This window comes from Microbacterium sp. MTN4-26 (assembly GCF_042846595.1).
Taxonomy (GTDB): Bacteria; Actinomycetota; Actinomycetes; order Actinomycetales; family Microbacteriaceae; genus Microbacterium; species Microbacterium luteum.
The window spans coordinates 1-44951 of record NZ_BTGO01000022.1 but is presented as its reverse complement, the minus strand read 5'-3'; the positions used below and the strand labels follow the sequence as shown (position 1 = coordinate 44951).

The window sequence follows — 44951 nt, the reverse complement described above, 5'->3', positions numbered from 1 at the left end:
GAGGCGGACGAGAGCCCCGAGGCGACGCGCCTCGGGGCTCTGGTCAGTGCGAGGAGTAGTGCTCAGCGTCCTCTGGCGAGGCGCTTCTTCATGAGCTTCTCCTCCTTGCCCGCCACGGGGGAGTCCTGCGGGATGTTGTGCCCGCGCGCTGCCCGGCGGGTGTCGACGACGGCGCCGATCGCCAACGCAAGGGAGATGCCCCAGCTCAACCAGGCGAGCGCCGTGCGCCACGTGAAGGGTTCGTTGTTGCGGATGCTGCGCAGCAGCGTCACGCCGCCGGTGACCGCCGAGAGAATTCCGGTGCCGAAGAGATACTGACGCATGCCGCAACGCTAGCGCGGGTATCGCCGCGGCGTCGCCCCTTGACACTGCGCCGCTGGGCCGTCAACCGGCGTTTGCGCGAAACACGGCGCTGTTAGCCTGAAGGCCCGATCACCGTCAGGAGCCCCTGTGACCCAGGCCGAATTCGTCGTCGTCGCCAACCGTCTGCCCGTGGACAAGGCCGGGCCCGGTGAAGGGGAAGACGGCTGGCGCCGCTCGCCGGGGGGCCTCGTCACCGCTCTGGAGCCGGTGATGAAGCAGACCGACGGCGCCTGGGTCGGATGGCCGGGGCAGGCTGATCTCGACGTCGAGCCGTTCGACTTCGACGGCACCCGCCTCATCCCGGTCGCCCTCAGTGCGGACGAGATCGAGAAGTACTACGAGGGCTTCTCCAACGACACCATCTGGCCGCTCTACCACGACGTCATCGCCGCCCCACGCTATCGACGCGTGTGGTGGGACGCATACGTGCGGGTGAATCGGCGATTCGCCGAAGCGGCGGCGGACGCCGTCGCAGAAGGCGGCACCGTGTGGGTGCAGGATTACCAGCTGCAGCTCGTTCCGAAGATGCTGCGCGAGATGCGTCCCGATCTCACGATCGGCTATTTCCACCACATACCGTTCCCCGCATACGGCCTGTACTCGCAGCTTCCGTGGCGACGGCTGGTGCTCGAAGGTCTGCTCGGAGCCGACGTCATCGGCTTCCAGCGCGTTGCCGACGCGGGGAACTTCGCCCGAGCGGTGCGCCGTCTGTTCCGGTACGAGACGCGGGCCGGCCGCATCACGGTGCCGGGTGACGACGGCACGGCACACATCGCTCTCGCCAAGGCGTTCCCGATCTCCATCGCCGCCGAGACCTACATCGACCTGGCCAAGAAGCCCGAAGTGCAGGCCCGGGCGCGGGAGATCCGAGAGGGGCTCGGCAACCCCAAGGCGATCCTCCTCGGCGTCGACCGCCTGGACTACACCAAGGGCATCCGTCACCGCCTGAAGGCGTTCGGCGAGCTCCTCGAAGACGGGCGTGTCGCCGTCGACGACGTCACCCTCGTGCAGGTCGCGAGCCCCAGCCGCGAACGTGTCGAGGCCTACGTCCAGCTGCGCGACGAGATCGAGCTGACGGTCGCCCGCATCAACGGCGACCACGACACGTTCGGCCACAGCGCGATCCGCTACCTGCATCAGGGATATCCGCGCGAGGAGATGGTCGCCCTGTTCCTTGCCGCCGACGTCATGCTCGTGACCGCGCTGCGCGACGGGATGAACCTCGTCGCGAAAGAGTACGTCGCCACGCGCGCGGACAACCGCGGTGTGCTCGTGCTCTCGGAATTCGCCGGTGCCGCCGACGAGCTGGGGTCGGCGCTCAAGGTGAATCCGCATGACATCGACACCCTCAAGGACACGATCATCCAGGCGATCGAGATGCCCGCAGCCGAGCAGGCGCGTCGCATGCGCTCGATGCGCAAGCGCGTCATCGAGCACGACGTGAAGGCGTGGTCCGATTCGTTCCTCTCCGCACTGGACGAGGCCCGCACCGCCAAGGAGAACCGCACGCGATGACCGATCCCGTCTCGATGCTCGCACGCACCCCCGTCCTGCTCGTCGCCCTCGATTTCGACGGGACCCTCTCGCCGCTCGAGGACGAGCCGATGGAAGCGCGCATGCTCGCGGAGGCGCGCGATGCGGTCGACGCGCTGCTGCGCGCACCCGACACGACCGTGGCCCTCGTTTCGGGCCGCAGTCTCCACGACCTGCGGGTGATCGCCGAGCACGCCGACGACTCCGCGATCTGGCTCGCCGGATCCCACGGCGCCGAGTTCTGGCAGCCCGGGAGCGGCGCCCTCAACGCCGCCGAAGACACCGTCGACGAGGAGCTCCGCGACACGCTGCGCGCCCATGCCGAGAAGGCCACCGCAGGCATGACGGGCGTGTTCATCGAGCCGAAGACATTCGGGTTCGGTGTCCACACCCGCGTCGCCACTCCGGAGACGGCAGCGGATGCGAACGCCGCGGTCGACGCGATCGTCGCCGCTGAGGCGCCGCACTGGCGCCGCCGCACCGGACACAACATCGTCGAGTACGCCTTCCGGCACGAGGGCAAGGACTCCGCCGTCGCTCACCTGCGCAAGGTGGTGGGCGCGACCGGCGTGCTCTTCGCGGGAGACGACGTCACGGATGAAGACGCGCTGGCGAGCCTCGGCGATGACGATCTCGGGGTGCACATCGGCTCGCGCGACACGCACGCGACGGTGTCGGTGCCGGACATCCCCGCCTTCGCCGCCCTCCTGACGAGACTGGCGACCGAGCGCTCCAGCCCGCGGTGACCGAACGCGCCCCGGGTCGGGCGGAGGCGCCCACCGGGAATAGACTCGCAGGTATGGCCCACCCCGAGGAATCGATCGACATCAAGCCCCGCAGTCGCGCCGTCACGGACGGCATCGAAGCCACCACGTCCCGCGGGATGCTCCGCGCGGTCGGCATGGGCGACGAGGACTGGGACAAGCCCCAGATCGGCATCGCGTCGAGCTGGAACGAGATCACCCCGTGCAACCTGAGCCTCGACCGCCTCGCGCAGGGGGCGAAGGAGGGCGTTCACGCCGGCGGCGGCTACCCGCTGCAGTTCGGAACCGTCTCCGTCTCCGACGGCATCTCCATGGGCCACGAGGGCATGCACTTCTCGCTCGTCTCGCGCGAGGTCGTCGCCGACTCGGTTGAGACGGTCATGATGGCCGAGCGTCTCGACGGCAGCGTCCTGCTCGCCGGCTGCGACAAGTCCATCCCGGGCATGCTGATGGCCTCGGCGCGGCTGAACCTCTCGAGCGTCTTCCTCTACGCCGGTTCGATCGCGCCGGGCTGGGTCAAGCTGTCGGACGGCACCGAGAAGGATGTCACGATCATCGACTCGTTCGAGGCCGTCGGCGCGTGTCTCGCGGGCAAGATGAGCGAAGAAGACCTCAAGCGCATCGAGTGCGCGATCGCGCCGGGCGAGGGTGCCTGCGGCGGCATGTACACGGCCAACACGATGGCCTCGGTGGCGGAGGCCCTCGGCCTCAGCCTCCCGGGGTCGGCCGCACCGCCGTCGGCCGACCGCCGTCGCGACTACTTCGCGCACCGGTCGGGCGAGGCCGTCGTGAACCTGCTGCGCCATGGCATCACCACGGGAGACATCCTCACCAAGGAGTCGTTCGAGAACGCGATCGCCCTCGCGATGGCGCTCGGCGGATCCACCAACGTCGTGCTCCATCTTCTCGCGATCGCCAACGAGGCGCAGGTCGACCTCGACCTGCACGACTTCAACCGCATCGGCGACAAGGTTCCCCACATCGCCGACATGAAGCCGTTCGGCCAGTACGTCATGAACGACGTCGACCGCCACGGCGGCATCCCCGTCATCATGAAGGCGATGCTCGACGAGGGGCTGCTGCACGGCGACGCCCTCACGGTCACCGGCAAGACGCTCGCCGAGAACCTGCGGGAGCTGGACCCCGACCCGATCGACGGCACCGTCATCCACACCCTCGACAACCCCATCCACGCCACCGGCGGCATCACGATCCTGCACGGATCGCTCGCCCCCGAGGGTGCGGTGGTCAAGACCGCCGGCTTCGACGCAGCGGTCTTCGAGGGCCCCGCGCGGGTGTTCGAGCGCGAGCGCGCCGCGATGGACGCCCTGGAGGCGGGTGCGATCACGGCCGGCGACGTCGTCGTCATCCGCTACGAAGGCCCGAAGGGCGGCCCCGGGATGCGCGAGATGCTGGCGGTCACAGCCGCCATCAAGGGCGCTGGGCTCGGCAAAGATGTACTACTCTTGACGGACGGTCGATTCTCCGGCGGCACAACCGGCCTGTGCATCGGCCACGTAGCACCCGAAGCGGTGGACGCAGGTCCCATCGGCTTCGTGCGCGATGGTGATCTGATACGGGTCGATATCGCAGCCCGCACTCTCGACCTACTCGTCGACGAAGCGGAGCTGGACTCCCGCCGTTCCGGCTGGGAGCCCCTTCCCCCGCGCTATACCCGTGGCGTCCTGGCCAAGTACTCCAAGCTCGTGCGCTCTGCCGCGCAGGGCGCCGTGACGGGGTAGCGGGACTCCGACACATCTGTTCGTTCTCGACAGAGGAACCACCATGCCTTCAGAAACCGCAGCCGCCGTGCCGCGGCCACCCGCCCGCAGCGCCTCCGCGCCCGTCTTGTCCGGCGCGCAGGCCATGGTCCGCTCGCTCGAGCTGCTCGGCGCCACCGATGTCTTCGGCATCCCGGGCGGGGCGATCATGCACTTCTACGACCCGCTGATGGACGCCAGCGAGCTGCGTCACATCCTCGTGCGTCACGAGCAGGGTGCCGGTCACGCTGCCGAGGGGTTCGCGTCGGCATCGGGCCGGCCCGGCGTCGCGATCGCGACCTCCGGGCCCGGCGCGACCAACCTCGTCACGGCCATCGCCGACGCCTACATGGACTCCGTGCCGCTGGTGTGCATCACCGGACAGGTGTTCTCGCACCTCATGGGGACCGACGCATTCCAGGAGGCCGACATCGTCGGCATCACCATGCCGATCACCAAGCACTCCTTCCTCGTGAAGGATGCCGCCGAGATCCCGGGCGCCATCGCCGCGGCGTTCGAGATCGCCACCACCGGTCGCCCCGGCCCCGTGCTGGTGGACATCACGAAGGACGCGCAGCAGGCCGAGGTTCCCTTCGTGTGGCCGCCGAAGTACGACCTGCCGGGATATCGACCGGTCACGAAGGCGCACGGCAAGCAGATCCAGGCCGCTGCGCAGCTGATCGCCGAAGCCAAGAAGCCCGTTCTGTACGTCGGCGGCGGCGTCATCCGTGCCGGTGCTGCGGACGAGCTGCGCACGCTCGCGGAATCGACCGGCGCGCCCGTGGTCACGACCCTGATGGCACGCGGCGCCTTCCCCGACTCGCACCCGCAGCACCTCGGCATGCCGGGCATGCACGGTACCGTCCCGGCGGTGCTGGCGCTGCAGGAAGCCGACCTCCTCATCACCCTCGGCGCCCGGTTCGATGACCGCGTCACCGGCAAGGCGGCTCTGTTCGCCCCGCACGCCAAGGTGATCCACGTCGACATCGACCCGGCGGAGATCTCGAAGATCCGCACCGCCGACGTGCCCATCGTGGGGGACCTGAAGGATGTGCTGCTCGACCTCGACTCGGCATTCCGCGGCGTGGCCGACGGGCAGAAGCCCGACATCGATCAGTGGTGGTCGTTCCTCGACGGCCTCCGCGACGAGTTCCCCCTCGGTTTCGCGCCCACCTCCGACGGACTCCTCTCTCCCCAGCACGTCATCCAGCGCATCGGCGAACTGACCGGACCGGAGGGCATCTACGCCGCCGGCGTCGGACAGCACCAGATGTGGGCGGCGCAGTTCATCCGGTACGAGCGGCCCAACGCGTGGCTCAACTCCGGCGGCGCCGGCACCATGGGATACGCGGTGCCCGCGGCGATGGGTGCGAAGGTCGCGGAGCCGCACCGGCAGGTGTGGGCGATCGACGGTGACGGATGCTTCCAGATGACCAATCAGGAGCTCGCCACCTGCGCGATCAACAACATCCCGATCAAGGTCGCCGTCATCAACAACTCCTCCCTCGGCATGGTGCGCCAGTGGCAGACGCTGTTCTACGACGGACGACACTCCAACACCGACCTGAACACCGGGCACGGCACGGCGCGCATCCCGGACTTCGTGAAGCTGGCCGAAGCCTACGGGTGTCTCGCGATCCGCGTCGAACGCGAAGACCAGGTCGACGACGCGATCACCCTCGCGCTGGAGACGAATGATCGACCCGTCGTGATCGACTTCGTCGTCAGCGCCGATGCGATGGTGTGGCCGATGGTCCCGCAGGGCGTCAGCAACAGCTACATCCAGTACGCGCGCGAGCACGCGCCGTCGTTCGAAGGGGACGAGTGAGATGTCGAAGCACGTCCTGAGCCTGCTCGTCGAAGACAAGCCCGGCCTCCTCACGCGTGTCGCCGGCCTCTTCGCCCGTCGCGGCTTCAACATCGAGTCCCTCGCGGTCGGGGTCACCGAGGTGCCCGGGCTCTCGCGCATCACGGTGGTCGTCGACGTCGAGGGCCTGCCGTTGGAACAGGTGACGAAGCAGCTGAACAAGCTCGTCAACGTCATCAAGATCGTGGAGCTGGAGCCGGCCGCGTCGGTGCAGCGTGAGCACATGCTGGTCAAGGTGCGCGCCGACAACGCCACACGCTCGAACGTGCTCGAGGTGGTGAACCTGTTCCGCGCCTCGGTGGTCGACTACGCCCCCGACGCGGTCGTGATCGAGATCACCGGCGATCAGGGCAAGGTCGAGGCCTTCCTGCGCGCCATCGAGCCGTTCGGCATCAAGGAGCTCGCTCAGTCGGGCCTGCTCGCCATCGGCCGAGGGCCCAAGAGCATCACCGAGCGCGTGCTGCGCGGCTGACACCGGAGACAGATCCGCTCGCTTCCGGTCGTTGAGCGAGCGGAGCGAGACGAAACGACACGAACAAGGAGAGACACGAAGAATGGCTGAGATCTTCTACGACGACGACGCCGACCTGAGCATTGTCCAGGGCAAGAAGGTGGCGATCGTGGGCTACGGCTCGCAGGGCCACGCACACGCGCAGAACCTGCGGGACTCCGGGGTCGAGGTCGTCATCGCCCTGAAAGAGGGGTCGAAGTCGACCCAGAAGGCGCAGGATGAGGGCTTCCAGGTCAAGTCGGTCGCCGACGCGGCCGAGTGGGCCGACCTCATCATGATCCTGGCGCCCGACCAGCACCAGCGCTCGATCTTCACCGAGAGCATCAAGGACAAGCTGACCGCGGGCAAGACCCTCGCGTTCGCGCACGGATTCAACATCCGCTTCGGCTACATCGACGCTCCGGAGGGCGTGGATGTGATCCTCGTCGCGCCGAAGGCGCCGGGTCACACCGTGCGTCGCGAGTTCGTCGCCGGGCGCGGCATCCCCGACATCATCGCCGTCGAGAGCGACGCCTCGGGCTCGGCCTGGGACACCGCGCTGTCGTACGCGAAGGCGATCGGCGGCACGCGCGCCGGCGTGATCAAGACGACGTTCACCGAGGAGACCGAGAGCGACCTGTTCGGCGAGCAGGCCGTGCTCTGCGGCGGAGTCTCGCAGCTCGTGCAGTACGGCTTCGAGACGCTCACCGAGGCGGGCTACCAGCCGCAGATCGCCTACTTCGAGGTGCTGCACGAGCTGAAGCTCATCGTGGACCTGATGTGGGAGGGCGGCATCGCCAAGCAGCGCTGGTCGGTCTCCGACACCGCCGAGTACGGCGACTACGTCTCGGGCCCGCGCGTCATCGACCCGCGCGTCAAGGAGAACATGCAGGCCGTCCTCGCCGACATCCAGTCCGGCGCGTTCGCGAAGCGCTTCATCGACGACCAGGACAACGGTGCCGCGGAGTTCATGGAGATGCGTGAGAAGGCCGCGTCGCACCCGATCGAGGCGGTCGGCAAGGAGCTGCGCTCGCTCTTCGCGTGGAAGCAGCAGGACGAGGACTACACCGAGGGCAGCGCAGCGCGCTGACCGAGGTAGCTTGGGTTGAGTAGCGGCTCAGCCGCGTATCGAAACCAGGGCAGCGCAGCGCGCTGACCGAGGTAGCACGGAGGGTGGGTGCTTCGGCGCCCACCCTCCGTCGTGTCCGCGCCACTCGCCGCTTCGCTTGTCGCGCAATGTCGCCTCGGATCCCCATGGCGACCACCGGTGACAGATGAACGGTGGACACCGGCTCTGAAGGCGCGGTCGGGTCGGGCGAGGTTAGGCTGGGGGAGTGACCCCTCGAGAGCGCGACGCCCTGAGCTGGGACGGCGATGACGATCCGACCCTCGACACGGGTTCGTCCGCCGACGACTCGGTCGGTGAGGATGCATCCGCTGACGACGACGGTCGCATCGCCGCCGGCGCGAAGAGCTCGACCGGACTTCCGGCGGGGTACACCGCGGTCGGCCGCGGGGCCGACGACATCAGTCGGTCCGACGCCGAACCCGACGAGGATGCGGCGGAAGGCGAAGACGCTCCGGCCGACGCTGACCAGGCGCGGCCCATGGGCAACGCCGCGCTCATCGCATTGGGCGTGCTCGGCGGGGTCTACCTGCTCTATACGATCGGATGGATCGTCGGCGGCCTTCGACTGCAGGACGTGATCCCGTTCCTTCTGCCGGAGACGGCCGTAGCCCGCGTCGCGTACGCCTTCGCCCTGTGGATCGCCGTCGCGGCACCGGCGATCTGGTTCTCAGCCACCGTGCTGCTGACCCGTCGATCGCGTTCGTGGGTGCGCTTCGTCTGGCTGGCCGCGGGCGTGGTGCTCCTCGTTCCCTGGCCCTTCGCGATGATCGGAGCGATCGGACAATGAACGCCGAGAACGCGGCGACGAGCACGCCACGCATCCCGACCTGGCTCACGGCGACGATCACCGGCGCCTTCGGACTGCTCTACGCCTACGCGGTGTGGAACGCGCTCGATTTCCTGATCCTCCAGGCCAGCGGGGTGCGTGGATTGAACGGCGTGGGGTGGGCGGTCCTGGGGTTCGCCGTCATCTTCCCCGTCGTGGTCTTCGCCGTCGCCTTCGCTCTCGGGCGTCGACGCGGTGCGGCGGCCCTGGCGGTGATCCTGCTGGTCGGTCTCGCGCTCGTGGCGGTGTTCTGGCTCGACGTGCTCGCCTACTCGTCGATCACCGACAGCCTCCTGAACCCGGTCGAGACGTGATCGCCCGGCGTGTGACTGCCGCGGCAGCACCTCTCGCCGTCACACGGTTCGTCGGCTTGCGACCCGCGCGCTAGGCTGAGTTCGGCCCCGCCTCGCCCCCGCCCGGCGCGGCATTCACGCTCTGCACCGCGCCCTCGCGCACCGCCACCGAAGGAAACACCACGTGTCGAAGCCCGTCGTGCTCATCGCCGAACAGCTCTCTCCCGCCACGATCGACGCCCTCGGTCCCGACTTCGACGTGCGCCACGTCGACGGCACCGACCGGCCCGCTCTGCTGGCGGCCCTCGCAGAGTCGCACGCGGTCCTCGTCCGATCCGCGACGAAGATCGACGCCGAGGCGCTCTCGGCCGCGCCGAACCTCAAGGTCGTCGCCCGCGCCGGTGTCGGCCTCGACAACGTCGACATCAAGCAGGCGACCACCTCAGGTGTCATGGTCGTCAATGCGCCCACCTCGAACATCATCTCCGCCGCGGAGCTCACGGTCGGTCACATCCTGAGCCTCGCCCGCCGCATCCCCGCCGCGCACGCCTCGCTGTCGGCTGGCGCGTGGAAGCGCAGCTCCTACACCGGCACCGAGCTCTTCGAGAAGACCGTCGGCATCATCGGCCTCGGTCGCATCGGCGCGCTGATCGCGGCCCGCCTGCAGGGGTTCGACATGAAGATCGTCGCGTACGATCCCTACGTCACGAGCGCCCGCGCCCAGCAGCTCGGCGTGCAGCTGGTCGGTCTCGACGAACTGCTCGAGCACAGCGACTTCGTGACGATCCACATGCCGAAGACGCCCGAGACCACGGGAATGATCGGTGCCGAGCAGCTGAAGCTCATGAAGCCGTCCTCGTACGTCGTGAACGTCGCGCGCGGCGGTCTGATCGACGAGGAGGCGCTGTTCCACGCGCTCACGACGGGGGAGATCGCCGGCGCCGGCCTGGATGTCTTCACGTCAGAGCCGCCGGCCGAGGGCGGCACCGCGCACAAGCTCCTCGACCTGCCGAACGTCGTCGTCACCCCGCACCTGGGGGCATCGACGGAGGAAGCGCAGGAGAAGGCCGGTGTCTCCGTCGCCCGCTCGGTGCGCCTCGCCCTCGGCGGCGAACTGGTCCCTGACGCCGTCAACGTCGCCGGCGGCGTCATCGACCCCTACGTGCGCCCCGGCATCCCCCTCGTCGAGAAGCTCGGTCAGATCTTCTCGGCACTCTCTCACTCGCCGCTGACGAGCCTCGACGTCGAGGTGCACGGCGAGCTGAAGGACTACGAGGTGGGCGTGCTGAAGCTCGCCGCGCTCAAGGGTGTGTTCACCAACGTCGTCAGCGAGACCGTGTCGTACGTGAACGCCCCGCTGCTGGCAGAGCAGCGCGGCGTCGAGGTGCGGCTGCTCGTCGACGACGACAGCCCCGAGTACCGCAATGTCATCACGCTGCGCGGCGCGCTCAGCGACGGCTCGCAGCTGTCGGTGTCTGGAACCCTGACCGGGACCAAGCAGGTCGAGAAGCTCGTGGGCATCAACGGTCACGCGATCGAGCTTCCGATCGAGAAGCACCACGTCGTCATGCTCTACACCGACCGCCCCGGCATCGTCGCCGTGTACGGCCAGAAGTTCGGCGAGGCCGGCATCAACATCGCGGGCATGCAGATCGCGCGCGAGGCTGCGGGCGGCCAGGCGCTGTCCGTTCTCACGGTCGACTCGCCCGTCGACGACGCACTTCTCGAGGAGGTCAGTTCGGCCATCCACGCCGACCTGTTCCGTCAGATCGAGATCACCGAGGCCTGATCGGCCTCACGCGCCGCGCGTCGCCTGCACGACCAGCTCCACGAGGGCATCCAGTTCGGTGTCGCGCGGCAGCGGACCCGGCAGCACGCCGGTGACGAGGGCGTTGTTGAAGTAGAGCCCGTCGCTGACCAGCAGCACGAGCTGGAGTGCGGCGTCGTCGCGAACGTGCGGTCGCACGAGGTCTGCCCAGCGGTCACGGATGCCGCGCAGCGCGTCCGATGCGGCGACGTTGCCGGTCTGGGCGAGCTTCGACGTCGCGGTGATCGCGCGATCGAGCGGATGCCCCGTCATGACGGATGTGCGCACGAAGGCCGCAACGGGACCGTCGGCGTCGGCGGAGAGTTCCGCGATGTCGGCGAGGGCGAGGTCGGTCATGCGCGCGATGAGGGCCGCCTCGAGCGCCTCCTTCGACTCGAAGTGGTAGAGCAGTCCGCCCTTGGACACCCCTGCTTCGCGCGCGATCGCCTCCATGGTCGCGGCGCGCGCTCCGTCGGCGATGAGGATCGCCTCGTACGCGTCGAGCACCTTCTCGCGGGCCAGGGGACGGCGACTCATGAGATCGATCGTATCGACGGCGATGCTGACATCCTGATACTATACCGGATGGACGGTACAGAAAGGATGTGACATGACGACGCAGACGATGCCGGTGACCCGGGACGAGGGCACCCGTGTGGGATGGCGCGGGTGGGCGGCTCTGGCCGTGCTCATGCTTCCTGTGCTGCTCGTGTCGGTCGACAACACCGTGCTGAGCTTCGCCCTGCCGGCGATCGGTCGCGACCTGGAGCCCTCGAGCGCCGAGCAGCTGTGGATCGTCGACGTCTACCCGCTCGTGCTCGCCGGCCTGCTGGTGACGATGGGCACGATGGGGGACCGGTTCGGTCGTCGACGGATGCTCCTCATCGGCGCGACCGGGTTCGCGGCGATCTCGGCGCTGGCGGCATTCGCGTCGACGGCGGAGCTGCTGATCGTGGCGCGTGCCGCGATGGGATTCTTCGGCGCCATGCTCATGCCCTCTACGTTGTCTCTGCTGCGCAGCATCTTCACCGATCGCGACCAGCGGCGTCTCGCGATCGCGGTGTGGGCGTCGATGTTCTCCGCCGGTGCCGCCCTCGGCCCCATCGTCGGCGGCATCCTGCTGGAGCACTTCGGGTGGGGTTCGGTGTTCCTCCTGGCGATCCCGGTGCTCATCCCCTTGCTCGCGCTCGCGCCGTTCCTTGTCCCCGAGAGCCGTGACCCGCATCCCGGTCGCATCGACCCGATCAGCATCGCCCTGTCGATGGCGACGATGGTCCCGATCGTGTTCGCCATCAAGGAACTCGCGGTGCACGGCGCCGGGAGCGCTGCGTGGGCGTTCGCCGCGGCCGGTGCGGGCTTCGGCGTGCTGTTCGTGCGTCGTCAGCTGCGGATGCGGACGCCGATGCTCGACATGCGCCTGTTCCGCGAGGGCACCTTCACGGGCGCGCTGCTCGTGAACCTCCTGTCTGTCGTCGGTCTGGTCGGCTTCCTCTTCTTCGTCGCCCAGCACCTGCAGCTGGTGCTGGGACTGTCGCCCCTCGAAGCCGGCATGGCTCTCGTGCCGGGACTCGCCGCGATGATCGTCGCCGGGTTCCTCGTCGTTCCCCTCGGCCGCCGCGTTGCACCCCGTGTGCTGGTGCCGGTCGCCCTGGCGTTCTCCGTGCTCGGCTACGTCATGGTGGGCGTCTCCGGCGCCGATGCGTCGCCTGCCACCCTGGTGGTCGCGTTCGTCTCGCTCGGGATCGGGATCGGCGCCGCCGAGACGGTCTCGAACGAGCTCATCCTCGCGAGCGCCCCGCCGGCCAAGGCCGGGGCCGCGAGCGCGGTCTCGGAGACCGCCTACGAGCTCGGCGCGGTGCTGGGAACGGCGTTGCTCGGCGGCGTCGTCACGGCGCTCTACCGAAGCAGCCTGACGCTGCCGGCGGCGCTGCCGGCCGATGTGCGGGAACCAGCCCGCGAGACGCTCGCCGGTGCGATGGTCGAGGCCGACCTCCTCGGCGGCAGCCTCGGGGCCGCGCTGCGGGAGGCCGCCGCGAGCGCCTTCGGTGCGGGTGTCGGCGTCACCGCCGCGATGGGAGCTGCTCTCGTGGTCGTCGCGGCGGTCATCGCCGCCGCTACCCTGGGAGGGTCCCGCGCCCCGTCCCGCTTCGAGCACTGACGGGGCCGCAGCCCGCTCCGCTCGGCGTCCGCCGGGCCCTGCACCCTAGGAGAGCGATGTCGCGCGTCATCAAGCTCGCCGTCATCCCCGGTGACGGCATCGGTCCGGAAGTCGTCGCCGAAGCGGAGAAGGTGCTCGCCGCCGTCACCGCGGGAGGGGAGACGCGCTTCGACGCCACGCACTTCTCGCTCGGGGCGGCGCGCTACCTGGAGACCGGCGACACGCTCACCGATGAGGACCTCGCCGCGATCGCGACGCACGACGCGATCCTGCTGGGTGCCGTCGGCGGCGTGCCAGGCGACCCTCGCCTGGCCGGCGCCAACATCGAGCGCGGCCTGCTGCTGAAGCTCCGGTTCGAGCTGGACCATTACGTGAACCTGCGGCCGTCGAAGCTCCATCCCGGCTCGACCAGCCCGCTGGCAGATCCGGGCGGGATCGACTTCGTCGTCGTGCGCGAGGGCACCGAGGGACCCTACGTGGGCAACGGCGGCGCGATCCGCAAGGGCACCCCCGCCGAGGTCGCCAACGAAGTGTCGGTGAACACGGCTTTCGGAATCGAGCGCGTCGTGCGCTACGCCTTCGCCCTCGCCCAGGTGCGGCGGCGTGCCCTGACCCTGGTGCACAAGACGAACGTGCTCGTGCACGCGGGATCGATCTGGAAGCGCCTGGTCGACGCCGTGGGTGAGGAATACCCCGACGTGGCCGTAGACTATCTCCACGTCGACGCGGCCACGATCTTCCTCGTGACCGACCCCAGCCGCTTCGATGTGATCGTCACCGACAACCTCTTCGGCGACATCCTCACCGACCTGGCCGGCGCCGTCACCGGTGGCATCGGCCTCGCCGCCTCGGGCAACATCAACCCCGACGGCGCCTTCCCGTCGATGTTCGAGCCCGTACACGGATCGGCGCCCGACATCGCGGGGCAGCAGAAGGCCGACCCGTCGGCAGCGATCATCTCCGTCGCCCTCATGCTCGACCACCTCGGGCTGACCGACGAATCGGCCCGCATCACCCGTGCGGTCGAGGAGGACGTCGCCGCCCGCGACGGCTCGCCCCGCACCACCGCTCAGATCGGCGACGCGATCGCCGCGCGGGTGCAGGCGTAACCTTTGACCAGGCGCATCCAGCGCCTTGAACCGCCAGGACGTGACATGACCCTCATCGACTCCGACATCGACGCCGACCTCGAGCCGCTCGAGTTCGTCGTCTCCCGCAATCTCAACGGCGCCTCCGCGCAGCGCCGCGCGGAGATCCTCGCCGAGCCGGGGTTCGGCACGCACTTCACCGACCACATGGTCGACGTGTGCTGGTCGGTCAGGGGTGGATGGCACCGGCCCCGCGTGCAGCCGTACGGACCCCTGTCGCTGGACCCCGCGGCCGCCGTGCTGCACTACGGGCAGGAGATCTTCGAGGGCATCAAGGCCTACCGTCACGCGGACGGGTCGGTGCACACGTTCCGGCCCGACCAGAACGGCCGTCGACTGCAGCGAAGCGCCCGGCGTCTGGCGCTTCCGGAACTCCCGGTGCCGTACTTCGTGCAGTCGCTCGCCGAGCTGGTGCGCGCCGACCTCGACTGGGTGCCTTCCGGTGCCGACCAGAGCCTCTATCTGCGCCCCTTCATGTTCGCGAAGGAGGCCTTCCTCGGTGTGCGTCCGGCTCACAAGGTCGGCTACTACGTGATCGCGAGCCCCGCCGCTGCCTACTTCAAGGGCGGCGTGCAGCCGGTGTCGATCTGGCTCAGCGACAACTACGCTCGCGCGGGCAAGGGTGGCACGGGTGCGGCCAAGACCGGCGGCAACTACGCCGCGAGCCTGCTGCCGCAGTCCGAGGCCTACGAACAGGGGTGCGACCAGGTGGTCTTCCTCGACTCCGACGGGAACGTCGAGGAACTCGGCGGGATGAACGTCGTGTTCGTGCGCAAGGACGGCACGCTGGTCACCCCGGAATCGCCCAGCATCCTCGACGGCATCACCCGCAACTCCATCCTGCAGCTGGCGCGGGACCGCGGACACAAGGTCGAGGCGCGCCCGGTGACCCTCGCCGAATGGCGAGACGGCGTGGCTTCGGGTGACATCGTCGAGGTCTTCGCGTGCGGCACCGCCGCCGTCGTGACGCCCATCGGCACGCTCAAGGGCGCCGACTTCGAAGAGCAGCAGCCGCTGGGCGAGCTGGCCCTGTCGCTGCGCGAGGAGCTCACCGACATCCAATACGGTCGCCGTGACGACACGCACGGCTGGCTCTATCGACTGGATGCCTGAAGCCGCCGTGCCTCGTAGGGTGGACGCGTGAGGATCGCCCGCTTCAGCCATCAGGACGCCATCAAGTACGGCATCGTCGACGAGCGCGAGCTCGTCGTCCTCGCCGGAGACCCCATGTTCGCCGGGTACGACACCACCGGCGAGCGGGTGCCCCTCGGCGACGTGGCTTTGCTCGCGCCGGTGATCCCGCGGTCGAAGGTGATCGCCGTGGGTCGCAATTATCGCGACCACGCAGCGGAGTTCGACAACGACGTGCCGGCCGAGCCGATGCTGTTCTTCAAGCCCAACACCTCGGTCATCGGCCCCGACGATGCGATCGTGCTGCCGCCGCAGTCCGAGCGCATCGACGTCGAAGGGGAGCTGGCGGTCGTCATGGGGCGCATCGCCAAGAACGTCGCCGCCGAGAACGCCCTCGACTACGTCTTCGGCTACACCAACGCCAATGACGTCACCGCGCGCGACCTGCAGCGCCGCGACGGCCAGTGGGCGCGAGCGAAGGGGTTCGACACCTTCTGCCCGCTCGGCCCGATCGTGGAGACCGAGTTCGACCCTGCCGGCGACGCCGTGCTCACCACACGCGTCGACGGAGAGGTGCGCCAGGAGGCGCCGCTGACCGATATGGTGCACGGCGTCGCCGAGGTGATCGCCTACGCTTCAGCGGCGTTCACCCTGCTGCCGGGCGACGTCATCCTCACCGGAACGCCCGCCGGCGTCGGCCCCATCCGCTCGGGACAGGCGGTGGAGGTCGAGATCACCGGGCTGGGGATCCTGCGGAACCCCGCCCGTGGCGCCTGAAACCTCGACGCATCCGCAGGACGACCTGCGCCGCCTGCAGCGACGCACGGTCGCTGTGCTGTCGCTGGGTCAGATCCTCGGTGGCGTGGCGTTCGGCGCGACGATCTCGCTCGGCGCGGTGCTCGCCGCCGAGGTCAGCGGCGACGAGGCGTTCTCCGGACTGGCGACGGCGGCCGTCACTCTCGGCACGGCCGCGTTCGCGGCTCCGCTGGCGGCCTTCGCGCGGCGACGGGGGCGTCGTCCCGCGCTGACGACGGGGATGGCGGTGGCCCTCGCCGGCGTCGCGCTGGTCGTCGTCGGAGCCGCCGCGTCGCTGTTCCCCCTCCTGCTGTTCGCGTTCGCGCTCATCGGGGCCGGCCAGGCGTCGAACCTGCAGTCGCGTTTCGCGGCGACCGACCTCGCGACCGCCGCATCCCGCGGTCGTGATCTGTCGATCGTCGTGTGGGCGACGACCATCGGCGCGGTCCTCGGCCCCAACCTCGTCGGTCCGGGTGAGGCGCTGGGAGCGCTCATGGGCATGCCGGCTCTGACCGGCCCGTACCTGTTCACCGTCGCCGGTCAGGGGCTGGCGATTCTGCTCTACCTGGCTGCGCTGCGGCCCGACCCGCTCCTGACCGCGCAGGCCGCCGTTGCCGCGGATCGATCCGGTGCGACGCGACCGATCGCCGGAACGGACAGGCCGCGTGTGGCGCGATACGCGATCGTCGTCGTCGCAGCGGCGCACGGTGTGATGGTGTCGGTGATGGCCATGACACCCGTGCATCTGCTGCACCACGGCGCCACCCTCACCATCGTCGGTGTCACGATCAGCCTGCACATCGCCGGGATGTACGCCCTCGCGCCCGTGTTCGGCATCCTCGCCGACCGATGGGGGCGCATGCCGACGATCCTGCTCGGTCAGGCTCTGCTGGCAGCGTCGCTCGTCCTGGCCTTCCTCGGACAGGACTCCACGGTCGCCGTGACGTTCGCGCTCGTGCTCCTCGGCCTCGGCTGGAGTGCCGCGACCGTCGCTGGAGCGGCGCTGCTGACGGAAGCGAGCGATGAAGCCCGGCGCACGCGGCGTCAGGGGCTGAGCGACACGGTCATGAGTCTCGTCGGCGCCGGGGGCGCGATCGCCGCCGGTGTGATCCTCGGCTGGATCGGCTACGGCGGACTCGCCCTCGTCGTGGGTATGGGCGTGCTGGTCGCCGTGGCGCTCGCGCCGACGGCGCGATCCTCGGCGCCGCAGTCGGAGGCGACGCCGACCTAGACTGGAGGCGATGGCTTCCGTTGACCCCCGCACCACCACCGCAGCCGGCTCCGACATCCGGGTGCGCTTCTGTCCCTCGCCCACCGGGCTTCCCCACGTCGGGCTCGTGCGCACCGCCCTGTTCAACTGGGCCTACGCACGCCACAACGGCGGCAAGATGATCTTCCGCATCGAAGACACCGACGCCGCTCGCGACAGCGAGGAGAGCTATCAGCAGCTTCTCGACGCACTGCGCTGGCTCCGCATCGACTGGGACGAGGGCGTCGAGGTCGGCGGGCCGCACGCTCCGTATCGACAGTCGCAGCGTCACGGGCTCTACCGCGAGGTCCTCGACAAGCTGCTCGCCGCGGGAGTCGTCTACGAGAGCTACTCCACCGCAGCGGAGATCGACGCGCGCAACGAGGCCAACGGCCGGGCCAAGCAGCTGGGCTACGACAACTTCGACCGCGACCTCACCGACGAGCAGAAGGCGGCTTTCCGGGCGGAGGGCCGCGAGCCGGCCTACCGCCTGCGTGTTCCGGACGAAGATCTCACGTACGTCGACCTCATCCGCGGCGAGGTCACATTCCCCGCCGGCTCGTTCCCCGACTTCGTGATCGTGCGCGCCGGGGGAGTGCCGCTCTACACGTTCGTGAACCCGGTCGACGATGCGCTCATGGGGATCACGCACGTGCTGCGTGGTGAGGACCTCATGCCCTCCACCGCGCGCCAGCTCTCGCTGTATCGCGCTCTCGTCGATGCCGGAGTCACGGATGTCATCCCGCGCTTCGGCCACATGCCCCTCGTGCTGGGGGAGGGCACGAAGAAGCTCTCCAAGCGCGACCCGCGCGCGGACCTGTTCCTCCAGCGGGAGAAGGGCTTCACGCACGAAGGTCTCCTGAACTACCTCGCGCTCCTCGGCTGGTCGATCGCTCCCGATCGGGACGTGTTCACGCTCGACGAGCTGGTCGCGGCCTTCGACATCGCCGACGTCAACCCGAATCCGGCGCGCTTCGACCAGAAGAAGGCGGAGGCCATCAACGGCGATCACATCCGCATGCTCCAGCCGGCCGACTTCGCCGCGAGGATCGTGCCCTACCTCGTCGCCCGAGGGCTGGTCTCGAACCCGCCGACCGACGAGCAGCATCGTCTGATCGCCGCGGCCGCCCCCCTCGTGCAGGAGCGCATGCCGCTGCTCGGCGACGCACCCGACCTCCTCGGCTTCCTCTTCGTCGACGACGTCGACTACCAGGAGGATGCGTTGTCGGGCCTTCCCGACAACGCCGACGAGGTCATCGTGGCGTCCGTGGGTGCGCTCGAGGTCATTCCCGAGGGCGAATTCACAGCAGCGGCGCTGCAGGATGCACTGGCGGGCGCGCTCGTGGAGGGACTCGGGCTGAAGCCGCGCGTGGCCTACGGGCCGCTCCGTGTCGCGGTGAGCGGACGCAAGGTGTCGCCGCCGCTGTTCGAGTCGATGGAGCTCCTCGGCAAGGCCGAGACCCTGCGGCGGCTCGACGCCCTCGTGCGGCATCGTCGCTGATCGCCTCGGTTTGTCTCGGGACCGTCGGTCGTCTAGACTCGATCTTCGGCACGACCCCGGTCGAGACCGGTGGGGTATGGTGTAATTGGCAACACGGCTGATTCTGGTTCAGTTGTTCTTGGTTCGAGTCCAGGTACCCCAGCCATACGAACGTTACTCGAACCATGGTCAAATGAACTGGCTATGGAACGAACTGAACTCCCCGCTCGCGAGTGGGGAGTTTCTGTTTCTCCCTGGTTGTCCTGCTCTCCGGCAATAGCGGTCTCGCCGCCGACCTCGCGAAGGCGGTTGTTGATCGCCCTACGCTCTCCTGAGACGTGCACGCGGTTGTCTTCGACTCGCACGGTCAGGCTGTCGAAGTACGCGGTGAGCAAGTCGCGACGCACGGTGTCCGAGGCTCGCTTGTACAGTTCGCCGGGGTCGCCGAGCAGATCGATGTACGCGAGCGCCGTATCGCTGCCGTACTGAAGGCGGTCTGCTGTCACCTCCAGCTGTTCGAGCACGGCCTCCTTCTGCAGGGTGGTCTTCTCGATTCGCTCACGGATCTTGGCGATGGGCAGTGAGCCCGTTGCCGCGAGCTCGATGAGCCGCTCTTCTTGGGCTTCGAGCTTGCGGAGTTGCTTCGTGAGCTGGGCCTTGACGTCGCGGTCCTGCGCGAGGATGTTCGCGATCGACTTGTTCACTGCATCGCGGATGTCCTCGATCGCGTCCGGAGACAGCGCTTCAGCGGCGACGACGGGGAGGACCTCTCCCTCGATCTGTTCGACGCGAAGCCACGGCAGTGAGCACTCCTTGTGTTGGCGAGCCGTGCAGACGAGGTACTCGTACGTGCCGCCGTTGCCGGCATTCTGGCTATAGACGAGCCGACTGGTACGGCCAGCGTCCTTGCACGGCCCGCAGTGGAGCAGGCCCTTGAGGTAGTGGAAGTGGACGATGTCGCGATCGCCTTTGCGATTGCGGTGGTCCAGCACCTCTTGCACCTTCAGGAATGTCTCCTTGGAGACGAGGGGCTCGTGCCTGCCGACGTACAGGCTGCCTTTGTAGCGGATGACGCCGGTGTAGTAGGGGTTGCGCAGTATGAGCGCGAGGCGACTGCGGCTCACTGCCTGAGCAGGTCGGGACGGTGAGGGGCGTGTCGTGAGGCCGCGCTCTTCGAGCATGTGTGTCATTTGGGAGATTGAGTATCGCCCGGTGGCGTATTGCTCGAAGGCCCACGCGACGAGCGGCGCCCGCTCGTAGTCGACATCGACCGTGTTCACGAGTCGGCCGTTGAAGTCTTTGCGGACGTTGAGGTAGCCGAGCTTCGCGCGCCCGACCGTGCCGCCCTGCTCGACTTTGTGGGCCATCTTCACCTTGACGTCCTCGCCGTTCATACGGACTTGGACTTCGTTCATGATGTCGGTGATGGCCTCCATCGCGTCAGCCATGTAGCCCTCGCCGAACTCTTCCTTGGCCGAGATGAGCCGCACACCCTTCTCGAGTAGCTGGCGCTTGGTGATTGCTGCATCGGTGAAGTTTCGGAAGACGCGTGAGCGCATGTAGATCACGACGTACTTCACTTGAGGGTGCTCATCGACGTAGCGCAGGAGCCTCTTGAACTCCGTGCGCTTTGAGATGGTCTGTGCTGACTGGCCAGGCTCAACGAACTCCTTCGCGACCGTGGCGCGTAGCTCCCGCACCTTTCGCAGTGCCTCCACACGCTGGGTCGCGATGCTGTTGCCGTCTTCATCGATGTCCGCAGCCGTGTGCAACTGCCGTGGGGTCGAGACGCGCAGGTAGACGACGGCCTGAGCGAGGCCGGTGTGACCGTCCTCGGGCGCTCGCCCCGTGGGCGCGTTCAATAGGTGTTCGAGCCCGTCAAGTGAGTTGACGGGCGTCGTCGGGCTTGCGATTCCCGGGTTTTGTGGGCTCATAAGTGGGTTCCCTCCGTTTAGGTCCTCCGGATTAACCCTCTGTTTGCCCTCGAAGTCCAGCCCCTGTTCGGCGCTCCGGGGGGTTTCGGGCGGGCCCACCGGTGTCGCCCGGGCGTTGTAGAAATTGCTTCGGTTGTCATCGCTTGTCATGGCAATCTCCGTTGCTCCTGATGTCGGTGATCGTGCTGCCGCGGGTTACTCCGTCGGCCCGTCTGTGCGGCCAGGAGGCCTCGTGGCGCCCATGGGCGCCCTCGCCCGAGTTCGGGCCTCGTGCGGCCGTTCGGGGGCCTCAGGACGGCTTGCGTACGGTCCGCCGGTCGAGCCCGAGCCCGCGTCATACTGCTCTTGCGCGAGGCGCAGGAGCGCCCGACCGAGGTGGTGGACATCAATCGTGTTGCGCCGCTCCGGCGATATCCGAATGCGGCGATTCGTGAGCGTCCGCCCTCCCCGTCGAGGAGCGCGGTTGGTGCCCTGCGGGCGCCAAGCATCGCTACTTGTTGAAGACATGGAGCACCCCCTTTCCTTCGACGACGTCGTAGACGTCGCGCAGCCGAGCCATGAGTGGCTCGCAGTTCCACTCGAGGGCTTCGAGTTCGAGGCCGTGGTCGATGCACCAATCCGCGAGGCTGGTTTCCCAGTCCTCGAGCGGGCTGAGTGCGCGGAGCGCGGCTTCTTCGGTTTGGTAGGTTCCGGCGAAGGCTTCGTGGAAGCTCTCCATGATGTCGTCCGTCCCGACGCTCACGTCGGGGAGCGCCAGAAAGGCCTGGAGCGCTTCGTCTTGGTCGAGCTGGAGCGTGGTCAGGAGTTCGACGAGCTCGTCCTCGTGGCCGCTGTGCCAGCTGGCAGGGACGTTGACGATGAAGCGCCCGTCCCCGACCCGCACGCTTGTCCGCACCAGTAGTTGGTCGAGCTTGGGTGGCAGGTGCTCGTTCATGAAGCGCCGGCCGGAGCCAGTGTTCTCGCGTTGCACCAGGTAGGTGCCGAGCCAGTCGATCATCTCCTTAGTCACCGCGTCGGCTCGTTCGTCGCCGTAGAGGTCGAGGTACTCGTCGCGGAGCGACAGGTAGTTGCCTTCTCCGGTGCGGCCGAATGTGGCGAGGGCGCTGCCCGGCCCGTAGGCGCGGCCCAAGGCGTGCGCGATGCAGCGAGCGGTGCCTTCGTCGATCTCCTCACGTTCGGCGATCGCCTGGGCGATGCCGTCTGCGATCGGAGTGAGGGAGCGGTCTCGGGCAACGACAAGCCGTCGCCAGTCCGGGCTTGCGCGTTCTGGTGCGGGCCGACCTTCGGGGGTCATGTGCGGTTCGTGTTCGCTCATGATCGGCCTCCTTTCGTGATGATGTAGCGGCCGAGCGCATCGACCCACCCTTCGCGCTCGAGTGGGACGGTGACGTCGCCGAGTTCGCTAAGGGCAGCCTCCGCGTCGAGCTCGCCGGTCGCGGCGAAGCGTTCGAGGGCGGTGCCTGGGCCGTCGTGCAGGGTCGCGGCAAGGAGCCGAGCGATGCCCTCGTCGGCGACGGTCGTGTCGCCGTAGCTCCAGTCGTCGAGGATCTGAAGTGCGGTGTCGGCCTGGTCGAGTGAGGCCGGCACCACGGGGTCAAAGTTGAAGGGAATCTGATGTCTTGAAGTGGTCGTAATGAACCTCCTTTCGTGAAGTTGGTGATGGGGGCTCAGGAAGCGTGTCAGCGCTTCGGAGCCGTGCAGCGGTACATGTGGTCGAGCCAGGCTCGCTTCGTGGTGAACCGCTTGAGGCAGTCAGGGCACATGAACATGGAGTTGGTCCTTTCAGTTGGTGGTTGAGGGAGAGAGGAAGCTCTGCAGGGCAGGAAGCGCGTCGGCTTCCGCGCAGATGGTGAAGAGGTCGACGGGCAGGTCGGGCTCTTTCCGAATCGCGGTCCGGAGTTTGCGCGCTCGTTCGGCATCGCGAGTGATCCAGAGCACGGCCGGGAAGACGCCGCTCCTCGCCTGCTCTACGCCGGTCTGCCGGTACTGCTGGTAGGTGCGGCATTTCTTGATCACGGCGGGCAGATGTACGGTGCCGCGGTCGATCTCGACGAAGACGTGGGCTTCGACGTCGGAGTTCGCCACGACCAGAAACAGGTCGGGCTTGAGCGTCACTACGCCGAGCGCGCTCTGGAACGGTCGCCAGCAGCTGGGCTCAGTGTCGAGTTCGAGGACGTCGAGCGCGTTACCGAGCTCCGCATCCTTGACGGTGACAGCGAACTCGGCCACCGCGAGGGTATGAGCAAGGAACTCGCGGCTCGGCGTCACAAAGCGTCGCCTCCCCGCCTCGCCTCGCCGGGCTCGGAGGAGCCGTTCGCCTGTTGCGGCCAAGTGCCAAACGGTGGCGGCGGAGCCTCGCAGTGGTCCGCCCACGCGTCGGTCGATGCGAGCGATGAAGCCTTGGGCTTCGAGCCGCAGCAGGACGCGGTTCGCGAGGCGGGTTGCGGTCGGGGCAGTGGCGTGGAGGCCGTGAGGTCCGGCTGGAAAGTGCAGCCGCTGGACGAGTCGCGTTGAGAGTGCTCGGTAGCGTTCGAGGTCCGCGAGGATCTGGCTGTCGCGTTCGGTGAGCAGGCTCTCGAGGTAGCGCACCTTGGTGGGGGTCCAGGTGTCGGTCATGCTGCACCTCCGGGCGGGGCCTGTGGGGTCGGGCGTCCGCTCGAATGAGCGGGAGTCCCATCCCAACCGGGCGGGGTGAGGCCGGAAGATGGCCGATTTGTGCACCACGACGGAGCTGCGACTGGCGCATCGACTCGCACACTTCCCCCACTTCCGAAAGTCGCTCGTACGGCCGTCATGAGCGCCTCCGCTTCACCGGCGACGACGCGCTCGAGGAGGCCGTCGTGGGGGCATCCGCAGGTGTCGGCGGGGTGACGCTCGGGGGAGCGGATGCGGCCGCAGCTTGTCGTTTCCGAAGGCCCGTCTTGATCGAGCGGCCGTGGCCGAGACGTGGCGGTGGTTCCAGCGTCCGGGCGGACATCCAGCCGCTCGGCCCTTGGCTCGTCAGCAGGGTGGTGTAGATCTCGTACTGCGCCAGCTCCTGAATGTCTGCGGCTGAGAGCGCTGGGCTCGAGCTGGCGATCCGGGCGGCCTCTTTCGCGCTGGTGGCGTAGATGACCTTGCTCTTGGTGTTGATCTCGATGGCATCGGCGAGCTCGCTTCCCATTTGGTAGAAGCCCTGTCCGAACAGCGCCCAGCCGACGCCATACGAGCGCGAGATCTCAAGGGCCGCTTCAAGGGGCACTGGAAGCTTGAGGAAGTTCCTCACCTCATCGACGTAGACGAAGCCAGGTCGCTTCTTCGGGTACTTCTCGCTGGCGCGCTCTTGCGCGGCCATGAAGACCTCGGCGCAGATGAGCCCGCCGATCAGCTGTGCGGTCTCCGTCCCGGCCAACGCTTCGTTGACGCTGACCAACACGATCCGGTCGCCTTTCCAGATATCGCGGAGTCGGAAGGGCGGATCGGCCTGCCCCAGGATGGCGGTCGCACCGCGCCGCATGAGGTAGCGGCGGAGCTTGTTCATCGGCGCAGCGATCTCGTTCTCCTGCTGGGCAGGCTTCAGCCCTTCGTACCGCGCCCAGAACCGAGCGATCTCCGGCTCGCTGGCCACGGCCGGCGTGGCTGTGCGGCGAAACGCTGGGTCCGTGAGGAGCTTTGGGATGTCGAGGAGCGTGTGCGGGATTGGTCGCCGCTGTCCGTCAATGGCGAGCGTCAGCACGCTGGCATACAGAATGTCCTCGGTCCTTGGCCCCCACCCGCTGGCGAACACGCTCTTGAAGACGGCCAGCACACTGTCCGCGACGGCATAGGCGTCACGTCCGCGGGCATCGAGCGGGTTGAACCCGGCCGTGCCCTCCGGATCTGCCGGGTCGTATAAGACGACGCGTTCACCTTCGTCGGGTTTCAGCAGGTCGAGGACGTAGTCGACGCCCTGCCCTTTCGGGTCGACGAAGCATACTGGCCGACCGGCGCGGACGTCGGAGAGAAGCCAGGGCACCAAGACGGCCTCGGTCTTTCCCGAGCCGGTTGGCCCGAGAATCGCTGCGTGGCTGGCGCGCGCCTCGGCAGTGAGCCCGATGGGACGATTGGGCCCGGGGGCCGTCCCCAAGGCGAAGACGCTCTCCTTCTCCGAGACGCTCTTCGGCACCGGGAGACGAACTGGATGGAGTGGGTCCACGCCGGGAAGGTCAGCTTGGCCGAGTGGCCACCCCAGGAGTGCGGTCAGGTTCGCGGCGGTGAGTTCGAGCCGCGCCCCGGAGGGAACGGCGCGGTTGAGCTTGTCGGGACTCTCGCGGCTGAGTCTCGGCTTTACGCCGATCGCCGCGAGCCTGTGCAAGCTGCCAAACAGGCCACGAGCGAGCGCTGCGCGCCGCTCTGAGGTTGCAGCGTCGACGCCGATGCGCAGCGCGACCTGAAACCTGTTTTCGCCAGCATGATCTTGGAGCTTGCGTCGAGTATCCGAAGCTGGGGGCTTGACACCGTGCCAGAGCCGGGAAACGATCGGCTGGAGCGGGTCCGGATGACCTTGCCGCAGTGCGCGGGGCGCCTGGGCTCGTCCGAGGAGGACTTGCAGGGCGATCGTCTCGCCCTGCTTCCGTGGGGCCAGCGCGGAGTACAGGCTGGCTGTCACGATTTCGGGATCGGGGGAGCCGGGCGGGAGTCCTTGCTGATGAGCTTCCACGCGTCCGGCCGATGCAACCGGGTGACGCGTTGCGCTGCCGTAGATGATCCCGGGCCGCATCCCCTTAAGAAGCCTTGCCTCGGTTCTGGCCGAGAGCACTCCTTATCGACCGAGTGACCTACGACGGTGCTCCGTCACTGAAATCACCCCCGCGACACGCGGAGAGTAAAATCTATCTCGCAATGTACTGCGCGTGATGTAGTCTGAGCGCGTGACCGAAGATGAAGCGCTTGCGAACCTGAACCAGGCTGGCCTGCTTGACGTCCTGAGTTGGGCCGCGCCCGTCGCGTTCGCCGCAACCGACCAGATGTTCGACGAGGACGCGGGGCACGACCAGATGGTTATCGGCGTGCTCAACTTCAAGCACCTCCGCGACCTCGTGGATCGAGCGACTTCCAACGGGCGGTTCGCAGTCGCGGAAGGTCTCGAGGGGCTCGGCGCTGATGTGCTGGAGCGCGGCATCGCTCCGGATGCGTTCCGCTCGATGCCTCAGCTGGTGTCCAGCGCGATCGACCGCAAGGACTACCGCCAGTCTCCGGGGTGGGCAGCGGGCGGCATCCGAGTGCTTCTGCAGTCCTATCCCTTCGGCAAGATCGACGAGATCAATTGGACGCAGCGCAGCAACGCCAAGCGGAAGGTTGCCTCGCAGCTGTTCGTCGGCGACAACGCGCTGTTCACCGATGACGACTTCGACCTGTACTCGATCCCGGGCATCCCGGACGACGACGATTTCGAGGGCGTCACGCTGGTGGCTGCGCACGCCTTCAACCCCACTACGAAGCAGTACGAGCTCTACATCGGCCAGTCCAAGAACCCCGAGCGCTCCGAAGACTCCTGCTGGCACTGGCGTCAGCTCGTGCTGGCGGGCGGAACCCCGCTTGGTGGCGGCTCGCGATCGGTGCCGCCTGTGCTGCCCGGTGACGCAGCATCGACCGAGGTCGATGACATCGTGGTGCGGATCAAGAAGCCGGGCGTGGCCGAAGGGACTGGCGCGGCAAATGAGTAGCACGCGTCGACCGTCCCAGACGCTCGCCGCCGCCGCATCCTTCTTCAATGGCGAACGCCTCACGATGGCACGCCAGCTCGCGGGTTTGAAAAAGTCGCATCTCGCGTCACTTATCGAGATGTCGCCGGCTTCTGTCACCGCGTGGGAGAGCGGCGCGAAGCAGCCCAATCGGATCACTGTGGCGAAGCTTGCGCTTGCCCTTCGAGTCGAACCCCAATTCTTTGGGGGAGGAGCGCCACCGCGCGTCAACAAACCGCACTTCCGTTCCCTCCGTTCGACGCCACAGATCGCACAGGACGAAGCCGAGGCCTATGGCCAGTTCGTAGCCGAGATCACAGGCATGCTCGAGAATGCCGTCGAGTTCCCAGAGATCTCGCTTCCCGACCTTCCGGTTGACCCGGATGAGCGGTCGGGAACGCCCGAGGACGTCGCGCGTGAGGCGCGAGAGTTCTTCGGTGTCTCCACCGGACCCGTGCAGCACGTGATTCGCCTCGTCGAGCGTGCTGGCGTCATCGTGGTGTTTAGCGAGCCAGGCGTTGCCTCTATCGACGCCTTTTCACTCCACACCGCGACGAGGCCGATCATTATCCTCAACCCGGTAAAAGACGACTACTACCGTCAGCGATTCGATGTCGCTCATGAGCTCGGACACCTGATCATGCACCATGACGCTGAGCCCGGCGGCAAGGTTGCGGAGGGGCAGGCGAACCGCTTCGCGTCCGAGTTCCTCATGCCCGCCGAGGAGATCGCCCCCTTCCTCCCCACATCGACGGCGGGGCGGGCGTGGTCTCAACTGGCTGACCTCAAGGAGCACTGGGGCGTCAGCCTGGCGGCTCTGCTTTACCGCGCCCGCGGGCTGGGTGTCATGGGAGACGCGTCGTATCGCAACGCGATGATGCGCCTGTCGCAGAACGGGTGGCGACGGGCGGAGCCGGGACGCATTTCAGCGCTTGAGATGCCCTCGATGCTGCCGCGAGCCCGTGAGGTGTTGAGCGAGGCTGGCGTAGACGGTGACCAATTCCTCCAAGGGTCAGGATTACCGATTGGTCTATTCGAGATCGCCGCGTCTCGCGTCCCGACGTCAGTTGCTCCAGTAGCGACAGGTGCTAGCTAGCCAGATCACGGAATGCGAACCATTTCCGATTAGGTTTGCTGATCGTCGGTGTCCGGCCCATAATTCCATCTATCGACACCTCCGCCTTGCAGCGTCGATCGGAGCCGTAACGCGAAGGTGTTCCAGGAACGGTTCTGCACAAGGTCTGCCATTCACCCGGTTTGCTACGCCAGGTTCCTGCTTTGGCCAGGTCGTAGGCTGGCCGCATAGTTCACGTCCTGCGCGACTTCGAGCATGCCGCGATCGGCCGCGTGGCTGTCGCCGCTTCGCACCTCGACGCCGTGATTGAGCAGTTCCTCGCCGATGCGATCACCCACGACCCACAAGTCGGCGTGATCGTCGTGAAGGGCATGGCGTTCGAGCGGAAGCTTGACATGCTCGTTGCAATCCTCGCCGTCCGCCTCCCGAAGAGCGAAGACCGCGCGGAGTTGCAGCCGCTGCTGGAAGAGGCGAAGAAGCTCATGCAGCGTCGAAACGAGTACCTGCACGGGCTTTGGCAGTTCGATGCGGACGCGAACCTTGAGGTGCGGAACCGCGTTCGCAAGACCGGAGCCTTCAAGGTGATTTCAGTCAGCGCCGATGACCTAAACGGGGTCGCAGACCGTATTGAGATCGTCGCGGCCGAGATCGAGGACGCCTATCTCGACATGCTCGTCGACATGGGCGTCTACGTCCCGCAATCGCCTGGCGTGTGGACGCGTGTGCCCGCTCATCGACCACACGGAATTGTGCTCGATGAGACAGGCGCGTCTGGCCTGCTGGTCGACTTCCGTAACGTCGAAGACTAGAACGATGAGCACGCCGGCCACGCCCCTGAGTTCTTGATGCGGAGCGGCGCGGGATTGTGAGACTCAACCGAACATGGTGATGACTTCGTCGCGGTGTTCGCGGGGATTGTACTTGACGCCCACCTGGTATCGCTGCTGGACACCAGCCAAGTCGGGATACTCGACCTGCACAGTGAACATGAGCGCGTCGTTCTCGGGCGCGGCCACTCGCTTGCCCTCTACCTGTTTGCTTCCGGCGATAGACCGGAGGTTGAAGAGCAAACTCTTGGCCAACTCCTTCTTGATTGCCTCTGCAAGCGCGAAGCGATCGAAGCCTGCGAGTCCGGCCTTCTTGATCGAGGCGCCGTGCCCGTAACCCGGTTCCTCACTGGTGAGGTAGTCGAAGCGTCGCTCGTCGATCGTCAGTGCCATGCTCGCGATGTCGCGCATCACACCGGATAGCGCACCGAGTGCGATAGCACTGTCCGTTGCACCCCATTGCGGGACTCCCATGTCGATCCGGAAATCAAGCATGGTTGCGTAGAGGTCCTCGTTACGCCGACGACCTCGTATCCAAATTCATCGAAACGATACCCGTGCAGGTTTGCGTTCCCGTCGTCGTCTTCTGCGGTGATGATCTTCTTGTCTAGGCGGAGCGCGACCTGCGGTAGCGCGAGCCCTGTCTTGAGCGGGGTCCATCCAGAGCAGTCGACGTACCCGAGGTAGGCAGCGCTCTCTGTCCGCATCTCACGGTCGAGGACGGCCAGTTGGGCGTTCGAGACGTTCGTGAAGTAGACAAAAAAGTACTGTTCGGGCGAGAGCCAGGGTGTTACCTGCTCGGATGGGCGCACCAGTTGCTGGTCGAGGATCTGCCAGAGGATGTGAGGTTCAAGGCCGATGACATCTCCTTCAGAGATGGCCGTCCGCTGCGCTCCGCCGGCGACCGACAGTGCGGCGAGCCATGCCCTCGAGAACTCTTCGCCGTACATCCAGCTCGTCGCTCGGGACGAATCAAAGATGAAGGCGATCTCGTGCTTGTCCGACTGGGGAGTGAGCGCGGACTTTAGATCGGCGTAGTTCACGCCCTTGTTCTTGAGGCTCGCTGACACCTCCGCGTGCATGCTGCGGAGGAGCGTTTGAACTCCCCCCTCGTCGAGGCCAAGAGTCTCCGCCATCACTTCGACGAACACGTTCGTGTAGCCATTGATCGAGTGGATTACGAACGCTGGATGACGGGACGTGCTTGTGGCGCCTGACTGTGTATGCATGTGTATGTAATTTCTCATTTTCGATGTACGTAGACAAGGTCTCGAGCCCGCACGGCCATTCCTCGCTCGGCGGGCCCATTCAAAGTGTCAAGCCGGACCGGACTCCGTAATGCGACGGTGCGGCGAAGGCTCCCGAGCTTGAACTCACGCTGTGGACAGGCTTATGCGTGCGACTGCACGGGCGCATAACGTAGGAGTCATGCTCGTTGAGTTTCCCGGCGACCCACTGCGTGATCCTCATGAAGAGCCCGTGGTGAACCTCATCTGGGCGACGCGAGGCCGCACCTGGGGGTTTCGCTTTCTACTCGACGGGGAATACGCGAGCCCCCTTGCCACCTACGAGAGTGCGTTCGTTGGCACTGAGTATGACGACTCCGTGTTCCGGCGAAGTGGCGATTTGGTCGCGCTGCGCTTCCCTGACCCCGAAGGTAGAACGGATGCCGCGCGACGAATCATCCCCCACGATTTCGTGGTCGGGGGGCAGGCAGCTGCCTCAATCAACTCCGCGGAGGAGGGACTGCGCGCAATCTGGCCCATGGTGGCCAACGTATACGCGAGCGTGTGGGACGGCGAGCGGCCGCCTTCGGTTGCCTTGATCCGATCGTCCCTCGCCGATGGTCAGCGGTAGCTAAACGAACGGTGTCTGTGCGCGGCCTGCTTGTTCATCGATTGCGCAATTCCTGTCAGGTCCTTCCTAGAAGCAAGACGAGGTATCCGGGCACTGGTCCCGCGCCTAGATTCTGCCCACGTTCTCGATGTCTTCGAGAAACTCGACGACCGTTTCCTGCGGAACTGTCGCGCGTGTCGCAGTGATTGCTGAGACGTAGTCTTCCATTCGCGGACCTGCGGGCGCTTCGTCGCCGACGTCGACCGCGTGTTCCAAGGCGGACTGCGATGCCTTGCGTGCCGCGAACTCGATGTCTGCGGGTGAGAATCCCTCCGTCATGGACACCAGGGCGGGTACGTCTACGTCGATTGCGCTGGCGGGGAGGTATCTCTCCCAGATTGCTGCACGCGCTTGTTCGTCGGGCAGGCCGATCGGGATGACGTAGTCGAAGCGCCCATGGCGGAGGAAGGCTGCGTCGAGCGATCGGATGAAGTTGGTGGCGCAGATGAGGAGGCGCCCGGATTGCTCACGGAATGCGGGGATGAGCTTCAGGAGCTCGTTTGTGACGCCCTGCATGGGAGATGGCGGCTCTCCTTGTCGGTGGGAGGCGATTTCCTCGACTTCGTCGATGAAGACAACGGCGTGTTCGAGTTCAGAGATCGTTGCGAAGGTTTCGCGTAGTGCAGCGGCGAGCCCGCCCGGGTTCGCGGACAGGCGGGAGGGGAATACCTCGACGAACGACCAGTCGAGTCTCGACGCGATGGCTTTGGCGAACGTGGTCTTTCCTGTACCGGGCGGTCCAAATAGGACAATGGCGCGGGGAGGCACCACCCCGAAGCGTTCGGCGAGTACGGATTCCGCGAGTGGGAGCACAACGCGGCGTTCCAACAGGTCCTTTTCTGCGCTCATTCCCCCTACGGCTTCCCAGAGCCCTCTGGGGAGAATGCGACCACCGAGCTCATCGAGGCGTTTGAGCTCCTCACGCTGTACCGGGATGGTGCGCTCGAAGTAGTGGAGGTCTTGTTTGAGCTCGAAGCCGCGGTTGAGGAAGGCATCCATGCGTGTCTCGGCTGCCGGCATCAGTGCGGAGAGCTTGGTGATTCCCTGCGGGGCCATACGTGACTCGAGGGCCGCGAGCAGCGATGACCCGATCCCGGTGCCGCGCATGTGTGGTGCCGTTGCTAGGAACACCACCCAACCTTGTGCGTGCGCTACCCGACCGATAACCGCGCCGACGACCTGCTCGCCGACGACGGCGTGGTCCTTCGCGCATGAGGCGAGTACTTCGGACAAGCTGTAGACCGGTTCGGTATCCGTTGCGATCTGTTCCCAGAGTCGCAGAACGCCGTCCACGTCGTTGCTGTGGTAGTCGCGGATGCGCCAGGTCGTCATGCGCGCATCATGGCTGATGGTGATCTCGGTTGCAACTTCGCTATCGCTCGGTCACAGGACCGGCGTGTGCGGAGCTCAGCCAGCGTCGGGATCCTCGACCGATATGGGGGTGCTGAGTCCGATCAGGATTTGGGGGAGTGTCTCCTGGACGAATGGTGAGGTGTGGAAGTTCCGTTCGTCGCCGCCAGAGAGGATCCAGGATTCGAAGGAACGCTCGTAAGCGAGGATGACGACTCGCACGCCGAGGACTGGCGGCCAGACGAATCGCCGCTCCAGCCGAGCCATCAGGCTGAGGAATGCGTCGAGCAATGCCGGCACGTACGCGCGCTCGATCTGCGCCACTTCCGGCCGGAAGGTTTGATCGGAAAGGGCGCGGGCACGTTCGTGTGCCCGGATGCTGAGCGACGCCCAGTTCATCGGCCACGCCAGCGCGAGAGCTTCAGCGGCTGCGCGAACGTTCTCCGCAGATGAGCCGGGCTCCACCTTGTGGGACACTGCCGCGACCCGTTCTGCACACTCGCGGATGAGTTCGTCGTTGACGGCTCGCAGCAGATCGGCGTTTGTCGGAAAGAGGGTCCGGAATGACCGCATCGAGAGGTTGGCTTGATCGGCGATCTCGCTCACGAGGTCATCGGAAACCCCGTCGGAGGCCGGAAGCAGTGCACGCGCCAGTGTGAGCACGCGGGATCGGGCCGCCGCGCGCACCTCCGCGGGGCGGTTTGGTCGCGCGTCGGTCGCGGCATCCGGACTTGTCACGGGGGAACTATATCCGCTGACTCACTACCCGCCCTGGCCGTGGCTCCCACTGTGCACTATGCACACTCACCGGACCGATCTGGGACGCCGGCGCCGATGTCATGATCACACCCCGATGAATACGTTGGTCGACGTCTCACATGGAGCCCTCGAAGAGGAGGCCGGAGTTCATGCCCGATACATCAACGACGTTGTCACAGTTGCCGTGGCTCGGCCCCGCCGCGGGCTCAGACGCATTCTGTCTGCGCGACGAGCGGCGCGCGTTGACCTACGCGCAGGTCGAGATAGAGGCCGGCGCATTCGCGGAACAACTTACCTATGCGGGTGTCTCCGCCGGCGATGTCGTCGCTGTGATGATGCCGAACTCGGTTGAGCTGCTGATCGCAATGCTCGGCGCTTGGCGTGTCGGGGCGATTGTCACGCCGATCAACCCGACGTTCACTCCGCGCGAGGTGAGCTACCAGATCGAAGACTCGCACGCGAGCATCCTGGTCGGCCGGCGCATCCGTGAGGTGGACGTTGCGACGATCGAGTCCGATCAGATGTGGCGTGTGTCTACCTCGCCGCTGGCGGAGGCTCGGATTGACCCGAATCGTGTGGCGCTACTTGTCTACACGAGTGGGTCGACGGGTCAGCCGAAGGGCGTCATGCTCGATCACGCGAACCTGAACGCAATGGCCACGCAGATCGCCACGCACTTTCGGTTGACCAGCGATGACCACGCCCTTCTCGTGCTGCCGCTGTTCCACGTCAACTCGTTGTGTGTGACTTTCCTGGCGCCGATGAGCGTGGGTGCGCAGGTGACGATCCTGGAACGTTTCGCGCCGCAGAGTTTCATCTCCGCGGCCCAGGCTCATCGCCCGACCTACTTTTCCGCGGTGCCCGCGATCTTCGCTCACCTCGCGGCGCTGCCGACCGATGTCGAGTTCGACACGACCAGTCTGCGGTTCGCGATCTGTGGTGCAGCCCCCGTCGCACCCGAACTGCTTGAACGGTGCCAGTCACGGTTCGGCATGAAGATCATCGAAGGATACGGGCTGACGGAAGCCACCTGCGCGTCCGCTTGCAACCCGATCGACGGCCCGCGCAAACCAGGCTCGGTTGGCACGGCGCTGCCGGGGCAGCAGATCCGCATCGTTGACTCGGATGGGCAGGAGGTGGCCCCAGGTGAGCGAGGCGAGATCGTCATCTCCGGGCCTACGGTGATGCGCGGCTACCTCGGGCGCATTGAAGCGACCGCGACCGCGATCCGCGACGGATGGCTGCACACCGGTGATGTCGGTGTCCAGGATGACGACGGATACGTGCGGGTCGTGGACCGGATCAAGGACATGATCATCCGCGGTGGGGAGAACATCTACCCCAAGGAGATTGAGGCGCACCTGGCGACTCACCCTGGAGTGCTGGAGTCGGCTGTGGTCGGGCGCCCAGATCCGGTACTCGGTGAGCTTCCTGTCGCGTTCGTGGTGGTGGCGCCCGGCTTCTCAGCGCTCACCACCGACGAACTCATCGAGCACTGTCGCGAGGGGCTGGCCAAGATCAAGGTCCCCGTGGCGGTCGACATCGTCGCCGAGCTTCCCCGAAACCCCGTGGGCAAGGTGGACAAGCCGGCGCTACGGCGCGAGTTCGCCCTCATTCACTGACCAATCAGAGTTGCGGGAGGGATGGTCCTGTCCGCCGCTCGATCTCGAGACTTGCTCGACGCAGTACCCATCACCGAAGGAGTTGACATGGGATTCAAGACAGGGGACTTCCCGCCAGTCGATACGGAGACGTTCCTGCACCAACCGTTGCGTGATCGCATCCAAGCGTTGACGCGCCACTGGGTCGATTACGGGTTCGGCTCACCTCGCGTAATCGCGACGACCTACATTCTCAAAGTCGGACTCGTGTGGCTGCTCGGCGGCGCAATCCTCATCACGGCAACCAGCGCGGTGGGCTGGTTCTGGCAAGTCGGGCTATGGTGGAACGAGCCGATCGTGTACCAGAAGGCGATCATCTGGACGATGCTGCTCGAAGCGATCGGCGTTGCCGGGTCCTGGGGGCCGATCGCGGGAAAGTTCAAGCCGATGACCGGTGGAATCCTCTTCTGGGCTCGGCCAGGGACGATCCGCCTCCGCCCGTGGGCGTGGGTACCGGGTACCCGAGGCGACACCAGAACGCTGCTGGACGTCCTGCTCTACTTCACATTGCTCCTCGCGCTCACGGCTGCGCTGGTGCTGCCAGGTGGTCACTCGTCGTCGCTCGACGCTGCCATTCCCGAGAATGTCGGGGGTCTGGTGCAGCCTGCCCCGGTGATCGTTGCGATCGCGGCGCTGGTTCTGGTGGGGCTGCGTGATAAGACCATCGCTCTGGCGTCCCGCATCGAGCAGTACCTCCCCGCGCTCGTGTTCTTCACGGTGCTGCCGTTCGTGGACATGATCATCGCGCTGAAGCTGCTGATCGTCGTCGTATGGGTCGGAGCTGCCTTCTCGAAGCTGGGGCGGCATTTCGTATTCGTCATCCCGGCGATGATCTCGAATACTCCGTTCTGGCCGCCGAGGTGGCTGAAGCGTGCGCACTACCGCTCGTTCCCGGACGATCTTCGCCCTTCGCCTGCAGCGCACTTCATCGCGCACGGGATGGGAATGGTGGTGGAGATGGTCGTTCCGCTGATCCTGCTGTTCTCGACGAATCCGTGGCTCACCGGTGCGTGCGTGGTGTTGATGGTCGGCTACTGCCTATTCATCGTCTCCACCTTCCCGTTGGCGGTGCCGCTGGAATGGAATCTGCTGTTCGCGTACGGTGCCATCTTCCTGTTCATCGGGTTCCCCGCGTGGGACGGTTTCAGTGTGCTCGACTTCTCAAACACCTGGGTTCTCGCCGCAGTTGTCGGGGCCCTGTTGTTCTTCCCTGTTCTGGGTAACCTTCGACCCGACAAGGTGTCCTTCCTGCCATCGATGCGTCAGTACGCGGGGAACTGGGCTTCCGCGCTGTGGACATTCACCCCTGGCGCCGAGGCGAAGCTTGACGCCCTCGTGCGACCCACGCGCAACCAGGTCGATCAGCTGCAACAGCTGGGCTATCCGGCAGTTGCTGCGGAGATCACGATGCAGCAGACGATCGCCTGGCGGTCGATGCACAGTCAGGGCCGCGGGCTGTTCTCCCTCGCCTACCGGACGCTCCCCGACATTGACTCGCGTACGATCCGTGAAGGCGAGTTCGCGTGCAACTCCGTGATCGGGTTCAACTTCGGAGACGGCCATCTCCACAACAATGACCTGATCCGCGCAATCCAGCGGCGATGCCAGTTCAAGCCGGGGGAGTTCATTGTGTTCTGGGTCGAGTCGCAGCCGGTTGGCAAGGCAACGCAGGCGTACCAGATCATCGACGCAGCTCTCGGGGTCGTCGAGCGGGGAACCTGGAGGGTCAAGGACGCGGTTCGTGAGCAGCCCTGGCTGCCCAACGGTCCGATCCCCGTCAACGTGGAGTGGCGTGCAGCGGTTCAGCCGCCCACGGCGGCGACAAACAGCGTGCCCTCCGCGCCGGCCTCACCGGCACCTGCACGCGTCACGGAACCCCGCTGATGTCGCGAGCGGTCGTGGTGGGTAGCGGGCCCAATGGGCTCGCTGCCGCCACGATCCTTGCCCGCGCGGGGGTCGAGGTGACCGTTCTCGAGGCGGCCGATGAGCTGGGCGGCGGGGCGAGGAACGCTCCCGAACTCATCCCCGGACTCGTGCAGGACCACTGCGCTGCCGTCCACCCCATGGCGGCGGCGTCCGACTATCTCGCGACGTGGGATCTGGAGGCGCGCGGAGTCCGCTGGAGACGGGCTCCATACGACGCTGCGCACCCTCTCGACGACGGGACGGCGGCTCTCCTCAGCCAGAGCATCGACGCGACCGCGCGTGACCTCGGAGTTGACGGCGCGACATGGCGACGCATGTTCGGCTCGCCGTCACGACATTTCGCCGAGCTCACGGAGGACATCTTCCGCCCGATGCTGCACGTCCCCCGGCATCCCCTCCTGCTGGCACGGTTTGGGGCGGTCGCAGGGCCGCCACCGACATGGGTCATGCGCCTGCTGCGCACGGAGCCGGGGCGCGCCTTGTTCGCCGGTGTCGCGGCGCACGCGATCAACCGAATCGATGTGCCGCTCGTAGGAGGGATCGGCGCGGGCATCATCTCCGCCGGTCACGCCGTCGGGTGGCCGGTAGTCGAAGGAGGAACCGGCGTACTGACCCGAGCCATCATCGACGGGCTAGGTGAACTCGGGGTGCGATTTGAGACAGGCGTACGAGTCGAACTCGGTCGGCAACTGCCACGCCATGACATCGCCATATTCGACCTCCACCCATGGCACGTCGCGCAGATTCTCGCGGAACGGATGCCCCGACGTACCCTTGCGGCGCTGCGCCACTACCGGCCTGGCCCGGCTGTGTTCAAGCTCGACCTTGCGGTTGCGGATGGCATTCCCTGGCGTAACGAGGAGGTGCGTCGAGCCGGTACGGTGCACCTGGGCGGTGCTGCCGCGGAGATCGTCGCGGCCGAACGAGCTGTGTCCCTCGGGCGAATGCCCGATCGTCCCTTCGTGCTCGTTGGCCAGCAGTTCGTCGCCGATCCGACCCGCTCCGTCGGCAACATCCACCCGGTCTACGCATATGCCCACGTGCCGGCCGGCTTTGACGGCGACGCTTCGACGGCGATCATTGACCAGATGGACAGGTTCGCCCCGGGGATCCGAGACAGGATCTGTGCGACCCGAGTACAGTCACCGGCAGACATGGCGCGAGAGAACCCCAACTTCATCGGCGGTGACATCCTCACCGGCGCCAAGCTTCCACGTCAGTTCCTGCTCGGTCCGCGGCTCACCGCGTTCCCATACGACACGGGTGTCCCCGGCGCATACATCTGCTCAGCGGCCACCCCGCCCGGGCCCGGCATACACGGAATGAGCGGCGTCAATGCCGCTGCGCGTGCCCTGAAATGGCTCCAAGAGCACCAGGGGCGACGATGAGTGCACACCCACACCCCGGAAGTGGGGCATCGCAACAGAGTTTCCTCACTCTCGTCGCTGACGACCTGACTGGGCGTCTACCCGAAATCGTCCGGGAGATGCGGGACCACCTCGCTGACAACATCGGCGAGCTCAACGCTGACCCCCAGCTGGTCGAGATGCTCCAGGCGAGCATCGAGGGCAACGTCTCGACGATCTGCCACATTCTCGCTAACGACATCGCTCTCGAAAACCTCCAACCCACTACCGCAGCAGTCGAGTACGCGGCCCGGCTCGCGCAACGAGGCGTCCCCATCAGCGCGTTGAGCCGCGCGTACTACCTCGGCCAGAGCATGTTTCTCCGTCTCGGGATCGACGTCGTCGAAGGCCTCCCTGTCGATGAGGGCGATCGCATTCGACTCGTCCGTGCTGTCGCCGAGACCGTCCATCGGTACATCGACTGGATCCTCATCTACGTGTCGCAGGTGTACGAGACTGAACGACAGCGCTGGTGGAGCGGACGGGCCAGCGCACACGCCTCCGCCATCATGAAGGTATTGCGAGGTGACGACGAGGGACAAGCGCTGTTCGCTGACGCCGCTTACGTCGTTGACCAGGTCCATCACGCGGCGATTGTGTGGTCAGAGGGGCCCGCTAGTGAACTCGCGCAGCAGCACATCGACCGGGTGCTGTCGCACCTCGCCGCCCGCATGTCATCTGCTCGACCGCCCCTCACGATGGCTACCGACCCGAAGACGGCGTGGGTCTGGATCGGCGGTCTGAACAGCTGGCCCGCACGAGCGGAGATCGACACGATCCTTGCCTCAGCGCCCTCCGTCCGGTTCGCCCTCGGCGAGGCGGGTGCGGGTGCCACTGGATTCCGGCTCTCTCACGAGCAGGCACGCAGCGCGCAAGCAATCGCGCTCACCTCGCCGCAGCACCGCAATGCCCGCATCGTTTCCTACACGGACCCGGGAATCTCTCTCCTCTCCCTCTTCGCGGGCGTCCGGTCCACTCGCCCATGGGTCGTCCGGACGCTCGGCCAGTTCGCTGAAGACAACGAGCAGTCCGCTTCCATGCGGCAGACCCTCGCTGCATACTTCGCCTCGGGTGAGAACGTCACACGGACCGCCGAGCAACTCCATCTGCACAGGAACACGGTTCGCCACCGCATACAACTGTTCGAGGACTCAGAAGTCGGGGCAACCGATCCGATCGAGATCGCACTGGCGATTCGCCTCTACGACGCGTTTCCCGACAGTGACCCCGGTCCACGCACGCGGACATAGGTGATCATCGGCTGACGTGCGCGAAAGGACGTAGATTGTCGTGACGACAATCATGAGGTAGCGTGAGCATGTCCCTTGCCTCCGGCTTCGAAGGAGAAGCTCATGTCTTCACGTCCGTTGCACACGCGCCCGTGGTGGGTTGCGATCGTTTCGGGGATGGCGTCGTACATCGACGCTGCCGCCATCACCGGGTTCAGTACGTCGCTGGTGGTCCTGCAGAAGGATCTCTCGCTCGAGCAGTGGCAGGTCGGAGTTGCGGCGGGCGCGCTCACGCTGTCGATCGCATTCGGTGCGCTCGTCGGTGGTCGCTTGGGGGACAGGTTCGGCCGTCGCCCCGTCTTCACCGCGACCATGTTGTTGATCATTGCCGCGGTGATCGCGTTGCTCGTCGCACCATCCTTCAGCGCGGTGCTCGTTGGCGCCGTATTGCTCGGAATCGGAACGGGCGCAGATCTGCCGGTGTCGCTCTCGACGATTGCGGAAGCTGCCACCGACCGCAACCGTGGTCGTCTGCTCGGCTTCTCCAACCTGCTGTGGATCATCGGCATCGTGGTCAACACGGTGCTGGCGAGCATCGTCGGTGATTGGGGGCGTGCTGGAGCACAGATCCTCTTCGCACACATCGGAATCGTTGCGGCGCTCGTCCTGATCGGTCGACTGACCATCCCAGAGTCCACGAGCTGGAAGGAAGCCCGCGCGGAGCGCAGTGCGGGCGTGGCCACAATTCGCGCCGACCGCGCGCGTGTGCGGGATCTGCTTCGGCCGCCGTACATCGTGCCGTTCCTCGCACTGCTGGCGTTCTACGGGTTCACCAACCTCGTGGCCAACACGAGCGGTCAGTTCGGAACCTACATCGTCGTCACCTATGGCGGTGCCACAGTGGGCCAGGCCGCACTCATCGCGTTGCCGATGGTGCCGATCGCGGTACTCAGCTATCTGTGGTTCATGAAGATTGCCGACGGTCCGCGGCGGTTCCTCTACTTCCAGATCGGCGCGATCCTCATGATCTCCTCAAAGCTCATCGTCGTTGTCGCCGGCCTGAATCTGGTGACGTATGCGACGAGCGCGTTGCTTGCGGCGGTCGGGGGTGCATTCGCGTTCGAGGGGATCATGAAGGTGTGGACGCAGGAGTCTTTCCCAACACTGCTGCGCTCGACCGCCCAGGGTGCGATCATCGCGGTGGGTCGTTTCGCTGCAGCCGGACTGGCGGTGATCACGCCGCTGATCCTCGAGTCGGGCGTGACGGTCATGTACACGCTTCTGACGGTGTTCAACGTCATTGGTCTCGCCTGTGCATGGTTCGTGTTCCGTAGGCGCTCCTCCACACAGGTGTTCGATGAGGAAGCCGGCCGTGATCCGGAGGCCGAAGGCGCCGCGGCGGAGGCGGCTCGATGACCTCGGCCGTCGAATCCGTTGTTCGGGTGATCCGCGTCGATGTCGAGGCGCCGCGCCCCGGTGACCCTGTTCCGCTGCCGAACCCTCGGGTCAGCTGGCACGTTCACTCCTTTGCGCCAGAGTGGCGACAGGCGCGCGCAGAGTTGCGGTGGGACTACGACGGTCGCTCATCGACAGCTGTGCTCGCGGGGACGCAGCAGCTCCGTCTGGGGTGGCCGTTCGAACCTCTCGCTCCGCGGGCGAGAGGTGAGCTGCGCGTGCGGGTGATCGGTCTCGATGGAGTCGCAAGCGCGTGGAGCGAACCCGTTCCGATCGCCGCTGGATTCTTCGGCGAGGGGGAGTGGGATGCCGACTGGATCGGCCACCCTAACCCGGAACATGAAGCTCAACCCGTGGTTCTCCGGCACGAGTTCGACGCGAACGGCGTAGTGCGTGCGACGCTGTACGCGACCGCAGTGGGGGTGTACCAGGCTGCACTCAATGGCACTGACGTCGACGATCATGTGCTCAAGCCGGGGTGGACGCCGTTCGCGGAGCGGACCATCGCCGACATGACCGACGTCACCTCTCTGATTCGGGAGGGCTCGAACTGCCTCAGCGTGCGGATGGCGGGGGCCTGGGCGACGGAGCACTTCGGATTCCGTCAGAATGCGCAGCCACGTTACGGCACGCAACCGCGGATGGCGGCGCAGCTGCTGCTCGAGTTCGCCGATGGATCTTCGCAGTGGATCCGAACAGGCCACGAGTGGCGGACGGCATCCGGCGCATTGAAGTTCAGCGGACTGTATAAGGGGGAGCGGTATGACGCACGCGCGGATCTCATCGACGCCTCCGGCGTTCGCTACGCCGAGCCCGGCTACGATGACTCGCGCTGGGACGCGGCACGTGCCTTTCCCGCTGAGCCTGTGCCGGAACCTCGCATCTCGCCGCCGGTGAGACGCATCGAGGAGATATCCCCGGCTTCGGCGCAGGTCACCGATGCCGGGGCGACCATCCTGGACTTCGGTCAGAATCTCGTCGGCCGTCTACGCATGCGCGTGTCCGGACCCGCGGGCACAACCATCACCCTCCGACACGCAGAAGTCCTCGAAGACGGACAACTGGCAACCAGGCCGTTGCGACGAGCAAACGCGACCGACATCTACACCCTCGCCGGAGGCGGCGATGAAGTATGGGAACCCGAGTTCACATTCCACGGGTTCCGATTCGCCGAGATCACGGGATGGCCGGGAGAGCTCCAGCCGGACGACGTTGTCGCCGTCGTGATACACAGCGATATGCAGCGCACGGGGTGGTTCTCGACCTCTCACCCGCTGCTACAACGCCTCCACGACAATGTGGTCTGGAGCCTACGCGGGAACTTCCTTTCTCTCCCAACGGACTGCCCTCAGAGGGATGAGCGGCTCGGCTGGACCGGCGACATCCAGATCTTCGCCCCGACGGCAGGGTTCCTCTATGACGTCCGCGGGTTCCTCGACTCCTGGCTCCGAGACCTGGCCATCGAACAGGACAGCGAGGGGATGGTGCCCTTCGTCGTTCCGAACGTCCTCGGCCTCGCTCGCCCAGCCGCAGCGTGGGGTGATGCCGCAGTCGTCGTCCCCGACGTACTCCACCAGCAGTTTGGAGACCTCGACACGCTCGCTCGCCAGTACTCAAGCGCGCGAGCTTGGGTGGATCTCTGCGTTCGCCTAGCTGGCCCGGACCTGATCTGGGAGGGTGACTTCCAGTTCGGCGACTGGCTTGACCCCACTGCACCGCCCGACCGTCCTGGTCAGGCGATGACGGCGACCGGCCTGGTTGCTACCGCCTGCCTCGCGCGCTCCGCAGTGCTGCTGGCTCGTGCCGCGGAGATGCTTGGCCATACCAGCGACTTTGAGCGCTACACGCGGATCGCCGATCAGGTCCGTACCGCGTTCGTTCGCGAGTACGTCACCCCCGCCGGTCGAATGCTGTCGGACACACCGACGGCATACGCTCTCGCGCTCGTCTACGACTTGCTGCCGGAGGATCTACGCCACCCTGCCGGTGCTCGTCTCGCAGCTCTTGCACGTGAGAACGGGTACCGAATCGCGACCGGCTTCGTCGGCACCCCGATCATCCTCGACGCGCTCTCGCGAACCCGGCAGCATGCCACGGCGGGCCGCCTTCTGCTGGAGACCGGATGCCCCTCGTGGCTCTACCCGGTGACAATGGGTGCAACGACGATCTGGGAGCGCTGGGACTCGATGCTCCCCGATGGGACAGTCAACCCGGGGGATATGACGAGCTTCAACCACTACGCGCTCGGCGCCGTCGCAGACTGGATACACCGGGAGCTGGCCGGGCTTACCAGCCTTCAACCCGGCCACCGAAGAGTCCAGATCGCCCCACACCCGATCGCCGGCGTCGACGACGCCGCGGTGGTGCTCCTCAGCCCGCACGGTCGCATCGAACTCAGCTGGCAGCGCAGGGGCGAGATCATCAAAGTGAGCGCGTCCGTCCCCACCGGGGTCGAGGCCGAAGTACATCTCGGCGACCGCGACCCATTCACCGCCACCGCAGGTGCGCATCGATGGGAGTTCGTCGAGCAAGACGACCCGATACCCCCGGACGTGTCACTGGACAGCCCACTCTCACAGGTCATCGACGACTCGGACGCACTCGCCCTCATCGAACAGATGCTGACCGCACATCGCCCCGGCGCGGCAGAAGCAATGCATGCAGGTACTCGCTGGACACAAGGACAGACACTTCGCGAGGTGCTGTTCCAGTACGCCAGCCCCGCGGTCCAAGCAGACATCGCAGTTCAACTGCTCCAACTGTCGACGGCAAGGTCGGGTACCGCCAACGTCGACTCCCGCGTGGCATAACCCCCTACCCGAGGGCGTCGACGACGGCGCTGCGACGCTGCGGCTCGTCGGTGGGGTGTTCCTCCCAGATGCGGGTCGTGCGGTCCGAGTCGTAGGCGGGCCAGCCGGGGTCACCGGTCGTGATGAACGACACCCAGGCCGCGTGCATCGCGTGGGCGAGAGAGGCTGGGGCATCGGGGCCGCTCAAGCGCACAGCATCCGCCCCGCCCAGATGATCGAACACGAACGCGATCTCGATGGCGTGGGCAGCGCGCAGATCGCGCACCGGGCTGTGCCACGCGAACTCGTACACGAACGTGGAAGTGCGACGCTCTCGGGCGACGCGGGTCGCCGGGGCACGCAGCAGGCGGTCGGTGAGCAGCTGCCCGAGCACCTCGCCCGGGCTCGCGCCGGGGAACGCGTCGCGCACTGCGGTCGCCGCCCGCGCGGGGATGCGCATCACCCGACGTGCGAGTCCGGCCTTCAGGCGCCCGATCTCGCCGATCGACTCGGGGGTGAACCACAGCCGGTACTCGTCGGTGTTGGTGCCGATGAGGACCGGAACGTCGACGTCGGCGAGCGCGTCGACGGGCGAAACGGGCAGGGTGTCGGGGTCGACCGCGAGGGTGAAGCCCGGGGCGCCCTTGAGCGGCGATGACCCGGCCGAGAGCTCGGCCCGGGCCTGCAGCAGGTCGGCGGGCGAGACAGCCGCGAACGCCTCGCGGGTGGCTGGGATGCCGAGTTTCTTCGCGATGGCGTCGGACGCGCGACGCGCCTTGTCGGGCGAGACCGCGTCGAGGGGGCCCGACTGGATGATCGCCCCGGCCACGAGTGCCCGTGACGCGGGACGCGAGAGCAGGGCGGCCACGAGCGCCCCGCCGGCGGACTCGCCCATAATCGTGATGCGCGCGGGGTCTCCTCCGAAGGCCGCGATCTCGCAGTGCACCCACTCGAGGGCGAGCGCGGCGTCGAGCAGGCCGAGGTTCAGCGGCGCGCCCTCGAGCACGCTGAACCCCTCGACACCGAGTCGATAGTTGGCCGAGACGAACACGACGCCGTCGTCGGCGAAGGTCGTGCCGTCGTAGCCCGGCTGCGCCGACGCGCCCCGCTCGAGCGCGCCGCCGTGCAGCCAGAGCACCACCGGCGCGCCCGCGGCTGCCCGCTCGGCCGGGCTCCACACGTTCACGGTGAGGATGTCGTCGCCCTCGATCACCGTGCTCGACAGCAGCTCGGCGATGTCGCCGCGATACGGATGCTGCGGCGCCGTGGCCCCGAAGCCCACCGCGTCGCGCACCCCGGTCCACGCCGCGACCGGCTCGGGCGCGGCGAACCGGCGCTCGCCGAACGGGGGCTCGGCGTAGGGGATGCCGAGATACCGCTCGATGCCCCCGTCGCGTGTGCCGCGCAGCGACCCGGTCGAGATCTCCGCAGTCGCGGTTGCCGAAGTGCTCTCCATCGAGTCGCCTCTGTTCTGAGATGCAGGAGTGTGGATTGATTGTCGCATAGACAATCACGGCACGGTCAGTCTTCAGTCGGCTGTGTGCGTTTTGGGTCCCAGGGTGACGCGCTGTCAGTCCATGTGCCACCAGCGACTCTGCGGATCTCGCCACCTACGCTGTCATCAAGCGAGCGCACCAGGCGAACGAGAAGCTCTTCAAAGAGAGATCGATCCGATTGGGGCCAATCGGCAACTGCGTCAGCAAGATTGTTATCGCTTGTTGCAACGATACGTGCGGCTACCTCGCGACCGGCCGAAGTCATGCCGATCATCGTCTCGCGCCCATCAGCGGGGTTGGCAACGCGACCAACAAGCCCAGCCTCTTCGAGGCGGCGCACAACCTTGCTCAGGTTGGACCGGCCGGTGTGTACCGCATCTGCCAACTCGGTCGGCCGGGATGCGCCGCGGTACGCAAGTTGGTTCACGACCAGGAAGGCGAGCATGTCGCCAGGCAGCGGGAAGTCGCTACGAGCTAGTAGATCCTCCCGGCGGGTCATTGACGACGCCCAGGTGATGATGGCCTGCATTGCGGCACGTGCGTCGAGACCGCCATCTCCAACAACCGGCTTCATTGCAGTAGCAGTCGGTTCGAGTCGGACGGGGGCGGAGGCGGGGCGCGGCATTTCCCTATTCTTGCGTAGGTGCATTGCC

37 protein-coding genes, 1 tRNA gene and 1 pseudogene are annotated in these 44951 nt (G+C 66.5%); 26 read left to right on the top strand and 13 right to left on the bottom strand.

Features of this window, described 5'->3' with window-relative positions; all coding sequences use genetic code 11:
• Positions 1-62 precede the first annotated feature (62 nt).
• A complete protein-coding gene (locus tag ACGG9C_RS15485) occupies positions 63-323 on the bottom strand; it encodes a hypothetical protein (protein ID WP_071043113.1) in 261 nt (86 codons plus the stop codon).
• 127 nt (positions 324-450) lie between these two features.
• On the opposite strand from ACGG9C_RS15485, the gene ACGG9C_RS15480 reads away from it, so the two are divergent.
• From ACGG9C_RS15480 to serA, 9 genes are all read left to right on the top strand, one after another.
• A complete protein-coding gene (locus ACGG9C_RS15480; protein ID WP_071043114.1) occupies positions 451-1878 on the top strand; it encodes a trehalose-6-phosphate synthase in 1428 nt (475 codons plus the stop codon).
• Positions 1875-2642 carry a trehalose-phosphatase gene (gene otsB / locus ACGG9C_RS15475; RefSeq protein WP_071043115.1) on the top strand — a complete coding sequence of 256 codons (768 nt, stop codon included), beginning with the start codon at positions 1875-1877 and terminating at the stop codon, positions 2640-2642. Before ACGG9C_RS15480 ends, otsB begins: the two co-directional genes overlap by 4 nt.
• Positions 2643-2695: 53 nt before the next feature.
• Positions 2696-4402, top strand: coding sequence for a dihydroxy-acid dehydratase (gene ilvD / locus ACGG9C_RS15470; RefSeq protein WP_194385080.1), 1707 nt, complete (start codon positions 2696-2698; stop codon positions 4400-4402).
• Between the two features lie 43 nt (positions 4403-4445).
• On the top strand, positions 4446-6248 hold the full coding sequence (locus ACGG9C_RS15465) for an acetolactate synthase large subunit (protein ID WP_390178855.1): 1803 nt from the start codon (positions 4446-4448) through the stop codon (positions 6246-6248).
• A gap of 1 nt (position 6249) precedes the next feature.
• Positions 6250-6759, top strand: coding sequence for an acetolactate synthase small subunit (gene ilvN / locus ACGG9C_RS15460; RefSeq protein ID WP_071043120.1), 510 nt, complete (start codon positions 6250-6252; stop codon positions 6757-6759).
• An 82-nt stretch (positions 6760-6841) separates the two neighbouring features.
• The gene (gene ilvC, locus ACGG9C_RS15455) at positions 6842-7867 is read left to right on the top strand and encodes a ketol-acid reductoisomerase (protein ID WP_071043122.1); all 1026 of its coding nucleotides are present in this window, start codon (positions 6842-6844) and stop codon (positions 7865-7867) included.
• A gap of 244 nt (positions 7868-8111) precedes the next feature.
• Complete coding sequence (locus ACGG9C_RS15450) at positions 8112-8693, top strand: DNA polymerase III subunit gamma/tau (protein WP_390178854.1); 582 nt, start codon at positions 8112-8114, stop codon at positions 8691-8693.
• Complete coding sequence (locus tag ACGG9C_RS15445; RefSeq protein ID WP_390178853.1) at positions 8690-9046, top strand: hypothetical protein; 357 nt, start codon at positions 8690-8692, stop codon at positions 9044-9046. Before ACGG9C_RS15450 ends, ACGG9C_RS15445 begins: the two co-directional genes overlap by 4 nt.
• Before the next feature lie 163 nt (positions 9047-9209).
• The gene (gene serA, locus ACGG9C_RS15440; RefSeq protein ID WP_071043127.1) at positions 9210-10814 is read left to right on the top strand and encodes a phosphoglycerate dehydrogenase; all 1605 of its coding nucleotides are present in this window, start codon (positions 9210-9212) and stop codon (positions 10812-10814) included.
• Between the two features lie 6 nt (positions 10815-10820).
• Here serA and ACGG9C_RS15435 read toward each other — a convergent pair whose 3' ends face one another.
• Entirely contained in the window at positions 10821-11369 is a 549-nt protein-coding gene (locus ACGG9C_RS15435) for a helix-turn-helix domain-containing protein (RefSeq protein WP_286932900.1), read from the bottom strand.
• Positions 11370-11442: 73 nt separating this feature from the next.
• Between ACGG9C_RS15435 and ACGG9C_RS15430 the strand changes: the two genes are divergently transcribed.
• The 8 genes from ACGG9C_RS15430 (at position 11443) to ACGG9C_RS15395 (ending at position 19377) form a co-directional block, all read left to right on the top strand.
• The gene (locus tag ACGG9C_RS15430) at positions 11443-12990 is read left to right on the top strand and encodes an MFS transporter (protein WP_286932902.1); all 1548 of its coding nucleotides are present in this window, start codon (positions 11443-11445) and stop codon (positions 12988-12990) included.
• Between the two features lie 56 nt (positions 12991-13046).
• The gene (locus tag ACGG9C_RS15425; RefSeq protein WP_071043132.1) at positions 13047-14099 is read left to right on the top strand and encodes a 3-isopropylmalate dehydrogenase; all 1053 of its coding nucleotides are present in this window, start codon (positions 13047-13049) and stop codon (positions 14097-14099) included.
• A gap of 45 nt (positions 14100-14144) precedes the next feature.
• Positions 14145-15251, top strand: a complete 1107-nt coding sequence (locus ACGG9C_RS15420) for a branched-chain amino acid aminotransferase (protein WP_286932904.1) — start codon at positions 14145-14147, stop codon at positions 15249-15251.
• A 27-nt stretch (positions 15252-15278) separates the two neighbouring features.
• Positions 15279-16046 (top strand): fumarylacetoacetate hydrolase family protein, encoded by a 768-nt coding sequence (locus tag ACGG9C_RS15415; RefSeq protein ID WP_071043136.1) that lies wholly within the window; start codon positions 15279-15281, stop codon positions 16044-16046.
• Positions 16036-17295 (top strand): MFS transporter, encoded by a 1260-nt coding sequence (locus ACGG9C_RS15410; protein WP_286932906.1) that lies wholly within the window; start codon positions 16036-16038, stop codon positions 17293-17295. The genes ACGG9C_RS15415 and ACGG9C_RS15410 overlap by 11 nt, the downstream gene beginning before the upstream one ends.
• 10 nt (positions 17296-17305) lie before the next feature.
• Positions 17306-18814 (top strand): glutamate--tRNA ligase, encoded by a 1509-nt coding sequence (gene gltX, locus ACGG9C_RS15405; RefSeq protein ID WP_286932908.1) that lies wholly within the window; start codon positions 17306-17308, stop codon positions 18812-18814.
• Positions 18815-18884: 70 nt separating this feature from the next.
• Positions 18885-18959 (top strand) — tRNA-Gln (locus ACGG9C_RS15400).
• Positions 18960-19131: 172 nt separating this feature from the next.
• The gene (locus ACGG9C_RS15395) at positions 19132-19377 is read left to right on the top strand and encodes a hypothetical protein (RefSeq protein WP_286932910.1); all 246 of its coding nucleotides are present in this window, start codon (positions 19132-19134) and stop codon (positions 19375-19377) included.
• Between the two features lie 189 nt (positions 19378-19566).
• Here the strand turns inward: ACGG9C_RS15395 and ACGG9C_RS15390 are convergent.
• From ACGG9C_RS15390 to ACGG9C_RS15370, 5 genes and pseudogenes are all read right to left on the bottom strand, one after another.
• Positions 19567-20727 (bottom strand): annotated as a pseudogene (locus ACGG9C_RS15390) (recombinase family protein); the annotation flags it as partial.
• 490 nt (positions 20728-21217) lie between these two features.
• Positions 21218-22042: a hypothetical protein gene (locus tag ACGG9C_RS15385; protein WP_286932914.1), complete on the bottom strand. Its 825-nt coding sequence runs from the start codon at positions 22040-22042 to the stop codon at positions 21218-21220.
• Positions 22039-22317, bottom strand: a complete 279-nt coding sequence (locus ACGG9C_RS15380) for a hypothetical protein (RefSeq protein WP_286932916.1) — start codon at positions 22315-22317, stop codon at positions 22039-22041. Before ACGG9C_RS15380 ends, ACGG9C_RS15385 begins: the two co-directional genes overlap by 4 nt.
• Positions 22318-22509: 192 nt before the next feature.
• On the bottom strand, positions 22510-23316 hold the full coding sequence (locus tag ACGG9C_RS15375; RefSeq protein WP_390178852.1) for a replication-relaxation family protein: 807 nt from the start codon (positions 23314-23316) through the stop codon (positions 22510-22512).
• A gap of 202 nt (positions 23317-23518) precedes the next feature.
• Positions 23519-25465 (bottom strand): type IV secretory system conjugative DNA transfer family protein, encoded by a 1947-nt coding sequence (locus tag ACGG9C_RS15370; RefSeq protein ID WP_390178851.1) that lies wholly within the window; start codon positions 25463-25465, stop codon positions 23519-23521.
• Between the two features lie 151 nt (positions 25466-25616).
• Between ACGG9C_RS15370 and ACGG9C_RS15365 the strand changes: the two genes are divergently transcribed.
• From ACGG9C_RS15365 to ACGG9C_RS15355, 3 genes are all read left to right on the top strand, one after another.
• Positions 25617-26411: a hypothetical protein gene (locus tag ACGG9C_RS15365; protein WP_286932922.1), complete on the top strand. Its 795-nt coding sequence runs from the start codon at positions 25617-25619 to the stop codon at positions 26409-26411.
• Positions 26404-27525, top strand: coding sequence for an XRE family transcriptional regulator (locus ACGG9C_RS15360; RefSeq protein WP_286932924.1), 1122 nt, complete (start codon positions 26404-26406; stop codon positions 27523-27525). Before ACGG9C_RS15365 ends, ACGG9C_RS15360 begins: the two co-directional genes overlap by 8 nt.
• A gap of 251 nt (positions 27526-27776) precedes the next feature.
• Positions 27777-28313 carry a hypothetical protein gene (locus ACGG9C_RS15355; protein ID WP_286932926.1) on the top strand — a complete coding sequence of 179 codons (537 nt, stop codon included), beginning with the start codon at positions 27777-27779 and terminating at the stop codon, positions 28311-28313.
• Between the two features lie 63 nt (positions 28314-28376).
• Here ACGG9C_RS15355 and ACGG9C_RS15350 read toward each other — a convergent pair whose 3' ends face one another.
• From ACGG9C_RS15350 to ACGG9C_RS15335, 4 genes are all read right to left on the bottom strand, one after another.
• Positions 28377-28742: a hypothetical protein gene (locus ACGG9C_RS15350; protein ID WP_390178850.1), complete on the bottom strand. Its 366-nt coding sequence runs from the start codon at positions 28740-28742 to the stop codon at positions 28377-28379.
• Positions 28742-29482 (bottom strand): hypothetical protein, encoded by a 741-nt coding sequence (locus ACGG9C_RS15345; protein ID WP_390178849.1) that lies wholly within the window; start codon positions 29480-29482, stop codon positions 28742-28744. The genes ACGG9C_RS15350 and ACGG9C_RS15345 overlap by 1 nt, the downstream gene beginning before the upstream one ends.
• 811 nt (positions 29483-30293) lie before the next feature.
• Entirely contained in the window at positions 30294-31559 is a 1266-nt protein-coding gene (locus tag ACGG9C_RS15340; protein WP_390178848.1) for an ATP-binding protein, read from the bottom strand.
• A gap of 75 nt (positions 31560-31634) precedes the next feature.
• Positions 31635-32183 carry a TetR/AcrR family transcriptional regulator gene (locus ACGG9C_RS15335; RefSeq protein ID WP_286932931.1) on the bottom strand — a complete coding sequence of 183 codons (549 nt, stop codon included), beginning with the start codon at positions 32181-32183 and terminating at the stop codon, positions 31635-31637.
• A 302-nt stretch (positions 32184-32485) separates the two neighbouring features.
• On the opposite strand from ACGG9C_RS15335, the gene ACGG9C_RS15330 reads away from it, so the two are divergent.
• The 6 genes from ACGG9C_RS15330 to ACGG9C_RS15305 all read left to right on the top strand — a co-directional run bounded on the left by ACGG9C_RS15330 (position 32486) and on the right by ACGG9C_RS15305 (position 42823).
• Positions 32486-33958: a class I adenylate-forming enzyme family protein gene (locus tag ACGG9C_RS15330; RefSeq protein WP_390178847.1), complete on the top strand. Its 1473-nt coding sequence runs from the start codon at positions 32486-32488 to the stop codon at positions 33956-33958.
• An 87-nt stretch (positions 33959-34045) separates the two neighbouring features.
• The gene (locus tag ACGG9C_RS15325; RefSeq protein WP_390178846.1) at positions 34046-35881 is read left to right on the top strand and encodes a DUF3556 domain-containing protein; all 1836 of its coding nucleotides are present in this window, start codon (positions 34046-34048) and stop codon (positions 35879-35881) included.
• Positions 35881-37311 carry a phytoene desaturase family protein gene (locus ACGG9C_RS15320; RefSeq protein ID WP_390178845.1) on the top strand — a complete coding sequence of 477 codons (1431 nt, stop codon included), beginning with the start codon at positions 35881-35883 and terminating at the stop codon, positions 37309-37311. The genes ACGG9C_RS15325 and ACGG9C_RS15320 overlap by 1 nt, the downstream gene beginning before the upstream one ends.
• 98 nt (positions 37312-37409) lie before the next feature.
• Positions 37410-38579: a PucR family transcriptional regulator gene (locus ACGG9C_RS15315; protein WP_390178844.1), complete on the top strand. Its 1170-nt coding sequence runs from the start codon at positions 37410-37412 to the stop codon at positions 38577-38579.
• A 102-nt stretch (positions 38580-38681) separates the two neighbouring features.
• A complete protein-coding gene (locus ACGG9C_RS15310) occupies positions 38682-39974 on the top strand; it encodes an MFS transporter (RefSeq protein WP_390178843.1) in 1293 nt (430 codons plus the stop codon).
• 257 nt (positions 39975-40231) lie between these two features.
• The gene (locus ACGG9C_RS15305) at positions 40232-42823 is read left to right on the top strand and encodes a family 78 glycoside hydrolase catalytic domain (protein WP_390178842.1); all 2592 of its coding nucleotides are present in this window, start codon (positions 40232-40234) and stop codon (positions 42821-42823) included.
• A gap of 4 nt (positions 42824-42827) precedes the next feature.
• Here ACGG9C_RS15305 and ACGG9C_RS15300 read toward each other — a convergent pair whose 3' ends face one another.
• Together ACGG9C_RS15300 and ACGG9C_RS15295 are read right to left on the bottom strand one after the other, a co-directional pair.
• Complete coding sequence (locus ACGG9C_RS15300; protein WP_286932945.1) at positions 42828-44258, bottom strand: carboxylesterase/lipase family protein; 1431 nt, start codon at positions 44256-44258, stop codon at positions 42828-42830.
• A gap of 65 nt (positions 44259-44323) precedes the next feature.
• The coding region (locus ACGG9C_RS15295) for a MarR family winged helix-turn-helix transcriptional regulator (protein WP_390178841.1) at positions 44324-44951 on the bottom strand (628 nt) is incomplete at its 5' end.

Coding starts and splice junctions, on each gene's coding strand:
- ACGG9C_RS15360 (WP_286932924.1), top strand. CDS start 26,404: ATGAGTAGCACGCGTCGACCGTCCCAGACGCTCGCCGCCGCCGCATCC.
- ACGG9C_RS15300 (WP_286932945.1), bottom strand. CDS start 44,258: ATGGAGAGCACTTCGGCAACCGCGACTGCGGAGATCTCGACCGGGTCG.
- ACGG9C_RS15420 (WP_286932904.1), top strand. CDS start 14,145: ATGACCCTCATCGACTCCGACATCGACGCCGACCTCGAGCCGCTCGAG.
- ACGG9C_RS15370 (WP_390178851.1), bottom strand. CDS start 25,465: ATGCGGCCCGGGATCATCTACGGCAGCGCAACGCGTCACCCGGTTGCA.
- gltX (WP_286932908.1), top strand. CDS start 17,306: ATGGCTTCCGTTGACCCCCGCACCACCACCGCAGCCGGCTCCGACATC.
- ACGG9C_RS15430 (WP_286932902.1), top strand. CDS start 11,443: ATGACGACGCAGACGATGCCGGTGACCCGGGACGAGGGCACCCGTGTG.
- ACGG9C_RS15325 (WP_390178846.1), top strand. CDS start 34,046: ATGGGATTCAAGACAGGGGACTTCCCGCCAGTCGATACGGAGACGTTC.
- ACGG9C_RS15425 (WP_071043132.1), top strand. CDS start 13,047: ATGTCGCGCGTCATCAAGCTCGCCGTCATCCCCGGTGACGGCATCGGT.
- ACGG9C_RS15435 (WP_286932900.1), bottom strand. CDS start 11,369: ATGAGTCGCCGTCCCCTGGCCCGCGAGAAGGTGCTCGACGCGTACGAG.
- ACGG9C_RS15485 (WP_071043113.1), bottom strand. CDS start 323: ATGCGTCAGTATCTCTTCGGCACCGGAATTCTCTCGGCGGTCACCGGC.
- ilvN (WP_071043120.1), top strand. CDS start 6,250: ATGTCGAAGCACGTCCTGAGCCTGCTCGTCGAAGACAAGCCCGGCCTC.
- ACGG9C_RS15465 (WP_390178855.1), top strand. CDS start 4,446: ATGCCTTCAGAAACCGCAGCCGCCGTGCCGCGGCCACCCGCCCGCAGC.
- otsB (WP_071043115.1), top strand. CDS start 1,875: ATGACCGATCCCGTCTCGATGCTCGCACGCACCCCCGTCCTGCTCGTC.
- ilvC (WP_071043122.1), top strand. CDS start 6,842: ATGGCTGAGATCTTCTACGACGACGACGCCGACCTGAGCATTGTCCAG.
- ACGG9C_RS15310 (WP_390178843.1), top strand. CDS start 38,682: ATGTCTTCACGTCCGTTGCACACGCGCCCGTGGTGGGTTGCGATCGTT.
- ACGG9C_RS15350 (WP_390178850.1), bottom strand. CDS start 28,742: ATGCGCGACATCGCGAGCATGGCACTGACGATCGACGAGCGACGCTTC.
- ACGG9C_RS15385 (WP_286932914.1), bottom strand. CDS start 22,042: ATGAGCGAACACGAACCGCACATGACCCCCGAAGGTCGGCCCGCACCA.
- ACGG9C_RS15340 (WP_390178848.1), bottom strand. CDS start 31,559: ATGACGACCTGGCGCATCCGCGACTACCACAGCAACGACGTGGACGGC.
- ACGG9C_RS15330 (WP_390178847.1), top strand. CDS start 32,486: ATGCCCGATACATCAACGACGTTGTCACAGTTGCCGTGGCTCGGCCCC.
- ilvD (WP_194385080.1), top strand. CDS start 2,696: ATGGCCCACCCCGAGGAATCGATCGACATCAAGCCCCGCAGTCGCGCC.
- ACGG9C_RS15315 (WP_390178844.1), top strand. CDS start 37,410: ATGCGGGACCACCTCGCTGACAACATCGGCGAGCTCAACGCTGACCCC.
- ACGG9C_RS15320 (WP_390178845.1), top strand. CDS start 35,881: ATGTCGCGAGCGGTCGTGGTGGGTAGCGGGCCCAATGGGCTCGCTGCC.
- ACGG9C_RS15445 (WP_390178853.1), top strand. CDS start 8,690: ATGAACGCCGAGAACGCGGCGACGAGCACGCCACGCATCCCGACCTGG.